Raw genomic sequence first — 55975 nt, 5'->3', positions numbered from 1 at the left:
TCGCGTCCATGGGTTCCTGTTCCTCTCGGCGGGGGTGCCCGGTGCTGCGTCCGGAGTGCGTGCTGGTTCATTGATATCGCACTATTCAGTTGTGCACAACTCAATCGCGTGTGATGCGTGGTCGCGTATCCTGGGAGGCATGGAGACGCTCGACACCGTCCCGGACGGAGAATTCCTCCGCCTCGACCACCAGATCTGCTTCTCGCTGCACGCGGCCACCCGCGCCTTCAACGGTGTCTACCGCGAGGCGCTCAAGGACCTCGGGCTCACCTACCCCCAGTACCTGGTCATGCTCGTCCTCTGGGAACACGGCGAGCTGCCCGTGAAGGGCCTCGGGGAACGGCTCCGGCTCGACTCCGGCACCCTGTCGCCGCTGCTCAAGCGGCTGGAGGCGGCCGGATACGTGGAGCGGCGGCGCAGCACCGAGGACGAGCGTTCCGTCACCGCGCGGGTCACCCCCGCCGGGGCGGAGCTCCGCGCGAAGGCCCTCGGCGTGCCCCGCCGGATCGCCGCCGCCACGGGCCTCGACCTCGCCGAGATCGTCGAGCTCCGCGACCGGCTCAACGCCCTGGCCGTCCGGCTCGACAGCGTCGATCCGGACGGCCTCAGGGCGTGCGACTAGGGTCTGACCTCCGGATCCGGCCGGGCCGGGGCGCAGCCTTCCGGACGCGGCCCCGGGGGCCGGCCCCTCAGCGGATGCGCGGGACCCCGCGCAGCAGGACCAGCACCAGGGCCGCCGTCACCAGGGCGAAGGCCGCGCTCAGCGCCGACGCGGCCTGCAGCGCCGTCGTGAACGCCTCCCGGGCCGCCGCGAGCAGCTCCCCGTCCCCCGCCACCGAGGCCGCCGCGCCCACGCTCTCGCGGGCCGCCGCCGGCGCGTCCGCCGGAACCGCGCCCCGGTAGACGGCGACGGCCGCGCTGCCCGTCACCGCGATCCCGAGGGCGAGGCCCAGGTCGTAGGCGGTCTGGCCGGTGGCGGCCGCCGCGCCCGCCTTCTCGGGCGGGGCCGCGCCGACCGCGAGCGCCGTGCCCAGGACGCTGATCGGCGCCACGCCGAACATGATCACGGCCAGGCCGAGGGCGGCCACGGTCACCCCGGAGGCCAGGGCGAGCGCCGCGTACCCGGCGAGCGAGACCAGCAGCCCGCCGGCGAGGACGTACGCGGGCCGGACGCGCCGCGCCGCCCACGGCGTCAGCTGCGAACCGGCGATCAGGCCCGCCGCCCCCGGCAGCAGCCACAGCCCCGCCTCCAGGGGCGGCAGCCCGGCGACCGCCTGGAGGTACTGCGGGACCAGGTACTCCACCCCGTTGAGCGCCGCCATCCCGAGCAGCAGGGTCAGCAGCGCGCCCGTGAAGGCCCTGCTCCGGAAGAGGCGCAGGTCGAGCAGCGGGGCCTCCAGACGGTTCTGCCGCCGGACGAAGAGGACCGTGAACGCCGCGCCGAGGACGAACGCGCCCGCCGCCTCCCCCGTCGGACCGTGCGCCGCGAGCGACTTCACCCCGTACACCAGCGGAAGCACCGCGAGCAGGAAGAGGACGACGCTCGCCGGGTCGAGCCGCCCCGGCCGCGGATCGCGGTACTCCGGCACCAGCGGCGGGACCGCGACCAGCGCCACCAGCATCACCGGCAGACCCATCAGGAACACCGAGCCCCACCACCAGGAGGCCAGCAGCACCCCGCCGATCACCGGCCCGATCGCCAGGCCCACCGAAAGTGCCGTCACCCACATCGCGATGGCCGTCGCCCGCTGCCGGGCGTCCGCGAACATGTGACTGATCAGGGCGAGCGTCGACGGCAGGACGGCCGCTCCGGCCACCCCGAGCAGGGCGCGGGCCACGATCAGCGTCCCGGCGTTCGGCGCGTACGCGGCCAGGAGCGAGGCGAGCAGGAACCCGGCCGAGCCCGCCATCAGCAGCCGCCGCCGGCCGTAGCGGTCCCCCAGCGTCCCCATCACCACCAGCGTCGCCGCGGTCAGGAAGCCGTAGATGTCGGTGATCCAGAGCAGCTGGGCGCCGCTGGGCCGGAGGTCGGCCGAGAGGTACGGGGTGGCGAGCCACAGCACGCCGAGGTCGGCCGTCATCAGCGTGACCGGCAGCAGGAGGACCGCCAGGCCGAGCCACGCGCGGACCCCCGCCCGGGGCGGAACGTCCACGGGGACGGAAGCCGTCGTCGTGGTCATCGCGCGAGCACCCCTCCCGGTGTCTCGGCCAGCTTCGCGGCCAGGGCGCGCTCGGCGTCGGCGAGCAGCTCCGCCACCCGCGCCGGCCGCAGCCCGGGGGAGACCGAGGAGAGTTCGGAGCCGTACAGGACGTGGACCGTGGCGTCGGGGATCCCGCACCAGGCCGAGAGTCCGACCCGCAGCGTCGTGTCGAGCACCGTCTCCGTGCCCATGCTGCCGATCTGCTCCGCCGTCCCGCCCATCAGCCCCAGCCACAGCAGCCGCTTGCCCGCCAGGCGGGGCCGGCTGCGCCCGTACGCGAAGCCGTAGTTCCACACCCGGTCGATCCAGCCCTTGAGGATGGCGGGGACCGAGAACCACCACACCGGGAAGACGACGACGATGTCGTCGGCCGCGAGCATCCGGTCCATGTGGGCCCGGACGACGGGGGAGTAGACCTTCTCCCGGTCCTCCCAGTCCGGCTCGTCGGCCGGCCGCAGGGCCGGGTCGAACCCCTCGGCGTACAGGTCGAGTACGTCGACGGTGTGGCCCGCCTCGTCGAGCCGGGCGCGCACCCGGGCCGCGACCTGGGCGGTGAGCGAGTCGGAACGGGGGTGGGCGAGGACGAGCAGGGCGTGACGGGTGGTCGTCATGTCGACTCCAGGGAGAATCTCGGAGTGGGGCGAGAGGGGTGGGGGGCGGGGGAGGGGGATCCGGGGGAGTCAGAGGCCGAGGCCGGAGCCGCCGCTCGCGTCGATGTTCTGGCCGGTCACCCAGCGGGCCGCGTCGGAGGCGAGGAAGCCGACCACGTCGGCGACGTCCTCCGGCTGTCCCACCCGGTCGAAGACGGAGAAGCCCGCGGCGTGCGCCTTGGCCGCCGGATCCGACATCCACGGGTGGATGTCGGTCTCGATCGTGCCCGGCGAGACCGCGTTGACCGTGATCCCCCGGGAGCCGAGCGTCTGCGCGAGGGTGAGCGTCAGGACCTCGACGGCGCCCTTGGACGCGGCGTACGAGGTCATGCCGGGGAAGGCGACCTTGGTGACGCCGGAGGAGATGTTGATGATCCTGCCGCCGTCGCGCAGTCGCTCCAGGCCCTTCTGGATGATGAAGAACGGTGCCTTGGCGTTGACCGCGAAGACCCGGTCGTAGTCCGCCTCCCCGACCTCGTGGATCAGGCCGGGACCGGCGATCCCGGCGTTGTTGACGAGGACGTCCACGCCGTCCGCGTGCGCGTCGAAGGCCCGCCACAGGGCCTCGGCGTCACCCGGGACGCCCAGCTCGGTCCGGAGGGCGAAGGCGCTGCCGCCCGCCTCCTCGATCGCGGCGACCGTCTCCTTCGCCGCCGTCTCGTTGCTCGCGTAGTGGACGCCGACCCGGGCGCCGTCGGCGGCGAGCCGGAGGGCGATCGCCCGGCCGATGCCCCGGCTCGCTCCCGTGACGAGGGCGGTCCTGCCCGACAGCGGCCTGTCGTTCGTGACCGCGCGGTTCGAAGTCGTGTGGCTCGTGGTCGTGTCGTTCGTGGTCGTGCGGTCGGTCGTCGTGCTGCTCATCGTCGTACTCCCCGGCTGGTGTTCCGTGCTGACAGGGACGACTCTGCGGGGCGGGTGTTCGGGTCCGGTTCGGGCCGCGTTCGGGTCCGGTTCGGGGCCGTTCGGGCCGGGTTACGGTGGGCCCATGCGATTCAGGGTGCTGGGGGAGACGGCCGTGCGGACCGAGGACGGTCGGGCGGTACGGGTCCCCGAGCGCAAGGTGCGCACCCTGCTAGCCGCCCTGCTGGCCGACGCCGGACGGCCGGCCGCCGTCCACCGGCTCGTGGACGCGCTGTGGGGCGACGAACCGCCCGGCAACCCCCCGCGGGCCCTCCAGGCGAAGGTGTCCCAACTGCGCCGCGCCCTGGAGGAGGCGGAGCCCGGCGGCCGGGAACTCGTCGTGAGCCGGGCCCCCGGATACCTGCTTGCCGTGCCCCAAGGGGCCCTGGACACCCACCTGTTCGCGGAACTGACCGCCCGCGCCCGGGCCGCCGGAGATCCGCGCGAGCGGGTCCGGCTGCTCACCGAGGCGCTCGGGCTGTGGCGGGGTCCGGCGTTCGCGGACTTCGCGGACCAGCCCTTCGCGCGGGCCGCGGCGGACCGGTGGGAGGAGGAGCGGCTCGTCGCCCGCGAGATGCTGGCCGAGGCGCGCCTGGCGCTGGGCGAAGCGGACGCCGTCGTGGGCGAGTTGACGGAGCTCGTCGCCCTTCATCCGCTGCGGGAGCGGCTCAGGGCCGTCCACCTGCGGGCGCTGTACCGGGCCGGGCGCCAGAGCGAGGCGCTCGCCGGGTACGAGGAGCTGCGTGCCCTGCTCGCCGGGGAACTCGGACTCGACCCGGGCCCCGAACTCGCCGCCCTGCACACGGCGATGCTCCGCCAGGACCCCGCACTCTCCGCCCCGTTCCCGGCATCCGCCTCGCCGGTCCCGGCATCCGCCTCGCCGGTCCCGGCATCCGCCTCGCCGGTCCCGGCATCCGGGCCGGTACCGGTGCCGGCCGAGGTGCGCGGGCCGGGGCCTCGCGGCAACCTCCCCGTGCCCCTGACCGGGATCGTGGGGCGCGAGAAGGCCGTGGAGGAGGTACGGGCGCTGCTGCGGGAGCGGCGGCTCGTCACCCTCACCGGGCCCGGCGGCGTCGGCAAGACCCGGCTCGCCGTGGAGGCGGCCGCGCGGCTGCGCGAGGACTTCCCCGACGGGGTGTGGCTGGTCGAGTTCGCCGGCGCGGGCGGCGAGCTCGCGGAGGTCGTCGCCGCCGCTCTCGAACTCCGCGACGGCGGCGCCTGGGGGCTGCTCCGGGGCGAGGGACGCCCGCCCACCACCGCCGAACGGCTCGCGGAGGTGCTGCACGGCCGTCGCGTCCTGCTCGTCCTGGACAACTGCGAGCACGTCGTCGACGAAGCCGCCTCCCTCGCCGAACAGCTCCTGCGCACCGCCCCCGGCCTCACCGTCCTCACGACCAGCCAGGAACCGCTGGCCCTCGCCGGCGAGACCCTGTGGGCCGTCGAGCCCCTCGACCCGGAGGGCGCGGCCGAACTCTTCGTCGCCCGGGCCACGGCCTCGGCGCCCGGCCTCGCTCTCGACGACGAGGCCCTGGAGGCCGTACGGGCCGTCTGCCGCCGCCTCGACGGCATCCCGCTCGCCCTGGAACTCGCCGCGACCCGCGTCCGCGCCCTCGGGGTGCACGGGCTCCTCGAACGGCTCGACGACCGGTTCCGCCTGCTCGACGCGGGCCTGCGCGGCGCCCCCGTCCGGCAGCAGACCCTCCGGGCCGTCATCGACTGGAGCTGGGAGCTGCTCGGCGACCCGGAGCGGACCGTCCTGCGCCGCCTCGCCGTCCACGCCGAGGGCTGCACCCTGTCCGCCGCCGAGGAGGTCTGCGCGGGCGACGGCGTGGCCCCCGGGGACGTCCTCGGGCTCCTCGCGCGGCTCGTCGACCGCTCGCTCGTCGTCGCGGTCGACGGCCCGGAGGGGCCCCGTTACCGGCTGCTCGAATCGGTGGCCGCGTACTGCCTGGAGCGGCTGCGGGACGCGGGCGAGCGGGAGCCGGTCCGCGCCCGTCACCTCGCCCACTACACGCGCCTCGCCGAGACGGCCCGTTCCGCCCTGCGCGGTCCCGCCCAGCGCCGCTGGCTCGCCCGCCTCGACGCGGAGACCCCCAACCTCAGGGCCGCCCTCGACCGCGCCCTCGGCCTGGACGACGGCGGACCCTCCGCTTCCGGGTACGCCGCCCCCGGGAAGCCCCTGTCCGGGTACGGCGCCCCCGACCCGTCGTACGCCGCGACCGCCCGGCCGGACACCGCCCCGCAGGCGGCCGGGTCCCGCGCACACCCCGGGGCCGCGCTGCGGCTCGTGGACGCGCTCGCCTGGTACTGGGTGTTGCGCGGGCGGCTCGGCGAGGGGCTGCGGTCCGCGACCGCCGCGCTCCGCGCGCCCGGCACCGACGCCCCCGAACTCGCCGGCCTCCGGGCCCGCGTGGAGATCTGGCGCACCGGGCTCGCCGTCATGGGCGGCGACGGCACCGACCGGGCCCACCGCATCACCGAGGCCCTCGCCGCGCACGACGCCACCGACGACGAGGGGGGCCGTCCCTGGGCGCGCTGGTTCCTCGCCCACGCCCTCTGCGGCACCGGCGGCCAGGTCGAGGGAGCCGGTCTCACCGGCCGGGCGCTCGACGGCTTCCGCGCGGCGGGCGACCGCTGGGGCGAGGCGGCGGCGCTCGCCGACCGCTCCGTCCAGCGGCTGCTCCGGGGCGACCTGGCGGGCGCGGAGGCCGACGCGGCGCGCGCCGACGCGCTGTTCGAGGAGCTTGGCGACGCCTGCTGCCGGCTCTGGACGGTGTACCCGCTGGCGACCGTCGCCGAGGTCCGGGGCGCCTACGAGCGGGCCGACCGGCTCAAGCGGGCCGGCCTGGCGGCGGCCGAGAGCTTCGGGCTCACCACCGAGGTGCCCGACCTGCTGGCCGGGCTCGGCCGTACGGCCCTGCTGCGGGGCGACTTCGCCGAGGCGCGGGCCTATCACGAGGCGGCGCGGGAGCGGGCCGCCGAGGTCGGCTTCCGCGCGGCCGAGATCAACGCGGTCCTCGGGCTCGGGCTCGGCGCCCGGCGTGAAGGGAGGACGGCGGAGGCCGAGGGGCACATGCGGGAGGTCCTCGACTGGCACCGGTCGGTCGGCCTCGACCACGCCAACGGGCTGATCCTGGCCGAACTGGGCTTCTCGGCGCTCGCCCGCGGTGATCTGGCGGAAGCCCTCGCGCTCCAGACCGAGGGGTACGCGACGGCGCTCGCCTCCGGGGACCCGCGGGCGGTCGCCCTCGCCCTGGAGGGACTGGCCTCCGTGCTCGTCCCGGTGGGCCGGCCCCGGGGCGCGGCGCTCCTGCTCGGCGCGGCGGAGGCCCTGCGCGCCGCGACGGGAGCGCCGCTGGCGCCGGCGGAACGGGCGGACGTCGACCGCGCGGAAGCGGCGGCCCGTGCCGCCCTGGGCGAGCCCGCCTTCACCACCGCCTCCGCCCGGGGCGCCGCCCTCCCGCCCCGCCTCGGCCTGGCGGCCCCGGCCGGGACCTGACCGCACGACCGCGTCGGCCGCACCGCCCGGGCCGTCCGCCGGGTCCGTTCCTCCCTCTCGGCCGTACGGTCCGGAGCGGCCCCGGACCGTACGGCAGCCTCGGCCGCCCCGCCCCGCCCCGCCCCGCCCCGCCCGCCCCGTCGCCCCGGAACCGGACGCCCGGGCCCCGGCCCACCCCCAGGACCCCCGCACTCCCGGGCCCGCCCTGTCCTGCGCCCCGGACCCGCCCCAGGACCCGGACCCCCGCACCCCCCGGCCCCACCCGCCCCGCGGCCCGGGCCCCGCCCGCCAAGCCAAAACGTAAGGATCACCCAGCCCTCACGCCCCTATACTCACTCCATGCCCGACATCACCCTCCGGCGCGCCACCGCCGACGACTCCAAGCGGCTCACGCGGCTCGTCCGCGGCTCGGGCGCCTACCGGGGCGACTACGCCGCCATGGTCGACGGCTACCAGGTCGGCGCGGCGTACATCGAGCACCACCCGGTCTACGTCGCCGTCGACGGCTCCGACGACCGCGTCCTCGGTTTCTACGCGCTGCTCGTCGACGAGGCCGAACTCGATCTCGCCTTCGTCGCCGACAGCGCCCAGGGCCTCGGCATCGGCCGCCTGCTGATGGCGCACATGGTCGAGCAGGCCCGGGCCGCCGGGCTCACGTCCGTGAAGGTGGTGGCCCACCCGCCGGCCGAGGAGTTCTACCTCCGCACGGGGGCCCGCCGCACCGGGACCGTCCGGGCGAGCGGGCGGATCCACTGGGACCGGCCCGAGCTGCGGTACGACGTCGCATGACCGCCACCCGAGAGGAGGGCCGGCGCAGGGTCTTCGCCGACCTCACCCCGCTGCGGACCTCCGCCCACTACCGCCGGCTCTGGTTCGGGAGCACCGTCTCCTGGGTCGGGCAGGGCATGACGACCCTCGCCATCTCCCTCCAGGTGTACGACCTCACCGGCTCGACCTTCTCCGTCGGGCTCGTCGGTCTGTTCTCGCTGGTGCCCCTGGTCGCCTTCGGCCTCTACGGCGGTGCCGTCGCCGACACCGTCGACCGCCGCAAACTGGGCCTCGCCAGCGCCTCCGGCTCCGCCGTCCTCTCGGCCGCCCTCGCCGCCGCCGCGTTCGCCGGCTTCCACCACGTGTGGTTCCTGTACGGGATCGTCGCCCTGCAGGCCGTGTGCGCCGCGCTGAACTCGCCCGCCCGCACCGCGATGGTCCCCCGCCTCCTGCCGCCCGAGCAGCTGCGCGCCGCCAACGCACTCAACTCGATGATCACGACCTTCGGCATGCTCGTCGGACCGAGCCTCGGCGGTCTCATCGTCGGCGTCGCCGGCTACCAGACCGCCTACCTGGTCGACGCCCTCGCCTTCTCCGCGAGCCTGTACGCGATGTGGCGGCTGCCGTCCATGCTCCCGGACCGCACCGGCAAACGGCGGGCCTCCGTCCTCGACGGTCTGCGCTTCCTCGCCACCCGCCCCAACCTGCGCATGACGTTCCTCTCGGACTTCTGCGCCATGATCCTCGCCCACCCGCGCGCCCTGTTCCCGGCCGTCGCGGTCCTCTGGTACGGGGGCGACGCCCGCACCACCGGACTCCTCGTCGCCGCGCCCGCGGTCGGGGCGCTGCTCGGCGGCGTGCTCTCCGGCTGGCAGAGCCGTATCCGCCACCACGGGCAGGCGATCCTCCTCGCCGTCGCCGGCTGGGGCACCGCCATCGCCGTCTTCGGGCTGACCCGCGAACTGTGGCTGGGGCTGCTCCTGCTGGCCCTCGCCGGGTACGCCGACACCGCCTCGATGATCTTCCGCAGCACGATGATGCAGGTGGCCGCGCCGGACGAGATGCGCGGCCGGCTCCAGGGCGTCTTCATCGTGGTGGTCGTGGGCGGCCCCCGGCTCGGGGACTTCCTCGCGGGCTCGGTGGCGGACCTCACCTCCCCGGCCGTCGCGATCACCGGCGGCGGGATCGCCTGCGTCCTCGCGATCGGTGCCCTCGCCGCGTACGGGCGTGGCTTCCGCCGCTACGACGCGCACGACCCCACGCCCTGAGCCGCGCCCCTTCCCCGCTCAGCCGGCCGGCAACCGCTTCTTGAGGATCTTGCCCAGGTCGTTGCGGGGCAGCGCGTCCAGGTAGCGGACGGTCCGGGGCCGCTTGTGCGGGGCGAGCAGCCGGGCCACGTGGTCCGCGAGCGCCGACGCGGCAGGCGGCGCCGCGGCGTCCGCCGGGACCACCCAGGCCACGATCCGCTCGCCCAGGTCGGGGTCCGGCTCGCCGGTGACGGCCGCCTCGCGCACGCCCGGGTGGTCGAGGAGCGCGTTCTCTATCTCCCCCGCACCGATCTTGTAGCCGCCGCTCTTGATGAGGTCGGTCGCCTTGCGGCCCACCAGGCGAATCGTTCCGTCGGCTTCCCGGACCGCCATGTCCCCGGTGCGGAACCAGTCGCCGTCGAAGGCCGCGGCGGTCGCCTCCGGCCGGTTCAGATACCCGGAGAACAGGTTCGGGCCGCGCACCTGCACCTCACCGACCGTCTCCCCGTCGTACGCACCGAGAACCGTGCCGTCCTCCTCCACGAGCCGCAGCTCCACGCCCGGGAGCGGCGTCCCGACGGTCCCGGGGCGCGGCTCGGCCCCCGGGCGGACGCTCGTGTTCATGAGCGTCTCCGACATCCCGTACCGCTCCACCACGGCCCGCCCCGTCGCCGCCGTGATCCGCTCGTGGTCGTGCACCGGGAGAGCCGCCGAGCCGGAGACCAGCAGCCGCGCGTCCGCCAGCGCCTTCACCAGGGCCGGGTCGTGGGGCAGCGCGTCGGCGAGGCGGTGGTACATCGTCGGGACACCGAACAGCATCGTGCCGCCCCCGGCACCCAGTTCCCGGGCCACGCCCTCCACCGAGAACGCCCCGAGGTGCCGGATCTCGCCGCCGCGCCGCAACGGGCCGAGGACACCGAGGACGAGCCCGTGGACGTGGAAGAGGGGCAGGGCGTGCACCAGGACGTCCCGCCCGGTCCAGTCCCAGGCCTCGGCGAGCGCGTCGAGGGAGGCGGCGACGGCCCGGCGGGAGAGCAGGACGCCCTTGGGCGGGCCGGTGGTGCCGGAGGTGTAGACGACCAGGGCGGTCGCCTCCGGGTCGATCGCGTCCCGGCCGGGACGGGGAGCCGCCCCGGGGGCCCGCGGGGCGGGCGGCGCGCCGGCCGGCACGTCGATGCGGGGGAGCGCCGCCAGGCCGGGCGGGAGGACGTCGTCCGGACCCGCGAGGACCGCCCCCGGTGCGCTGTCGCCGAGGATGTGGGCGAGTTCCCGCTCGCCCGTGCGCGGGTTGAGGGGGACGGCCGGTACGCCCGCGAGGAGGGCGGCCACGACCGCCACCGCCGTCCGGGCGGTCGGCGTCGCCCAGACGGCGACCCGTTCGAGGTCCCCGATCCGGGCGGCCAGGGCGCCGGAGGTCCGGGCCAGTTCCGCGTACGTCAGGGTGTCCGGGCCGCACCGGAGCGCGGGCCGGTCGGACGGGGCCGCAAGGGCCGGGATGAGCGCACTCACCGGTCGTACTCCTCGGGTCGGGGACGAGGACTGACGTGAGGCATTCTGCCGGGGCGGGCGCCCGGGGCGGGGAGGAACGGAATCCCGGGGCCGGGTCCTCAGGGGCGGGCGGCCGTCGTCCTCGCCGGGTCCCGCGCCGGCTCGCCGCCGCCCGGGCGGAGCCCGCGCATCCGCCCGTACGCGTACACACAGCCCGCGAGGGCCAGGTCGGACAGGAGCATGAAACCGATCGAGTACGAGTCCTTGGCGCTGTAGATCGCGCCCATGACCAGCGGCGGCAGGAAGCCGCCGAGGCCGCCCATGGCGCCGACGATGCCGGTCACGCTGCCGACCTGCGCCTGCGGGGTGACCTGCGCGACGAGCGCGAAGACCGAACCGCTCGCCGTGCCGAGGCCGGCGGCCATGCACAGCAGGGCGATCGTGCCCACCGGATCCAGCCGCGGGTCGAAGGCCTGGACGATCGCGAGGAGCGCGACCGCGCCCAGCGCGCACGCCGTCACGAGCGCCGGGTGCGCCCGGTCCGACAGCCAGCCGCCGATCGGCCGGAAGACGACCGTGACGAGGGCGAACCCCGCGGCCTTGGTGCCCGCGTCGGTCGGGTCCAGGCCGTACCAGGTCTTCAGGTACGTGGGGAGGTAGACGCCGAACGCGACGATGCCGCCGAAGCCGATCGCGTACAGCGCCGACAGCTCCCACGTCACCCGCAGCCGGCCCGCCGTACCGAGCCGGGTCGCGAGGGATGCGGTGGGGACCGGCCGGTCCGGACGGTCGGTCAGGAGGAACACGGCGAGGACCGCGTACACGGCGAGGGCCACCGCGACCACGAAGAACGGCAGGTTCTCGCCGTGCGCGGCGATCCGGGGCGTGAAGTAGCCGGAGAGGGCCACCCCGCCCATGCCCATGCCGAAGACCCCGAGCGCCAGGCCCCGCTTGGCGGGCGGGAACCACGAGTTGACCAGGGGGATGCCGATCGCGAACGTCGTGCCGCCCAGGCCGAGGAGGAAACCGACCACGAGCAGCAGGCCGTAACTGTCCTTGACCACCGTCAGGAGCAGCACCGGGACGATCGTGAGCGCGGCGACGAGCGGGAACATCACCCTCGCCCCGTACCGGTCGGTCAGCGCACCGGCCGGGATGCGGCCCACCGAGCCGACCAGGACGGGCACCGCGACGAGCAGCGACTGCTGGAAGGAGCTGAGGCCGAGCCGGTCGCCGTACCAGCCGGCGAGGGGCGCGACGAGGTCCCACGCCCAGAAGGTGAGGGTGAAGCCGACGGTGGCCACCGCCAGATTGCGGTAGGCCGCCGTGGTCGGGGTCTGCGCGTCGGAGTTCACCCCTCCAGTCAAGATCGGTACGGGGCGGGAGGCGCGCCGGACTGCTCCGTACGGGGACGGCCCCCGGGCCCCGCCCCTCCTACGCCTCCGCCCGCCGGGGCCAGGTGACCGTCGTCGGGGGCTCCCCGTCGTCCGTGACCCGCAGCCACGCGCCGCCCCGCCCCGCGTCCCCGGAATCCCGAGCGGGCCCGGCCCCGGGTTCCGCACCCACCCCCACCTCGACCGTGATCGCGCCGACTCCCGGCCTGCGGTGGGCCGCCGCGAGCGCCCCGCGCAGGACGCCGAGCAGCTTCGCGGCCGTCGGCCCGTCGACGAGGGTGTCGACCGCGCCCGAGAAGTGCACGGACGGCTGGAAGCCGAGCAGGACCGCCGCGCCGCCGGTCTCCCGCAGCACCTGCCCCCGGAAGGAGGTCGGCGCGTCGGCCGGCGGCTGCTGGAGCGCGAAGATCGTCGTCCGCACCTCCTGGATCGTGGAGTCCAGCTCGTCGACGGCCCGGCCGAGCAGCGCGCTCTCCTCGGAGGACGCGGCCGCCCGCCGCCGGGTCGACTCCAGCATCATCTCGGTGGCGAACAGCCGCTGGACCACGAGATCGTGCAGGTCCCGGGCGATCCGGTCGCGGTCCTCGAAGACGGCGAGCCGCTCGCGGTCGTGACGGGCGTCCGCGAGGACCAGTGCCAGGGCCGCCTGCGAGGCGAACTGCGAGGCGAGCAGCCGGTCCACCGCCGTGTAGGGCGGGCCGCCGCGCCGCCGGGGCAGGGCCAGGGTGCCGATGAGCTGTCCGCCGCTCCGCAGCGGCAGCATCATCGAGGGCCCGAAGCGGGTCCGTACGTGCGTGGTCATGCGCGGGTCGGTCGCCGAGTCCTCCACGAAGACCGGTTCCCCGCCGAGGAGCTGCACCAGGACGGGGGAGCCGGGCGCGATGGCCGTCCCCACCAGGTCGCCGGGGTCCCCGGTGGTCGAGGCGGCGACGATCTCCATCCCGCCCTCGGCCGTGGGCTGGAGGACCACGCCGGCCTCGGCCCCGGCGAGGACCCTGGCCCGCTCGGCCACGGTCGTCAGGGCGTTCTCGGCGGTCTCCCCGGTGAGCAGGGCCGTGGTCACGGCCGCCGCCCCGTCGATCCAGCGCTCCCGCTGCCGGGCCGTCTCGTACAGCCGGGCGTTGCCGATGGCGATGCCGGCCTGTGAGGCGAGGACCCGCAGCAGCACCTGGTCCTCCGGGGTGAAACCGCCCGGCTTGCCGGTGAGGTGGAGGTGACCGAAGACCTCGGTGTGCACGCGGATCGGGACGGACGGGCCGTCGCCGGGCAGGTCCGGGGCGGGGGCGGCGAGGCCGCCGGGGAGGCCGGGCCGTTCCTCCGTCGGCCCGCCGGAGGTGAAGAGTTCGGTGAGACGGTGGCGCTCGGGGTCGATCACCCCGAGCGCCCCGTGGCGGGCTCCGGTCAGCGCGGTCGCGGAGTCCACGATGTGCTGGAGCGTGGCGCGGAGTTCGAGGTCCGTGCCGACGCCGAGGACCGCTTCGAGCAGCAGGGGCAGCCGGCCGGGTCCTGCGCCGCCGGAGGGGTTCCCGTCGCGGCCGTCGTCGTCCCGGCCGTCGTCGTCCCGGCCGTCGTCGTCCCGGCCGTCGTCGTCCCGCTCGTCCGGGGCCCGCTCGTCCCGGTCCTGGTCCCGGTCCACGATCGTCATCGTCTCATTGTCGTACGAATCGCCCGTGGGGGAGGTGGCGGCCGGTCCCCGCCCCGCCGGTGGCGCTCAGGCCTCCTCCGAGAGCGGGTCCCGCTCCGTGAGCGGGTCGAGCACCATCGGCTGGATCCTGCCCTCCAGCATCGCCCCGAGCCCCAGGACCGCGCACACGTCCGGGCGTTCGGCGATGTGCACCGGCATGCCGGTCGCCTCGCGCAGCATCTGGTCGAGACCGGGCAGCAGCGCGCTGCCGCCCACCATCATGATCCCGCGGTCCGCGAGATCGGCCACGAGGTCCGGCGGGCAGTCCCGCAGCACCTTGCCGATGCCGTCGAGGACGGCCGTCAGCGGGGTGTGGATCGCCTCCCGCACGGCGGCCGTGTCCACGGTCACCGAGCGGGCGAGGCCGGTGGCCACGTCACGGCCGTGGATCTCGGTGGAGGCCGGCCCCTGGGGCGTCAGGCCGTTGCCGCTCAGGGCGAGTTGGAGCGGGCGCACCGACTGGCTCGGCAGCATCAGCTCGTGGTGGTGGCGCAGGTGCTGGATGACGGCGTGGTCGATGGCGTCGCCGCCGACCGGGATGCGCTCGGCCGTGACGATCGCGCCGAGGGAGAGCACCGCGACCTGGGTCGTCGCCGCCCCGCACACCATGATCATGGTGGCGGTGGGCTGTTCGACCGGGAGGCCGCACCCCACCGCCGCCGCGATGAGCGTGTCGACCAGCTCGACCCGGCGTGCCCCAAGGCCCACCAGGGTCTCCACGGCGGCGCGCTGGGCGAGCGGGTCGCTGTCGTGCGGGGTGCAGGCGGCGGCGCGGAGCCGGGGCTTGCGGCGCAGCTGCCTGCGCAGCTTCTCGCCGAGGAGGTGGCGGAGCATCCGCTGTGCCATCTCGATGTCCACGACGGTGCCGCCGGTGACCGGGCGGACGACGCGGATGTAGTCGGGGGTGCGGCCGGTCATCTTCTCGGCCAGCGCGCCGACGGCGATCAGCGCCCCGGTGCGGGTGTTGACGGCGGCGACGCTCGGCTCGTCGACGACGAGGCCGGCGCCCTTGACGAAGACCCGGGTGCGGGCGGCTCCCAGGTCGACGGCGACATGGCAACGGCGCAACTGTTCCAGGCTGACGGTCACGGCGGATCCTCCGGAGTGCGGTGCTGGCACGGGGCGAGGTGAGGGGGTCGTGGTGGGCGCGGGCGGGCGCGCGGTGCTGCTGCGCGGTCCTTCTCGCATCGTGCGACCGCCCCGCCCGCGGCGCGCGCTGGGCTGAGCCGCCCGGGGCCTCCGGGCCCTTTGAACGCCCGCGGCCGGCCGGGCCCGGCCGCGCCGGAGCGGGAGCGCGCGGGCCCTCCCGCGGCCCCGGTTCCCTCCCGCCCCGGCCGGGTCACCGTTCGGGTGGAAGCGCGAACGAACGTTTCTTCCCGAAGCGGGAGATACCTGGCGGGCCCGCGCCGACCTGGGGTTTCCTCACAGGATCCTCACCTGTCCGTCTCGCTGTGGCCGTACCGTGGCGCATAGCCTGCGTGCCCCATGGACTACTGCCACCCGTGCCGACGGCATCTGAACGGGGCCCTCGCCTGTGCCGGGTGCGGGATCCCCGCGCAGGAGCTGCGGCAGCAAGCCCCCCACCCCTCCGGCGAGGCCGCCGCACCCGGCCCGTACGCCGCTCCCGCCCCGTACGGTTCCTACGGCACCCCGTACGGCACACCCGCCGCGCCCCCGGCGGAACCCACCGGCCCCGCCGAGCCGGACCTCGACGTGCCGCCCGAGCACGTCTACGAACTGGACGTCGTCGCCCCGCCGCGCCCCGCCCCCGGTGGCCGGCGTGGCGCCCGGGAGGGGGCGCGCCGGGGGAAGCGGGGAGGTGGCCGCCGGGGCCGTACGGTCCTCGTGGGCACGCTCGGGCTGGTGCTCGCCGCCGGGACGATGACGGTCCTGCGGACGGTCCTCGCCGAGCCGGACGACAGCGGCGCCGCCACGGCCGTGCGCGAGGAGCGGCCCGTCGCGACGTCCCCGGAGGCCGTGCCGGAACCGGACCCCACGGGGACCCCCGCGCAGCCGGACGGCTCGGGCCCGGACATCGTGACCGATTCCCCGAGCGCCGGGGTCACCCGCGCCCGTCAGGTGAGCGCCGGCACCGCCACCGGCCACGGCACCGACCCCGAAGGCGCGGATTCCGGTACGGCCCCCGGCACGGGCACGGGCACGGGCGCGGGCTCCGGCACAGGCACAGGCTCCGGCGAAGGCACGGGCTCCGGCTCCGGTACGGGCGAGGGGGCCGGGGACGCGCCCCAGGAGTCGCCGACGGTCACCGGCCCGCCGTCCCCCACCGCGCCGGAGGTCACCCCGCCGCCCCCGGCCACGGCCACCGCGCCGGGCGCCCCGGCGCCGACCTCGGCCCCCGGGGACCCGGGCCCCACCCCGGGCGGCACCACCGCGCCCGCCCCCACCAGGACCACGTCTCCGTCCCCCACGCCCACCCCGTCCCCGAGCGAACCGGAGTGCACCCGCTTCCTGTGGTGGTGCGTCTAGACCGCCGCCCGCCGGTTCGGGGCGGCGTACGGCCCTGACGCGGGGCCGGCGGGTCCGGGCCGAAGGCCTCAGCCCGTGGCCCGCCCCGCCGCGTCCTCGCCCAGCATCCGCTTGAGGAGGTCCCGCAGGAGGGTGCGCTCGACGTCGGTCAGTTCGCCGAGCGGTTCGCGGGCGAAGTGCAGGGACTCGCGCAGGCGGCGCGCGGTGGCGAGGCCCTCGGCGGTGGGGGCGGCGACCTTCACGCGGCGGTCGGCGGGGTCGGGGCGGCGTTCGACCAGACCGCGGGTCTCCAGACGGTCGATGATCCCCGTGACGTTCGACGGCTCGCACCGGAGCTTCGTGGCGATCTTCCGCATCGGCGTCGGCTCCAGGGTGAGCAGGCCGAGGACGCGGGCCTGCGCGCCGGTGAGGGCGTGGGCGGCCGCGGCCTCCTCGTACTCCTGGTGGTACCGCGCCACGACCGTGCCGATCAGTTCGACGACTTCGAGAGTGAGCGGGTCCGCGGGAGAGGTGGCCATGGGAAGCATCCTACCCGGATACTTGACAACATGAAATATCCAGGAGCATGGTTGTTTCAGGTAGTGAAATAGTTTTCCCTCAGGAGGCCGTGCTCATGTCCGCACTTCCCGCGACCAGCCGCGAATGGCACCTCGTGTCCCGTCCCCACGGCTGGCCCGTCGCGTCCGACTTCGCCCTCCGTGAGGTCCCGGTCCCGCAGCCCGCCGAGGGCCGGATCCTCGTACGCAACCTGCACTTCTCGGTCGACCCGTACATGCGCGGCCGGATGAACGACGTGAAGTCGTACGTCCCGCCGTTCAAGCTGGACCACCCCATGGACGGCGGCGCGGTCGGCGAGGTCGTCGCGTCCAACGCCGAGGGCTTCGCCGTCGGCGACCACGTCCTGCACGGCCTCGGCTGGCGCGAGTACGCCCACGTGCCCGCCCAGCACGCCACCAAGGTCGACCCGGAGCTCGCCCCGCTCTCCACCTACCTCGGCGTGCTCGGCATGCCCGGCCTCACCGCCTACGCGGGCCTCTTCGAGACCGCCTCCTTCAAGGAGGGCGACGCGGTGTTCGTCTCCGGCGCCGCCGGTGCCGTCGGCAGCCAGGTCGGCCAGCTGGCCAGGCTCAAGGGCGCCTCCCGGGTGATCGGCTCGGCCGGCTCCGACGAGAAGGTGAAGTTCCTCGTGGAGGAGCTGGGCTTCGACGCCGCCTTCAACTACAAGGACGGCCCGGTCAAGGACCAGCTGCGCGAGGCCGCCCCGGACGGCATCGACGTCTACTTCGACAACGTCGGCGGCGAGCACCTCGAAGCCGCGATCTCCTCGCTCAACGTGCACGGCCGCGCCGCCATCTGCGGCATGATCGCGCAGTACAACGACACCGAGCCGGTCCCCGGCCCGCGCAACATGGCGCTGATCATCGGCAAGCGCCTGCGCCTCCAGGGCGTCCTCGTCGGCGACCACTACGGCCTCCAGGACCGCTTCGTGCAGGAGGTCGGCGGCTGGCTGCGCTCCGGCGAGCTCAAGTACCGCGAGACCCTCGTCGAGGGCGTGGAGAACGGCGTGGAGGCCTTCCTCGGTCTGCTCCGCGGCGACAACACCGGAAAGATGATCGTCACACTGACCCGCTAGTCTTCCCTCAGCCGCCGCGATCGTGGGCGCGAGTCGCGGCGAACCGAAGAAGGAAGACATCAGTATGTCCAGCACTGCCATCAGCCGTTCCGACGTCCTCTACACCGCCGTGGCCACCGCCGAGAACGGCCGCGACGGCCGGGTCGCCACCGACGACGGCAAGCTCGACGTCGTGGTCAACCCGCCCAAGGAGATGGGCGGCTCCGGTGAGGGCACCAACCCCGAGCAGCTGTTCGCGGCCGGCTACAGCGCCTGCTTCCAGGGCGCGCTCGGCGTCGTGGCCCGCAACGAGAACGCCGACATCTCCGGCTCGACGGTCACCGCCGAGGTCGGCATCGGCAAGAACGACGGCGGTTTCGGCCTCATCGTGAAGATCTCGGCGACCATCCCCAACGTGGACGCCGAGACGGCCAAGAGCCTGATCGAGAAGGCCCACCAGGTCTGCCCGTACTCCAAGGCGACCCGCGGCAACATCACGGTCGAGCTCGCCGTCTGAGTCACGGTCGCGCAGACTGGAGAAGGGCCGCACCCCGACCGACCGGGGTGCGGCCCTTCGCCGTTCCGGCGTGCCGCGGGCCCCCGGATAGGGTGATCCCCATGCGTGATCTCGGGGTGGGTTTCAAGTACCTGGTACAGGGCCAGAAGTGGGTCGGCCGGCACGGACGGTGGTTCGGGTTCGGGCTGCTGCCCGGACTGGTGACGCTCGTCCTCTACGCGGGCGCGCTCGTCGGACTCGGCTACGGGGCCGACGACCTCGCCGCCTGGGCGACCCCGTTCGCCGACGACTGGGGCTCCCCCTGGCAGGGCTTCTTCCGGGGCACCCTCACCGCCCTGGTCTTCGTCTTCGGCCTCTTCCTCGCCGTCGTCACCTTCACCGCCGTGACGCTCCTGGTCGGCCAGCCCTTCTACGAGTCGCTCTCCGAGGAGGTCGACCGCAGCCAGGGCGGTGAGGTGCCCGAGTCCGGGCTGCCCCTCTGGCGCGAGCTGTGGATCTCGGCCCGCGACAGCCTGCGGATCGTCCTGCGCGTCGCCTTCTACGGCGTGCTGCTGTTCGCCTGCGGATTCATCCCCGTCGTCGGCCAGACGGTCGTCCCCGTCCTCGGCTTCTGCGTCTCCGGCTTCTTCCTCGCCGAGGAGCTCACCGCCGTCGCCCTCCAGCGCCGGGGCGTCGAGGTGAAGGAGCGGCTCGCGCTGCTGCGCGGCCGCCGCCTCGCCACCCTGGGCTTCGGCGTGCCGCTGACCCTCGCCTTCCTCGTCCCCTTCGTCGCCGTCTTCCTGATGCCGGGAGCCGTCGCCGGCGCCACGCTCATGGTCCGCGATCTGCGCGGCGAGACCGGTGGCACCGATGAGGCGGGCGGCACCGGCGAGCCCGGTGACCCGCACGCCCGGGAAAGGGCCCGGAACGGCGGCAACCTTCCTTCCTCCGGTGGCGACCAGGGGGTGCACGACATCCCCCACCTGAGGAAGTAAGAACGCGATGACCTCCCACAAGCGGAAGACCGGTCGCCGGCGGGCGATCGCCGGCGCCCTGGGCGCCCTCGGCGTCACCGGCGCGGCCGTGCTCACCACCAGCCTGCCGGCCCCGGCCGGCGCCGCCACCCACAACGGCGCCGGTACGGGAGCGGGCGCGGCCCCGGCGGCGGCGCGGGCCGCGGCGGCGCCCGCCGCCTGGCCCCGGGCGAAGGGCACCGAGCCGGTGCCGGCCTCCATCCCGGTCTCCGGGACCTACGACGGCGGACTCAAGCGCTTCCACGGCACCGGCGAGCTGGGCTCGGACGGGCAGGACGAGAGCCAGAAGCCGCTGTTCGTCCTCGCGGACGGCGCCGTCCTCAAGAACGTGATCATCGGCACCCCGGCGGCCGACGGCGTCCACTGCCTGGGCAGCTGCACCCTCCAGAACGTCTGGTGGGAGAACGTCGGCGAGGACGCCGCCAGCTTCAAGGGCACGTCGAAGTCGGCCGTGTACGCGGTGTACGGCGGTGGCGCACGCGGCGCCTCCGACAAGGTCTTCCAGTTCAACGGCGCGGGCAAGCTCGTCGTGACCAAGTTCCAGGTCGCCGACTTCGGCAAGCTGGTCCGCTCCTGCGGCAACTGCAAGAAGCAGTACCCCCGCACGATCCTCGTCAACGACGTCGACATCACCGCCCCCGGCACGTCGATCGTCGGCGTGAACGCCAACTACGGCGACACCGCGACCCTGCGGAACGTCCGGATCCACGGCGACGCCAAGAAGAAGATCAAGCCGTGCGTCCGCTTCACCGGCAACAACACCGGCAAGGAGCCCCAGGAGATCGGCACCGGCCCCGACGGCACCACCTGCCGCTACTCCGCCGGAGACCTCTCCTACGGCTGACCCCTGGCGCGGGGGCCGGGCGGCACCCGCCGCCCGGCCCCCCGCCGGACGCGCCGGGCCGCCCGGTCCCGTGCCGCCCCGCGCCTCAGCCCACCGCGGCGAGCGCGAACCCCGGCTTGTCCGGGCCCGCGTCCGCGATCCGCTCGCCGTCCGGGCCCCAGGCGCCCGCGCGGCCGCCGCCCGTGCCGTCCTCGTTGGGCCCCAGGACGTTGCCGAGCACCACCGGGAGGCCGAACTCCCCGGCCCGTACCGGATACACCGTCTCGAAGGAGTCGTTGTCCGCCGCCAGCACCGAACTGGCCAGGTACACCGCGCAGTCGTCGGCCACCGCGCGCTCCGCGAGGGCGGGGAAGCGGTTGTCGTAGCAGGTGGCGAGGGCGAAGCGGACCCCGTCGAGGACGAACCGCCCGTCGGCGGTGCCCGGCGCGAAGACCTCCGCCTCGATCCCGTACAGGTGCTGCTTGTCGTAGCGGGTGAGGAGCGAGCCGTCCGGGCCGATGACCAGCGTGGTGATGCCGGGTCGCGAACCGGCGGTCGCCACGGGCCCGTTGACCACGGCCGCGAGACCGGCCGCGCGGCACGCCTCCCGTACGGGGCCGAGTCGGGGGTCGTCCTCGGTGAGGACCAGGTGGGGGACGTCCCGGATCAGGCTCGGCTCGTAGCCGGTCAGGCAGAGCTCGGCGAAGACGGCGACCCGTGCCCCCGCCGCCCCGGCTTCCCGGACGAGCCCCGCGATCGTACGGACGTTGGCGTCGACGTCCCCGGCGACCGGGGCGAACTGGGTGGCAGCGACGATCATGGGGACCATCATCCCCTGCCCCGGGGTAAGGGGCAAGGGAGCAGTTGAGGTCTTAACTCTCCGGGTGGAGGCGCCAGGAGGCGGACAGCTCCGCCGCCGTCGCCCGCAGCAGTCCCAGGAAGGCGCCCGCCGCCACGGTCGGCACCCCGGGCGCGGCCACGTGCACCGCCCGGTACGGCACGTCCCCGGGATCGACCGCCACCAGCGCCACGTCCGGCCGCACCGCCGCCGCCGCGAGCGCCGGCACCAGGGTGACCCCCAGTCCGGCGGCCACCGCCCCCAGCTTGGCGATCCAGTCGTGCGCCAGGAGCCCCGTGCGCGGCCGGAACCCGGCGGCCACCACCGGACGGAACAGCGTGTCCTCCAGGCGCTCCCGCCCCACGATCCACTCCTCCTCCGCCAGCTCCGCGAGCCGCACCGCCTGCCGCCCCGCGCACGGGTGGTCCCGGCCCAGGGCCACGAGCACCGGCTCGTCGAGCAGGTGGTGGAGCGTCACGCCCGGCGGCGGGGGAGTGCCGGGCGGCGGGCTCACCACCGCCAGGTCCTCCTCCCCGGCCGCGACCAGCCCCAGGTGCTTGCCCGACGGCCCCTCGACCCGGGTCACCGCCACACCCGGGTGCCGCTCCCGGAACGCCGCCTGCGCCCGGGGGACCAGGGCGGCGGTCGCGCTGGAGAAGGCCCCGAGCCGCAGCAGCCCCCCGTCCAGGGTGCGCAGCGCCTCCAGTTCGGCCCGCGCGGCGGACAGCCGGTCCCGTACGGCCTCCGCGTGCGGCAGCAGCACCCGGCCCGCCTCGCTCAGCCGCACCCCGCGCGGCAGCCGCTCGAACAGCTCCGCGCCGACCTCCGCCTCCAGCGACTGCACCTGCCGCGAGACGGCGGACTGTGTGTAACCCAGCGCCTGCGCGGCGGCCGTGAACGACCCCGCACGGGCGACGGCGAGGAACACCTCGTACAAGCCATGAGGGAAGGGCATGGCAGCCATGCTAGACATTCGCTGGTCGCATGGCGGGGTCGGCCCTAGCGTCGAGGGCATGGACCTCACCACCGTCAACGGGCCCACCGACGGGCCCCCTTCGCAGCGGATCGCCTTCCTCGGCACCGGCTCCATGGGCCTGCCCATGGCCCGCCGCCTGCTCGACGCGGGCCACGCCCTCACCGTCTGGAACCGTACGGCCGCCAAGGCCGACGCCCTGGTCGCCGCGGGCGCCGTCCGCGCCACCGATCCGGCCGGGGCCGTGCGGGACGCCGACGTCGTCCTGACCATGCTGGCGGACCCCGCCGCCGCCCTCGCCGTCGCGGACGCGCTCGTCCCGGCGCTGCGCCCGGGCACGATCTGGGTCGACACCTCCACCGTCGGCCCCGGGGCGGTCCGCGAGCTCACGGGCCGCCTCCCCGCCGGGGTCACCCTGATCGACGCCCCGGTGATGGGCAGCGTCGACCGGGCCGCCTCCGGCGAGCTGCTGATCCTCGCCGGCGGCGACACCACGCCGGTCGCGGGGATCCTGGAGCGGCTCGGCACGGTCACCGCCTGCGGCGGGCCCGGCGCGGGCGCCGCGCTCAAACTGGTCCTCATCAACGCCGCGATCGGCGGGGTCGCCCTGGTCGGCGAGGCCCTCGCGCTCGCGGAAGCGCTGGGCCTGCCCCGGGACCTGGCCCTGCGGACCCTCAGCCAGGGGCCGCTGGCGGGCGCCGTCGCCCGGGCCACCGCCACCGGCTCGCACTTCCCGGTCGCGCTCGCCGCCAAGGACGTCACCCTCGCCACCACGGCCACCCCGGCGCGGCTGCCGGTCCTGGAGGCCGTCCGCGCCGCCCTGACCGCCGACCCGGCCCTCCTCGCGGAGGACCTCGCCGCCGTCGCCCGCTGACCCGGGGGGCGTCACTCGGGCCCGCCGCGCCCCTCCCCGTACAGCAGGCCGAGGAAGTCCCGGAAGGCGGCGGGCATGTCGACGGCCGAGGGGTCCAGGAGCCACTGGTACTGGAGTCCGTCCATCACCGCCGTCAGGAGCGGGGCGGCGCGCTCGGGCGTCAGGCCGCCCGGCAGGCGCTCGCCGAACTCCAGGCGCAGCACCCGGGCCATGTTCTCCCGCACCTGGGCGTACCGCTCGGTGAAGAACTCCCGGGCCGGGTGGCCGTCCGTCACGCTCTCGCCGAGCAGCGCGGAGAAGGTCTGCACGATGCCCGGCCGCATCGCGTTGTACTCGACCAGGGAGTCCAGGAGTTCGAGCCGCCAGCCGTCCCGCCCCGGCCCGCCGCTCGTGTCCCAGTGGTCGCGCTCCGCGAGGACGGCGACGAGCAGCGCGTCCTTGGTCGGGAAGTAGTGCAGCAGCCCCTGCTGGGTCAGGCCGACGCGCTCGGCCACCGACCCCAGGGTGGCGCCCCGGTAGCCCCGCTCGGCGATCACTTCGAGCGTGGCGCGCAGGATCTCCGCGCGCCGCTCCTCGCTCCTGGCCCGCGCCATCGTCCCGGCCCCCTCTCGCAGCTCCGTCGACAGGACCGTACCCCCACCCCTGGAGATAACGAAAAGGTCTCATCGCCTACCGGTCCACTGGTTTCCGGGTGCACCATGACGCCACCGGTACGTCGACGAGGAGGTACGGCCATGGCGCGGACCGACGGCGGAAGCCACGGGGACATCGGGGACCCGGACACGGCGGACCCCAGCGGGGCGGCGGAGGCCGCGCGGGAGGCGGCCGTCGACGCCGCCCTGGCGGGGCTCGACCTGGACACCAAGGCGCGGCTGCTCGCCGGGCAGGACATGTGGTCCCTGCCCGCCGTCCCCGGCATCGGACTGCGCTCCCTGGTCATGTCCGACGGACCCGTCGGCGTCCGCGGCGTCCGCTGGACCCCCGACGACCCTTCCGTCGCCCTGCCCTCGCCGACCGCGCTCGCCGCGGCCTGGGACCCCGGCCTCGCCCGCCGCGCCGGCCGCCTCCTCGCCCAGGAGGCCCGCCGCAAGGGCGTCCACGTCCTCCTCGCCCCCACCGTCAACCTCCACCGCTCCCCGCTCGGCGGACGCCACTTCGAGGCCTACAGCGAGGACCCCCACCTCACCGGCGCGATCGGCACCGGCTACGTCCTGGGCGTCCAGGACGGCGGCGTCGCCGCCACCGTCAAGCACTTCGTCGCCAACGACGCCGAGACCGACCGCTTCACCGTGGACAACCGGGTCGCCCCGCGACCGCTGCGCGAGCTGTACCTCGCCCCCTTCGAGGCCATCGCCCGGCAGGCCCGCCCCTGGGCCGTCATGACCGCCTACAACCAGGTCAACGGCGTGACCATGACCGAGCACGGGCACCTCGTCAACGGCGTCCTGCGCCGGGAATGGGGCTTCGACGGCGTCAACGTCTCCGACTGGCTGGCCGCCCGCTCCACCACCGGAGGCATCACCGGTGGCCTCGACGTCGCCATGCCCGGCCCCGCCACCGTCCACGGCGAGGCCCTCGCCGCCGCGGTCCGGGCCGGCGAGGTCCCCGAGTCCGCCGTCGACAGGGCCGTACGGAACGTCCTGCGGCTCGCCGCCCGTGTCGGCGCCCTCGACGGCGTCCCGCCGGCCGTCACCACTCACCCGGCCCCGGCCGACGGCGCCGCCCTCGCCCGCGAGATCGCCCGCCGGGGCTTCGTCCTCCTGCGGAACGAGAACGGCGCCCTGCCCCTCGCGCCCGGCACCACCGTCGCCCTCTCCGGAGCCGCCGCCCGTGACGCCCGCGTCCTCGGCGGCGGCTCCGCCCAGGTCTTCCCCGGCCATGTGGTCTCGCCGCTGGACGGACTCACCGCCGCCCTCCCCGAGGGGACGCTCACCTTCTCGATCGGCGCCGACCCGGGCGACGAACCCGCTCCCGCCGGGCCGGGCTTCACCCTCCGCGCGGTGTGCCGCGACGCCGAAGGCGCCGTCATCGGCGAGGGCGGCCTGCCCACCGGCCAGATCCAGTGGATCGGTGACGACCTCCCCGCGGGCGTCACCCACGAGAACCTCGCCTCCGTCGAGATCACCGGTACCTTCACCCCGCGCGAGACCGGTGCGCACTCCTTCGGGACCCGGGGGCTCGGCGCCTTCACCCTCACCGTCGCCGGTCGCGTCCTCTTCGAGGGCGTCCAGGCCATGGGCCCCGAGACCGACCCCTTCGAGGCCTTCCTCGGCTCCCCGGTCGAGCGCGGCACCGTCGACCTCACCGCGGGCGAGACGGTCGAGGTGTCCCTCCTCCACACCCTCGACAAGGAGTTCGCCGCCCCCCTCCCGGCGGTCATGTTCTCCTTCGTCCACCTGCGTCCGCGCCGAGACCCCGGCGAACTGATCACCGAAGCGGCCGAGGCGGCCCGCGCCGCCGACACCGCCGTCGTGGTCGTCGCCACCACCGAACGCGTCGAGTCCGAGGGCTTCGACCGCCGGGACCTCGCCCTCCCCGGCCGCCAGGACGACCTCGTCCGGGCCGTCGCCGCCGCCAATCCGCACACCGTCGTGGTCGTCAACTCCGGCGCCCCGGTGGAGATGCCCTGGCGCGGGGACGTGGCCGCGGTCCTGCTCACCTGGTTCCCCGGGCAGGAGGGCGGCGCCGCCCTCGCCGACGTCCTCACCGGCGCCGCGGAGCCCGGCGGACGGCTCCCCACCACCTGGCCCGCCACCCTCGCCGACGCCCCCGTCACCGACGTCACCCCCACCGGCGGAACCCTCCCCTACCGCGAGGGCCTCTTCATCGGCTACCGCGCCTGGGACCGGGCCTGCACCGCCCCCGCGTACCCCTTCGGCCACGGCCTCGGCTACACCACCTGGTCGTACGACTCCCTCGACGCCACCCCGGACCGGGCCACCGTCCGCCTCACCAACACCGGCGACCGCCCCGGCCGCGAGACCGTCCAGCTCTACCTGGCCCCCGAGGACGACCCGGCCGAACGCCCGGCGCGCTGGCTCGCCGCCTTCGCGAGCGTCGAGGCCGCCCCCGGCGAGACCGTCGAGACGCGCGTCCCCCTGCCGCGCCGCGCCTTCGAGATCTGGGACGAGGAGCGGCACGCGTGGACGACGGTGCCCGGCACCTACCGGCTGCTGGCCGCGCACTCCCTGACGGACGTCCGGCTCACCGCGCCCTTGAAGCTGTAGGCCGTGCCGGGGTCAGGGTCCCGTGATCCGCCGGTACGCCAGCTCGGCCAGCCGCGCCTGGCCGTCACGGCTCGGGTGGAACCAGTCCCAGGGGCTCAACTGGGCGCCGTCGAAACGGAATCGGAACACCGCCCCGCCGTCGTACCGGCAGAGCCGGTCCTTCGCGCACACCTCCGCCAGGACCTCGTTGTAGGCGCGCACCCGTTCCTGGACGCGGGCCCTGCGGCGCTCCGCCGCCGGGCCGCCGTCCTGCGGGTCCGCCAGCATCGACCCGCAGACGCCCAGCTTCCACACCTCGCGGGCCATCGGGCTGAGCCGCCCCGTCGACCACAGCCGCATCAGATCGGGCACGCTCGCCACGTACACCCGCGTCCGCGGGGACTCCTCCCGGAGCCGGGCGAGCGCCGTCTCGAAGAAGAAGCGGAAGTCCTCCACGGGCGTCATCAGATCGGGGGTCTTCCGGCAGGCGTCGTTGGCCCCCGTCATCACCGTCACCAGGGCGGGCCGGTGCGCGGCGGCGCGGGCCATCTGCTCGGGGAGCTCCACCATCCGCGAGCCGGACCGGGCCAGGTTCCAGCTGTGCGTGGTCACCCGCGCGGGCCCGAGCAGCCGCAGGGCCAGGCTGTTGACGGCCGGGTCCGTCCCGGTCGCCCAGGAGGCCTCCGGGCAGTCGGCGAGCACCCCGCAGGCGTCGTAGGCGCGCGTGATGGAGTCCCCGACGGCGGCGACGGACACGGGGGAGCCGAGCCAGGGCGCCCGCGCCGGTTCGGGGGGCGGGGAAGCGGCCGCGCGGGGCGCCGGAGCCGTACCCGTGGCGGAGGGCGCCGTACCCGTGACGGCCGCCGGCGGCCGCCCGGCACCGGCGGAACAGCCCGACAGCGTGCCCGCGCCGAGCAGCGTCACCGCCGCGGCGGCGACGGCGGCGGTACGGAAACGGCGTCGGCCGTGCATCCGAGGGCCCCTCCTCCGGCGTCCTGGTGGGTGAAAGCTTCGTGTTCACCCGCCCCCGGACCGACCGTACGTCACCCCGATGACGGTGCGGCACGGTAGCTTTTCCCCCGTCGAACCAGAGGCACCTTGCCGACCGGCTCCGGTAAATTACATCACGTCACATGCTGTCCTAATTTTGATGGTTTGCGAAGCTTCGCGCCTGATGCTGTTTACTGAGGCCGCTGGGAAAGGCGAACCTCGTCCCACACTGGAGGTCCCGGTGACGACACGTGGAGTTCTGTACGTTCACTCCGCACCGCGCGCGCTGTGCCCGCACGTCGAATGGGCGGTGGCGGGCGTCCTCGGTGCGAGGGTCCAGCTCGACTGGATCCGTCAGCCGGCGTCCCCCGGCACCTGGAGAGCCGAGTTCTCCTGGCAGGGCGAGACCGGCACCGCCTCCAAGCTGGCCTCCGCGCTGCGCGGCTGGCAGATGCTCCGCTTCGAGGTCACGGCGGAGCCCTGCCCCACCGCCGAGGGCGAGCGGTACAGCGCCACCCCCGACCTGGGCATCTTCCACGCCGTCACGGGCATGCACGGCGACATCCTGATCCCCGAGGACCGGCTGCGGGCCGCCCTCGCCCGCGCCGCGCAGGGCGAGACCCAGCTGGAGGCGGAGATCGCCAAGCTGCTCGGCAAGCCCTGGGACGACGAGCTGGAGCCCTTCCGGTACGCGGGCGAGGGCGCCCCGGTCCGCTGGCTGCACCAGGTCGTCTGACCCCCGGCCCCCCACACGCCGAAGGCCCGCTCCCCCAGCAGGGGAGCGGGCCTCTCACGCGTGCGCGCCGTGCGTCAGACGGTCCGGAAGGCGAGGACCACGTTGTGGCCGCCGAAGCCGAACGAGTTGTTGATCGCGGCGATCGTGCCCTGCGGCAGCTCACGGGGCTCGTCACGGACGATGTCCGCGTCGACCTCCGGGTCGAGCTGGTCGACGTTGATCGTCGGCGGGGCCAGACGGTGGTGGAGCGCCAGGACCGTCGCGACGGTCTCGATGCCGCCCGCGCCGCCGAGGAGGTGACCGGTCATCGACTTCGTCGCCGAGACCGCGACATGGTCCAGGTCGTCGCCCAGGACCTTCCGCAGCGCCTTGATCTCGGCGACGTCACCCTGCGGCGTCGACGTGGCGTGCGCGTTCAGGTGGACGACCTCGGCCGGCTTCAGGTCCGTCGCGTCCAGCAGGTTCTGCAGGGCGGCGGCGATGCCCCGGCCGGTCGGCTCGGGCTGCGCGATGTGGTGGCTGTCGGCCGACAGGCCCTGGCCGAGCACCTCGCAGTAGACGCGGGCGCCGCGCGCCTTGGCGTGCTCCTCGGACTCCAGGATGACGACACCGGCACCCTCGCCGAGCACGAAGCCGTCGCGGTCGGTGTCGTACGGACGCGAGGCCTTCGCCGGCTCGTCGTTGCTCTTCGACATCGCCATCATGTTGGCGAACGCGGCGACCGGCAGCGGGTGGATCGCGGCCTCGGTACCGCCGGCCACGACCACGTCGGCCCGGCCGGTGCGGATCATCTCGACCGCGTAACCGATCGCCTCGGCACCCGACGCGCAGGCGGAGACCGGGGTGTGGACGCCCGCCCGGGCGTTCACCTCCAGTCCCACGTTGGCGGAGGGGCTGTTGGGCATGAGCATGGGCACGGTGTGCGGGGAGACGCGGCGGACGCCCTTCTCCTTCAGCACGTCGTACTGGTCGAGCAGGGTGGTGACACCGCCGATGCCGGAGGCGATGACGGAGCCGAGCCGCTCGGGCACGACCTTCTCGTCCTCGCCGGCGGGAGCGGTGAAGCCCGCGTCGGCCCACGCCTCACGGGCCGCGATCAGCGCGAACTGCGCCGAGCGGTCCAGCTTGCGGGCGAGCGGGCGGGGCAGGACGTCGGCCGGGTCGACGGCGGCCGTCGCGGCGATCCGGACGGGCAGTTCGGCGAAGCGCTCGCCCTCCAGGGGCCGGACGCCGGAACGCCCCGCGATCAGACCCTCCCAGGTCGATGCGGAGTCGCCACCCAGCGGTGTGGTTGCGCCGATACCGGTGACGACCACGGTGCGATTGGTCGAGCTCACAGGAATTCGTTCTCCATGTGTGTGATGGTCGGAATACGGCGCCACCGCCGGGTGGCTGGCCGGGTCAGCGAGGGCTGGTTCAGCCCTTGGAGATGCCGCCGTCCTGGTGCTTCAGGATGTAGTCGACGGCGTCGCCCACGGTCTTGAGGTTCTTGACGTCCTCGTCCGGGATCTTGACGCCGAAGCGCTCCTCGGCGGCGACGACGACCTCGACCATGGACAGCGAGTCGACGTCCAGGTCGTCGGTGAAGGACTTGTCCAGCTTCACGTCCTCGGTCGGGATGCCGGCGATCTCGTTGACGATCTCGGCGAGACCTTCGACGAGCTGGTCCTGGGTGAAGGCCATGGTGGCGCTCCTTCTGTGGGTTGCTTCGGTAAGGGGCTTCCGGGGATCCGGTGTGCCTAGGGGAGGGTAACGACCGTCGCGGCGAACACGAGACCCGCCCCGAAGCCGATGACGAGCGCGGTGTCGCCGCTCTTCGCCTGCCCGGTCGCCAGGAGCCGCTCCATCGCGAGCGGGATCGAGGCGGCCGAGGTGTTGCCCGTGGTCTCGACGTCACGCGCGACCGTGACGTGCTCCGGCAGCTTGAGCGTCTTCACCATCGAGTCGATGATCCGCATGTTCGCCTGGTGCGGGATGAAGACGTCCAGGTCGTCCGCCGAGATGCCGGCGGCGTCCAGGGCCTGCTGGGCGACCTTCGCCATCTCGAAGACGGCCCAGCGGAAGACCGCCTGGCCCTCCTGCGTGATGGCCGGGAACTTGATCTCGCCCTGGTTGTTCAGCGGCAGCTTCGACACATCGCCGACGTTGAACTCGTTCCACGGCACGGTCTGCTTGATCGTCTCGGACTTGTCGCCCTCGGAACCCCACACCGTGGGGCCGATGTGCGGCTCGTCGGACGGACCCACGACCACGGCGCCGGCGCCGTCGCCGAAGAGGAAGGCCGTGGCGCGGTCCTCCAGATCCGTCAGGTCGCTGAGCCGCTCGACGCCGATCACGAGCACGTACTCCGCCGAACCCTCGACGATCATGCCCTTGGCGAGCGTCAGGCCGTAGCCGAAGCCCGCGCAGCCGGCGGAGATGTCGAACGCGGCCGGCTTGCCGGCGCCGATCTTGTCGGCGATCTCGGTGGCGACGGCCGGGGTCTGCTTGAAGTGCGAGACCGTGGAGACGACCACGGCCCCGATCTGCTCGGGGGTGATCCCGGCGTCCGCGATGGCCTTGCCGGAGGCCTCCACCGACATGGCGGTGACGGTCTCCTCCGGGGACGCCCAGTGACGCGTGGCGATGCCGGAGCGCGAACGGATCCACTCGTCGGACGAGTCGATCCTCTCGAGGATCACCTCGTTCGGCACGACCCTGGTGGGCCGGTAGCCACCGACTCCCAGGATCCGCGCGTACGGGGCGCCCTTGCTGGGCTTGATCTTCGACATGGTTCTCGACACTCCTCGTCAGACGGCCGCGTGCTCGGCGATGAGCGTACGGGCCGCGTCCAGGTCGTCGGGAGTCTTGAGAGCCACCGTGGCCACGCCCGGCAGGGCGCGCTTGGCCAGACCGGTCAAGGTGCCACCGGGGCACACCTCGACCAGCGCGGTCGCTCCGAGCTCCTTGAAGGTCTCCATGCACAGGTCCCAGCGGACCGGGTTGGCGACCTGGCCGACGAGACGGGAGAGCACCTCGGCGCCGGTGGCGACGGCCCGCCCGTCCTTGTTGGAGACGTACGTCACGGCCGGGTCGGCGGGGGACAGCCCGGCCGCAGCCCGCTCCAGCTTCTCCACGGCCGGGGCCATGTGGTGCGTGTGGAACGCGCCGGCCACGGTCAGCGGGACGACCCGGCGGACGCCCTCGGGCTTGTCCGCCTCCAGGGCGGCCAGCTGCTCCAGGGTGCCGGCCGCGACGATCTGGCCCGCGCCGTTGACGTTGGCCGGGGTCAGGCCCAGCTTCTCCAGGTGCGGGACGGTCACCTCGGGGTCGCCGCCGAGCAGCGCCGACATGCCGGTCGGGGTGATGGCGGCGGCCTCGGCCATCGCCAGACCACGGGTCCGTACGAGACGCAGCGCGGCGGTGTCGTCGAGGACACCCGCGAGAGCGGCGGCGGTGAGCTCGCCGACGCTGTGACCGGCGACCGCGCCGGGCGTCACGTCACCGAGGGCGGCGGCGGAGAGCAGACCGGCCGCGACCAGCAGCGGCTGTGCCACGGAGGTGTCGCGGATCTCGTCCGCGCCCGCCTTCGTGCCGTAGTGGACGAGGTCGAGCCCGATGGCGTCGGACCAGGCCGCGAGGCGGTCGGCGGCACCGGGGAGTTCGAGCCAGGGAGTCAGGAAGCCGGGCGTCTGGGCGCCTTGGCCAGGAGCGACGAGTACGAGCACCCTCACACTCTCTCTTGGGGACGGCTCCGGACGCCCGTGGGGACAGGGACGAAGAACCGTCGGGGGAATTGTTGGTGTTCGACAAAAGTCTAGGACTGCTGATCGGCGTCGGCCAAGCGCCCGAGGATGAGCGCGATCCGCAGAGTGAAGGCGGAGCGGACGTCGGAGGGTGACCAGCCGGTGACATCGGTCACACGTCGGAGCCGGTAGCGCACGGTGTTCGGGTGTACGAAGAGCATGCGCGCGGCGCCTTCGAGGCTGCTCGCCTGCTCCAGGTAGACACTCAGCGTTTCCAGGAGCGCCGAGCCTGCCTCCTCCAGCGGTCTGTAGATCTCCTCCACCAACTGCTCGCGCGCGGACGGGTCGGAGGCGATGGCGCGCTCCGGGAGGAGATCGTCCGCCAGAACGGGCCGCGGCGCGTCCTGCCACGCCGAACAGGCCTTGAGTCCGGCCGCCGCGGCCTGCGCGGAGCGCGTCGCCGCCAGCAGGTCGGGGACCACGGGGCCGGCCACCACCGGGCCCTGCGCGTACGGTCCGATCAGGGCCTTCGCCACGGCCAGCGGGTTGTCGTTGCCGCCCGCGATGACCACGAGCCGGTCGCCGAGGACCCCGGTCAGGACCTGGAGCTTGGCGTGCCGGGCGGCCCGCCGGATCGCCTCCACCGTCAGCTCGCTGTCGCCGTCGGGCGCGGTGCCGAGGACCACGCAGACATGCTCGGGCGAGTTCCAGCCGAGGGCCGCCGCCCGTGAGACGGCGCCCTCGTCGGCCTCGCCGGACAGGACCGCGTTCACCACCAGCGACTCCAGGCGCGCGTCCCACGCGCCCCGGGCCTCCGCGGCCTGCGCGTACACCTGGGCGGTGGCGAAGGCGATCTCCCGGGCGTACACGAGGAGCGCCTCGCGGAGCACCGACTCGTCGCCGGGGGCCGCGACCTCCTCGATCGCCGTCTCCATGACCTCGATCGTGGTGCGGACCATCTCGACGGTCTGCCGCAGGGTGATCGCCCGGGTCAGCTCGCGCGGGGCGGTGCCGAAGACGTCGGTCGAGATCGCCTGCGGCGTCTCCGGGTGCCGGAACCACTCGGTGAACGCCGCGATTCCGGCCTGGGCGACCAGGCCGATCCACGACCGGTTCTCGGGCGGCATCGCCCGGTACCACGGCAGCGTCTCGTCCATACGGGCAATGGCGTTGGCGGCGAGCCGCCCGGAGGACTGTTCGAGGCGCTTCAGCGTCGCGGCGTGCGGGTGAGGGGCGTTCACGGGTTCAGACACGGGGACAAGACTGCCTTATCGGGACGCCCCCGTGCGGTGCCGGGGCGCGTTCCCGGGCCGCGCACCGGCGCGGGACCGGCCGGCGGGGCCGCGGAGGTGGTACGGCGCGGGGCCGGTCCGCCGGGGCCGTGCCCCCGCGACCGTCCTCCCCGGCCGCGCCGCCGCCGGGCACCGGCCCGCTACCGTGGCCCCGTGACACGCATCCAGCGCGCCGGTGAGCGGTACCCGGGCGGTGACCCCGGGGCCGGGATCGAGACCCGCCACGCCCTGTCCTTCGGGCCGTACTACGACCCGGACAACCTCCGCTTCGGCGCGCTCCTCGCCGTGAACGAGGAGCGGCTCGCGCCCGGCGCCGGCTTCGACGAGCACCCGCACAGCCACACCGAGATCGTCACCTGGGTCGTCGAGGGGGAGCTGACCCACCGGGACACCACCGGCCACGAGACCGTGATCCGCCCCGGTGACCTCCAGCACCTCAGCTCCGCCGCCGGCGTCCGCCACGTCGAGCGCAACGACGGCGGCGCCCCGCTGGTCTTCGTCCAGATGTGGCTCGCCCCCCGCGAACCCGGCGGCGCCCCCGCGTACCGCGTGGTGCGCGGACTCGGCCCCGCCGACCCGTACGAGCTGCCCCGGGCCGGCGCCCGGCTGCGCGCCCTCCGCCCGGCGCCGGGCGAGCACGTGGTCATCCCGGCGGCGGACCACGTGTACGTCCACGTGGTGCGGGGCCGGGTCCTGATCGGCGCGCAGGAGCTGGGCCCGGGCGACGCGGCCCGGATCAGCGCCGGGGAGGAACAGCGGCTGTCGGCGCCGGGAGGCGCGGAGCTGCTCGTCTGGGAGATGACGGACCCGGCGAGCGGGACCGCCTAGGAGGGGGCACGTTTTAGCGCAGCGCGCTCCTGTCCCGCCACGCCGGCCACGCCACGTTCCACGCCCCGTAGCCGTTGCCCTCCGCGATCACGCCCTTGGTGTCCGCGCCGGTGATCTCGAAGGGGTCGCCGACCCGGACCTGCCCGTAGAAGGAGGCCGCGTCCGCGTCGCTCATGCCGATGCAGCCAGAACTCATGTTGGCGCGGCCGAAGTGGCGCGCGTTCCACGGCGCCGCGTGCGCGTACATCCCGGACCACGTCAGCCGCATCGAGTGGTCGACCATCTTGTCGTAGGCGTCGCCGAGGCCGACCGTCTCCGAGTTCATGTTGATCGTGCCCTCCTTCGCCATCAGGACGGCCGTGCCGCGCCAGGAGCGCTTGTCGCCGCCGGGGGTGCCGCCGGAGACCGGGATCGTACGGACCGGGCGGCCGTCGCGGAACAGGGTGAGCCGCTTGCGGTCGAGGTCCACCTTCACCACCTGCGCGGCGCCGACGGTGAAACCGGTGCGGTAGTCCCGTACGAACCAGCCGTCCCCGGAGTCGGTGCCGTTGAGGTCCGCCTCCAGGGTGACCTTGGTGCCCGGCTTCCAGTAGGCGCGGGGCCGCCAGTCCGCCCGGTCGCGGCCCGACCAGTCCTTCACCCAGCCCCAGGACCCCTCCGTGCCGTTCGAGGTGGTCACCTTCAACTGCCGTTCCACGTCCGCCTTCCGCGTCACCGGCCGGTCGAAGACGATGGACAGCGGATGCCCGACGCCCACCGTGGTGTTCTTGCCGGGCGCCAGCGTCAGCTTGTTCACCCGCTCCGGCTCCGGCGTGGAGAACGAGGACCGGGTCGTGGACTCCCCGCCGTCCGCCGCGCGCGCCGTCACCTCCACCGTGTACGAGGTGCCCGGCACCGCCTTGCGGTCCGACACCCAGCGCGTGCCGCCCGCGGCGGCCCGCCCGGTGAGCGCCCCGCCCCCGGCGTCGGTCACCCGCACCGCCTTCAGGGTGCCGCCCGAGGCCGTGACCGTCACCGGCCGGCCCGCCGCCGGGTCGGCCACCGTCACCTCCGCCGGGGGACCCGACGGCCGCGACGAGGGCGCCGGACCACCGGACCCGGAGGGCCCGCCGGCCGCCTGGGCCGTACAGGCGGTGAGGGAGACGGCCAGGGCGACGGCCGCGAGAACGGGGCGGGACGTGCGTATGGGCAGCACGGAAGACCTCCGCGGTGGGAAGAGGGAAGGACGGGATGTTCCGGACTCTAGGCCGCCCGCGCGGGCCCCGGGCCGTCGCGGGCCCTTGTGACGGGGGCCGGGGCGGAACGGTCACCGTCCCGTCACACGCACCGCGCGGACCGGTCTCATTGCGCTGTGAGCCTGCTGTGCGCCCCGACGACCGAGGGGCGGAACAAGGAGGCTCCCGTTGTGTCAGCGTCGCTTCTCGTGACGGCCGGGCCCGCCGGCCCCCGCGTCCCGGCCGGCTCCCCGCTCCCCGGCGGCCCCGCCGCGCACCCCGCGCCCGCCGGCGGACCGCTCCGGCTCGGGCCCGTGTCCCCGGAGGCGTACCGCGCCTTCCTCACCTCCCGTGCCACCGGGGCGCACGGCCCCAGCTTTCTCCAACTCCCCTCGTGGGCCGGCGTGAAGGACGGCTGGAGCCATCAACTGATCGGCTGGGGACCGCGGTCGGGGGAGCTCACCGGTGTCGCCCTCGTCCTGCTCCGCGCCTTCCCCGGCACCCGCAAACACTTCGCCTACCTTCCCGAAGGGCCCGTCGCCGACTGGTCCGACCCCGACCTCGACGGCTGGCTCGCCCCGCTCCTCGGACACCTCCGCTCGCTCGGCGCCTTTGCCGTCCGCATCGGCCCCTCACCCGCCTACCGCCGCTGGACCGCCGCCACCGTCAAGGCCCGCACCGGCCCCGGCCGGCGGCTCGGCGACGTCCTCGCCGACGAGGTCGACCCGCTCGGCGCCGCCGTCGCCGAACGCCTCCGCGCCCGCGGCTGGAAGCGCTGCGGCGGTGACTCCGAGGAGGGCGCGGACGCCCAGCCCCGGCACGTCTTCCAGGTCCCGCTCACCGGCCGCACCGCCGACGACCTGTGGGCCGGCCTCAACCAGGAGTGGCGGCGCAACGTCCGCAAGGCCCGCAAGTCCGGCGTCGAGATCACCATCGGCTCCGCCGCCGACCTGCCCGCGTTCCACCGGCTGCTGCGCGTCACCGAGGAACGCGACGGCTTCCGGCTCGGCCGCTCCCTCGCGTACTACGAGCGCCAGTACGCCGTCCTCAACGCCGAACACCCCGGCCGGATGCGGCTCTACCTCGCCCGCCACGGCGGCGAGATCCTCGCCGCCCACACCATGATCACGGTCGGCGGGCGGGTCTGGTACCAGACCGGCGCCTCCGCCGACCACCGCCGCGAGGTCCGCCCCTCCAACGCCCTCCAGTGGCACATGCTCCTCGACGCCCACGCCCTCGGCGCCGCCGTCTACGACATGCGCGGAGTACCCTCCACCCTCGACCCGGACGACCGCGCCCACGGGCTCCTGCGCTGGAAACTCGGCACGGGCGGGCAGATCGTCGAAACGCTGGGGGAATGGGAGACACCGTTGCACGGCAGGACCAACCAGGCGCTCCACCGCGCCTTCCAGGCCTATCTGGCCCGCCGATGACGAGCACGCTCACGGCACCCCCGGCCGGCCGGAGAAGCCGAAAAGCGGTCCCCTCCGCCCTGCGCAGCGGCGCCCTCATGGCGGCCGGCTCGCTCGTCTCCCGCGCCACCGGCTTCGTCCGCGCCTCCGTCGTCGCCGCCGCGCTCGGCGCGGGCCTCGTCGCCGACGGGTACGCGGTCGGCAACTCCGTCCCCACCATCGTCTACACGCTGCTCATCGGCGGCGCCCTCAACGCCGTGTTCGTCCCCGAACTCGTCAGGGCCGCCAGGGAACACGAGGACGGCGGAGCCGCCTACACCGACCGGCTCCTCACCGTCTGCGCCCTCGCCCTGCTCGCTCTGACGGCGGGCGCCGTCCTCGCCGCGCCCGCGCTCGTCGACGCGTACACCGACTACACCGGCGCGCAGCGGGACATGACCCTCGCCTTCACCCGCACCTGCCTGCCGCAGATCTTCTTCCTCGGCCTCTTCACCCTCCTCGGCCAGGTCCTCAACGCCCGCGGCCGGTTCGGCGCCATGATGTGGACCCCCGTCCTCAACAACGTGGTCGTCGTCGGCGTCTTCTGCCTCTTCCTCGCCGTCGCCGACGGCGGCGCCCTCACCGCCGGCGAGACCGCGCTCCTGGGCTGGGGCACCACCGCCGGCATCGCCCTCCAGGCCCTCGCCCTGCTGCCCTCGCTGCGCGCCGCCGGCTTCCGCTGGCGGCCCCGCTTCGACTGGCGCGGCAGCGGCCTCACCGCCCCGCTGCGCTCGGCCGGCTGGCTGGTGCTGCTCGTCCTCACCAACCAGGCCGCCTACTGGCTGACCACCCTGCTGGCCACCTCCGCGGGCGCCACCACCGGCGGCGGCTCGGGCCTCGCCGCGTACAACAACGCCTATCTGCTGTGGACCGTCCCGCACGGCATCGTCACCGTCTCCCTCGTCACCGCCCTCATGCCCCGGATGAGCGGCGCGGCGGCGGACGGCGATCTCGCGGCCGTACGCCGGGACATCGGTTACGCGCAGCGCACCAGCGCGGCGGGGATCGTCCCCGCCGCGTGCGCGCTGTTCGCGCTCGCCCTGCCCCTGATGACGGTCGTCTTCCGGTACGGCGAGACCGGCGGTGACGACGTCCGCGCCATGGCCTGGACCCTGACCGCCTTCGCCCCCGGCCTCGTCGCCCTCTCCGGCCAGTACGTGTGCAGCCGCGCCTTCTACGCCCTGCGCGACACCCGCACGCCCTTCCTCCTCAACCTCCTCGTCGCCGGCCTCAACGCCCTCCTGGCCCTCTGCGCCGCCCACTGGCTCCCCCCGCACTGGACCGTCACCGGCATGGCCGCCGGTTACTCCCTGGCCCTGTGGGCGGGCTGGGGCCTCACCGCGTACGTGCTGGGGCGGCGGCTGCGGGATGCGGGTGCCCGCGCGGTGCCTTCCGGTACGGGTGGGGGCCGCGCGCCCGGCCCCCGGGACGCGCCCGACGGCGGGAGCGCGGGCGCCCTCGGACGGCTGCTCGTGGCGGCCGTGCCGGCCGCCGGCCTCGGCCTGTACACGGCCGGCGCGGCGGCACCGGCCGGCGCGCTCGTGTCCGGAGCCGCCGGAGCCCTGACGATCGTGGCGGTCTTCGCCCTCCTCGCCCGCCCGCTCCGCCTCACCGAGCTGAACGCCCTCCTGAACAGGGCGACCGGCCGCCTCCGCCGCTGACCCCACGGGGAGGAGAACGCGCCGCCCTCCGCCCCCGCCCCCCGACGTCCCCTCCTCACCCCCTTGGGATACTGCGCAGATGCCCCGCGTGCTCCTCATAGAAGACGACCCCTCCGTCCGCGAGGGGGTCGAGCTCGGTCTCCGCCGTCGCGGTCACACCGTCCGCACCGCCCCCACCGGCGAGGCGGGGCTCGCCGCGCTCGGGGAGTTCCGGCCCGATCTCGTGCTGCTCGACCTCATGCTGCCCGGGATGAACGGCGTCCAGGTCTGCCACCGCGTCCGGGAGACCAGCCAGCTCCCGATCATCATGCTCACGGCCCGGGGCGACGACTTCGACGTCGTCATCGGCCTGGAGGCCGGCGCCGACGACTACATCGTCAAGCCCGCCCGCACCGAGGTCATCGAGGCCCGCATCCGCGCCGTGCTGCGCCGCATGGAGGAGCCCTCCGGCGGCCGGCCCGGCATCGAGTTCCACGGTGAACTCGCCATCGACCGGGCGGGCCTGACCGTCGCCAAGGCGGGGGAGCGGCTCCCCCTCGCCCCCTCCGAGATGAAGCTGCTGCTCCACCTCTCGGCCGCGCCCGAGCAGGTCTTCAGCCGCCAGCAGCTCCTCGAACACGTCTGGGAGCACAGCTACCACGGCGACGCGCGGCTGGTCGACGCCTGCGTCCGCCGCCTCCGCAACAAGATCGAGGACACCCCCGGCGAACCCCGCTACATCCAGACCCTGCGCGGTTTCGGCTACCGCTTCGGGCCGCTGTGAGGGCCTGCCCGGCCCCGGCGGAGGACGCGGAGCCCCGCCGGCGCCGCCGCGCGCCCCGCCCGCACCCCTTCGGCCTGCGGACCCGGCTCGTCCTCGCCTTCCTCCTCGTCGCGGCCGTCGGCTGCGGCACCACCGCCGCCCTCACCTACCGCGCCGCCCGCGACGCGATCCTGGAACAGACCCAGAACACCGCCGTGTCCGCGTTCCGCGACCAGGTCGACCCGCTCTCGGTCAACCTGCCCGTCGAAACCGGAACCCTGCGGGGCACCCTCCTGAACATCGCCCGCCAGGGCAAGCCCCGCCCCTGGCGGGTCTACGCCGAGTACGGCACGCTCCGCGTCTCCTCCACCGACCGCCCCACCTCCGGCGTCATCACGCCGGAACTGCGGGCCCGCGCCCTCGGCCGGGGCGCCACCCCGCACAGCAGCTTCCAGCGGGTCGTCAAGGACGGCACCCCCTATCTGACCATCGCCGTCCCGGCCGTCTTCCGCACCCACGCCACCCAGGGAACCGCCCAGCCCACCGGCCTCGTCTTCTTCGCCGTCATGGAGCTGGACGAGGAGGAGGCGAACATCGAGGCCATGGTCGCCGCCGCCCGCGACGGCGCCCTCCCGGCCCTCGCCGTCGCCCTGATCCCGGCGCTGCTCGCCGCCCGGAGCGTCCTGCGTCCCGTACGGGAGCTGCGGCGGGCCGCCCGCAGCATGGGCCGGGGCCGGCTCGACACCCGTATCCACGCCAAGGGAAGCGACGAACTCGCCGACCTCGCCCGCACGTTCAACGAGTCCGCCGCCGAGCTGGAACGTTCCGTCGCCGAACTGCGCCGGGCCGAGGCCCGCGCCCGCCGCTTCGCCTCCGACGTCTCGCACGAACTGCGCACCCCGCTCGCCGGCATGCTCGCCGTCACCGAGGTCCTCGACGAGGACGCCGACGCCGGCACCCTCGACAGCGACACCGCCCGCGCCGTCCGCCTGGTCAGCGCCGAGACCGGCCGGCTCGCCGTGCTCGTCGAGGACCTGATGGAGATCTCCCGCTTCGACGCCCGCGCCGCCGAGCTGCACACCGACGAGGTCGACGCCGCCGACTGCGTCCGCAAGACCCTCCAGAACCGGCACTGGACCGATCCGGACCGCGTCGTCCCCCACCTCGCCGAGGGCATCAGGGCCCGCCTCGACCCGCGCCGCTTCGACGTCGTCGTCGCCAACCTCGTCGGCAACGCGCTGCGCCACGGCGGCACCCCCGTCACGGTCCGGGTCTACGCGGAGGGGGACACGCTCGTGACGGAGGTCGCCGACCGGGGGCCGGGCATCCACCCCGACGTCCTGCCGCACGTCTTCGACCGCTTCTACAAGGCCGACCCGGCCCGGACCCGTTCGGCGGGCAGCGGTCTCGGCCTGGCGATCACCCGGGAGAACGTACGGCTCCACGGCGGCACGGTCGAGGCCGCCAACCAGCCCGGCGGCGGGGCCGTCTTCACCGTCAGGATGCCCCGGTGACCCGGCGCGCGCGGGCCGCCGCCGCGGCCCTGTCGGCTCTCGCGGCGCTCTCCCTCACGGGCTGCGGCGTCCGGGGCACCGACGTGGTGGAGGCGGGCGGCCCCGCGACCGTCGCCGTCGCTCCACCCCCCGAGTTCCGGGTGGTGGTCTACTTCCTGGGGCCCGACGGCCACCTCATGCCGGTGTCCCGCGACTTCGATCGCTTCCGTCCGGTGTCCACCGCCGACCCCGGCGGGAGCGCGGGCGGCGCCCGCGTCCCGTACGAGGGCTTCGGCCCGGGCTACGACGTCTCCCCCGACGCCGCCCACCGCGCCCAGGCCGCCACCGACCTGGCCCTGGCCGTGCTGCTGCGCGGCCCGGACACGGCCGACTCCGCCGCGGGCCTGCGGACCGCGCTGCCGAGGACCGGCGAGCGGGCGCGCGTGGAGGAGGAGAAGGCGGGCGCCCCCGACGGGGGCAGGCGCCTGCGGCTGCGCACCCCGTTCCCCGTCACCGGCCTGGCCCCCGAGGCCGTCCGCCAGTTGGTGTGCACGGTGGCGTACGCGGAGGACCCGGCGGCCCGGCCGCAGGTGGCGGTCACCGGCCCGGACGGTGTCCTCCCGCCGGCCCGCTGCGGCGAACTCTGAAACCGGCGGGGCGGGACCGGGCGGAGGGGCGGCGGCTCAGGCGCCGGCGCGCAGGTCGGCCAGGACCGCGTCCGTGAACGGCGGCCAGGCCTCCACCGCCCACGGCCCGAAGGGCCGGTCCGTCAGCGCCACGCACGCCGCGCGCGCGTCGGGGTCGACCCACAGGAAGGTGCCCGCCTGGCCGAAGTGCCCGAAGGTACGGGGCGAGGACGAAGCGCCGGTCCAGTGCGGCGACTTGGCGCCCCGGATCTCGAAGCCGAGACCCCAGTCGTTGGGCTTCTGCTGCCCGTAGCCGGGCAGGATGCCGGTGAGCCCCGGGTACGTCACGGTCATCGCGTCCAGCACCGTCCGCGCGTCGAGCAGCCGCGGCGCCTGCACCTCGGCGGCGAACCGCACCAGGTCGTCCACGGTCGACACCCCGTCCTTGGCGGGCGAGCCCTCCAGGGTGGTCGAGGTCATGCCGAGCGGCTCCAGGACCGCCTGGTGCAGATATTCGGCGAAGGGGATGTCGGTCGCCTTGGCGACGTGGTCGCCGAGCGCCTCGAAGCCGGTGTTGGAGTAGATCCGGCGGGTGCCGGGCGCGGCCATGACCCGGTTCTCGTCGAAGGCGAGACCGGAGGTGTGGGCGAGGAGGTGGCGGACGGTCGCGCCCTCCGGCCCGGCCGGCTCGTCCAGGTCGACGGCCCCCTCCTCGTACGCGACGAGCACCGCGTACGCGACCAGCGGCTTGGTGACGGAGGCGAGGGCGAAGCGCTGCCCGGTGGGGCCGTGGGCCCCGGCCAGGGTGCCGTCCGCGCGGACGACGGCCGCCGCGGCGGTGGGGACGGGCCAGTTCTCGATCGACGCCAGGCTCGGCACGCTGCTCTCCATGGGGCCGAGCCTACTTGCTTCGAGTGCACTCCAAGGTCCTAGCGTGGAGCCCATGAGCGTGATCGCGGACACGAGCAGCCGGGCTCTCCAGGCCCACTACACCATCAGCGAGGTCGCCGCCCTGACCGGTCTCTCCGCGCACACCCTGCGCTGGTACGAGCGGATCGGACTCATGCCGCACGTCGACCGTTCGCACACCGGCCAGCGGCGCTTCACCGAGCGTGACCTGACCTGGCTGGCCTTCGTCGGCAAGCTGCGGCTCACCGGCATGCCGGTCGCGGACATGGTCCGGTACGCCGAGCTCGTACGGGCCGGCGAGCACACCCATCCGGAGCGGCGGGAGCTGCTGGAGACCACCCGGCGCGACGTCCTGGCCCGGATCGCCGAGCTGCGGGACACCCTCGCCGTGCTCGACCACAAGATCGGCTTCTACTCCCACAACGGCACCACCTGCGGGGAAGGGACCTCATGACCGACAGGACCGACACGACCAGCGGGACCGGCAGGATCGACACCGTACGGCTCGGGCAGGACGGCCCCGAGATCGGCGTCCAGGGCTTCGGCGCCATGGGCATCAGCGAGTTCTACGGCGCGACCGACGAGGCCGCCGCCCGCGACACCCTCGACGCGGCGCTGGAGGCCGGCGTCACCCTCATCGACACGGCCGACATCTACGGCAACGGCGCCAACGAGGAGTTCCTCGCCCCGTTCGTCGCCGCCCACCGCGACGAGATCACCCTCGCCACCAAGTTCGCCATCGAGCGCCGCCCCGAGGAGCCGTCCCACCGGGGCATCAACAACGACCCCGCGTACATCAGGAAGGCCGCCGAGGCCAGCCTGCGCCGCCTCGGCGTCGAGACGATCGACCTCTACTACATGCACCGCCGTGACCCGTCCGTCCCGTTCGAGGAGTCGGTCGGCGCCATGGCCGAGCTGGTGAAGGAGGGCAAGGTCCGGTATCTGGGCCTGAGCGAGGTGACCGGCCCGGAGCTGCGCGAGGCGCACGCGGTGCACCCGATCGCCGCGCTGCAGTCGGAGTGGTCGCTGTTCTCCCGCGACGTGGAGCGCAGCGCCGTCGCGGCCGCCGCCGAACTCGGCGTGACCTTCGTGCCGTACTCGCCGCTCGGCCGGGGCTTCCTGACCGGGGCGTTCGCGGACGCCTCCCGCGACCTGGCCGACGGCGACTTCCGCGTCCACCAGCCCCGCTTCACCGGCGAGAACGCGCGGCGCAACGCGGCCCTGCTCGAACCGGTCCGCGCGATCGCCGCCGCCCACGGGGCCACACCCGCCCAGATCGCCCTCGCGTGGGTGCAGCAGCGGTCCGCCGTGCACGGCCTGACGGTCGTCCCGATCCCCGGCACCCGCAAGCGCGCCCGCCTGGAGGAGAACGCCGCCGCCACCCGCATCACCCTCACGGACGCCGAACTGGCCGCCCTGGAACCGATCGCCGCCCAGGTGGCGGGCGACCGCTACCCGGACATGCGGTTCACCTCCCTGGCCCGCGAGGTCTGACCCGGGGGAAAGGGGGCGGGTACGGCGGGGGAGAGCGCCACCGCCGCGCCCGCCCCTCACCCCGTCCCCAGGGCGAAGACCGCGAAGCCCGCCGCCAGCACCCCCGCCAGGGCGCGGCGCCCGGGACCGGTCCGCGTCCACGGGGACTCGAAGGCCCGCGCGTACCGCCCGACGGCGACCAGCAGAGCGGCGAAGACCGGCATCCAGGCGAGGCGGGCCAGGATCCAGCCGGCCGAGTCCGGCGCGCCGACCAGACCGGCGACCTCGCCCGCGTACGAGGCGGGGATCGCCGCCGCCAGCATCGCCGTCTGGTGCCAGCACAGGACCGTCATCGCGGACAGGTTGACCACCACCACCGGCGCCCACAGCGCGGGCCTGGCCAGGAGCCGGCCGAGCCGCTCCCGCAGCAGGATCGCGGCGCCGCTCTGCGTGGCCGCGAGGGCCAGGACGAGCAGCGACGGCGGATGCGAGTTGGTGCGTGCCTCCCCGGGCACACCGACCATCGACATCGGGTAGCCGAAGGCCAGGAGCAGCGTCGCGAACAGGGCGGCCCCGCCGGCCAGCAGCGCCCACGCGTGGCGCCGGCCGAGCCGGCCCTCGCCCCACGAGACGCCCAGCTGATACGCGAACAGCCAGCCCGGCAGGATGGTCAGCAGCCCCAGCCAGGACGGCACGGCGTCGGCGTACGGCCCGTAGCGCAGCAGGTCCACGACGGCCACCGAGCCCAGCAGCGGAGCCGCCGCCCACGCCCCGAGCCGGCGGGCGGCCCGCACGCACAGCGGGGTCAGGGCCGTGACCACCGTGTACACCCCGACGAACCAGAGCGGCTGGACGACCAGCGTCGACGCCGTCCGCAGCGTGTCCACCGGCACCCCGCCGCCGAAGTGGAGCAGCGGCAGCAGCACCGCCCACACGGCCGTCACCCCGAGGACCGGGCGGCCGAGCCGGGCGAGCCTTCCGCCGAGCCACGCGCGCGTGGAGCCCGCGCGCCGCCGGTAGGAGAGGACGGAGGCGTACCCGCCGACCAGGAAGAAGATCCCCAGCATCTGCAGGACCCAGCTGACCGGCGCGAGGCCGGGGAAGGCCGACAGCGGGCTGGCGTTGTGGAGCGCGCCGTCCCCGGAGAGGGTGAAGCCGCCGAGCAGCCAGTGCCCGGTGGGCACGGCGAGCAGCGCGAGGGCGCGCAGCCCGTCGACGGCCCGGTCGCGGTGGGCGGGGGTACGGGCCTCGATCCGTTCCACGAGCCGGTTCACCGCGCACCTCCCGCGCTCCGCCGGGCGGCGCTCACGGGGGCGGGAGCGGTGACGTCCTGCCCCTGGGCGATCGCGGCGAAGGCCCGCAGGGAGCGGGTGCCGGGCGCGCAGTAGCCGCCGTGGCCCGCTGCGTCGCCGGTCGGGACGGGCCGGGCGCCGAACTCCGGATCGGCCGGATCGGTGCCGTGCCCGAGACCGGCGAACTCCACGTTCGGCACCCGGTCGATCCAGTCCGCGGGATCCTTCGCCGCCCACACGCGGGCGGAGGTGCCGAGAGCGGCCGCGTTCGGCGCGCGCATCCCGGGCGAACCGAACACCACCAGGTCCTTCGCCTTCAGCCGGTGCGCCGCCAGGCCGCACACCACGGAGCCGTAGCTGTGGCAGAAGACGGACGGCTCGGCGGCACCGACGGCGGCGAGCCCGTCCGTGAACCGGGCCAGCCGGTCCGCGCCCGCCTCGGCCAGCCGGCCGGTCGCCGCGTCCACGCCCACCCCGACGGGCGTCGTGTACCCGGCCCAGGCGATCACCGCCGTACGCCCGCCGGTCGCCCGGTGCAGGGCCCGCGCCATGTCCGCCAGCGGCCGCACCCGGCCCGCGTCCACGTCGGAACCCGGCACCACCACCGCCACGTGCGCCGCCCGCCGGAGATCCCCGTACACCAGGACGACCTGGCCCCGGCCGCGCGGGTCGTGGGCGAGGACCCGCGCCCCCTCGTACCGGCCCACCGTCGTGGTCCGGGCGTTCGCCTCGTACCGCAGCTCCGGCGGCGCCCCGTCGAGGTTCCCGACGACCGTGGGGTACGTCCGGGCCAACTCCCGCTGCCGTACCGGGCTCAGGCCCGCGAAGTACCGCGCGGCCCCGGCCGGGCTCATCCGCTCGGGATCCGGCAGCCCCGCCGCCCGCCACGCCTGCGTCCCGGGCGGCGCCCCGGTCACCGGCACCTGGCCCTCCCCGGACACCCACCCGGCCGTCCCCGCGACCACCGCCCCCACCAGGGCCGCCGTCATCAGGGTCCTCGTCAAGCGGCGCATCGGCCCGCCCTCCCTCGTTCGCGTCGTGGACGGGAGGAAGGTAGGAACGGGACGGGCGGCGGCACGTCACGCCGGAGAGCCAACTCCCCTGCGATACCGGGGTAGGGGGTGGACGAGCGGCCAACCCCCGCCGGAGGGTGGGGCTTTCCCCCGGCCCCGGACGCTCACGCCCCGGGGGAGGGGAACGTCAGCCCGGCGCTCCGGGGGTGATGAGCCCCGACTCGTACGCGAAGATCACCGCCTGCGCCCGGTCGCGCAGGTCCAGCTTGGCGAGGACCCGGCCGATGTGGGTCTTCACCGTCTGCTCGGCCAGGACCAGGCGGGCCGCGATCTCCTGGTTGGACAGGCCCCGGGCGATCAGCTCCAGGACCTCCGTCTCGCGCGGGGTGAGACCGTTCAGGCGCAGCGCCGTCGCGTCCCGGCGCGGGGCCGGCCGGGAGGCGGCGAAGTCGGCGATCAGACGGCGGGTGACGGACGGGGCGAGCAGCGCCTCGCCGGCCGCCACCACCCGCACCGCCCCGATCAGATCGGCCGGCGGCGCGTCCTTGAGGAGGAAGCCGGACGCGCCGGCGCGCAGCGCCTCGTACACGTAGTCGTCCACGTCGAAGGTCGTGAGCATGAGCACCTTCGGGCGGTGGACCACGCCCGCCGGCGGGTGCAGGATCTCCCGGGCCGCCGCGAGCCCGTCCAGCTCCGGCATCCGGACGTCCATGAGCACCACGTCGGGGTGGGTGGAGCGGGCCACCTCGATGCCCTGGCGGCCGTTCGGGGCCTCGCCCACGACGTCGATGTCGGACTGGGCGGCGAGCAGCGCGGCGAACCCCGCGCGCACCATGGCCTGGTCGTCGACGATGATCACGCGGATCGTCACGCGGTGTCCTCGCTGTCGGTGAGGGGGGTCGGTGCCGTGCCGCCTCCCGGGGCGGCGCCGGGGGGACGCAGGGGCAGCCGGGCCGCGACCCGGAAACCCCCGTCCGGCAGCGGCCCCGTGTCCAGGGAGCCGCCCGTCAACCGTACGCGCTCCCGCATGCCGATCAGACCGTGCCCGGTCCCCGTCGCACCCCGCTCCACCGCCGAACCCGGCTCCGCCGACGGCCCGTTGACGACGAGCACCGAAAGCCAGCCGTCGTCCGAGGCCCGCACCGACACCCGGGTCGCGGCGCCCGGCGCGTGCCGGACCACGTTGGCGAGGGCCTCCTGCACGATCCGGTACGCGGACAGGTCCACGGCCTGGGAGACGTCCCCGAGGTCGGCGGAGAGGGCCAGTTCGGCCGGCACCCCGGCCCGTACCGTCGCCTCCACCAGCTGCTGGAGCCGGTCGAGGCCCGGCTGCGGGGTCAGCTCGCCGCCCTCGCCGCCGTCGCTGCGCAGCACCGAGAGCAGCCGCCGCATCTCGGCCAGCGACTCGCGCGCGCTCGCCGCGATCGACCCGAACTCCTCGCGGGCCGCCTCGGGGAGGCCGGGGATGCGGTACGGCGCCGAGTCCGCCTGCACGGTGATGACGGACATGTGGTGGGCGACCACGTCGTGCAGCTCCCGCGCGATCCTCGCCCGCTCCTCCAGGAGCGTGCGCCGCGAACGCTCCGCCTCGCTGATGGTCTCCTGCTCGACGAGCCGCCGCTGCGCGTCGCTCCGGGCCCTGATCGCGGAGGTGAGCAGCAGCAGGACGCCGCTCAGGACGAGGAGCAGCGTGTGGAGGGTGGTCCGGCCGCCGGGCCTGAGGGCCTCCAGGGCGTATCCGGCCGCCCCGGTCGCCAGCCACACGCCGAACAGCGCGCGCCGCGACTCGCGCAGCCCGAGCGCGACCATCAGCGCGCAGTAGCCGATGACCAGCGGCGGGGTCCAGGGCCAGAGGTGCGCGCGCGACCCGTCCGAGGCGAGCGTCACGAGCGCGCCGAGCACCGCGCCCGCGAAGACCACCCACCAGGCCTGGAGGGGCCGGGAGACCGCGAGCAGCAGCGGCGCGGTCTGCGCGGTGGCCACGGCCCCGGCGAGGGCGCCGTTCACGCCGTAGTCCTGCGTCAGGAGGTGGACGGTGACGGGCAGCAGCGAGGCCACGAGGGCGAGCCCGACGACGTACGGCAGCAGGCGCACCCACCGGGACCCGGCCCCGCCGAGCAGCGGTTCCCCGGCCGCCGCGGGTGTGGTGAGCGCGCTCCCGAGCCCCCGCAGCCCCTCCCGCGCCCTCGCCCCGAACCGTCGCAGAGGCGGCTCCCGCCGCGTTTCGTTCCCCATGACGCGCCAGCCTAGGCAGCCCGCCGCCCGGGAACGTCATACCGGGGAGCGGCCTCCGGCCCGCTACCGGGGTATGACCCGGGAGCGGCACGGACGGCTGGTGCCTGCCGGGCCGCCCTGTCCGGCGGGGCCGTCCGTGCGGTTCGGCTCTTCGGGCCACCGAGCCGCTCCGGCCCACCGGGCCCGCGGGGTCGCAACCGGGCCTCGGGTTCTGCGGGCCTGGGGTCGGCCGGGCCCGCCGGGTCGTACCACCCTCTGGTCCTGCGGCCCCGGGTCCTGCCGGCCCCGGGCCCCCGGCCCTCGGGTCCTGCAAACCCCCGGCCCTCGGGGCCACCCGGGCCTACCGCCCCCGCGCCCACGGGCCACTCCGGCCCCGGCCGCGCCCCGCGTCCCGCTCTCAGAGCTCCGCCAGGAGTTCCGCTTTCTTCGCCGTGAATTCCTCGTCCGTCACCAGTCCCGCCCGGTGCAGTTCCCCCAGGTGCCGAATCCTTTCGGCGACGGCTCCGGGGTCACCGGAGGCCCCGGCCCGGCCGAGGGCGGGCGCGCCGGCGGCCACGGGCGCGCGGTCCGGGCTGGTGCGGATCGCCGCGAGGACCGCCGCGGCGAAGGGAAGGGACTCGTGGACCGGCCCGTAACCGAGGCCGAAGACGACGGACGCCGGGTCGTGGTCGGGCTGGGCGGCCCGGGGCTCGCCGCCGCGGGGCAGCAGCCGCAGGTAGCCGTCGAGGACGTCGGGGGAGCGCCACTCGACCCCGCTGAGCTCCCGTACCGAGAAGGTCTGGTCGCCGGCCTTCCACTTCTCCGACGACGCGCCCGTCCAGAACCAGCGGAAGGAGACCTCCGCGCGCCCGTCGAAGCTGGCCTTGCCGTCGTACGCCTTGAAGGACTGCGGCCCCGAAGGCGCCGCCACCAGGAAGCGCTCGGCGGGCTCGCGCCCGGCGTCCGGCGCGAGGACCCCGCGCAGCTCGTCGCGGTAGTACTCGGCGAGCGTCTCGCGGTCCGCCGGCAGCACCAGCCGGTACGGGTCGCTGCTCTCCTTGAGCTGCCCGGCGGCGGCCTCCATCAGCGGATCGGCCCCCGGGCGCGGCACGGCGTGCAGCACGACGGTGCCGCGCTTGCCGGGCGTGAGCGTCACGGAGGCCAGCGCCTCGTGCGGTACGCGCCGTTCGCGCAGTGCCTGGAACAGCTTCGGCGTGCGGATCCCCCGTTCGAATCGGATGACGAGGGCGTCGCTCTCGAACTCCCAGGTGGCATGAATTCCGGCCAGCACATCACCCATACGCCTCATCGTATGCGGCGCGTGCCCGCGCGTCGCCCCTCCGAAAGGTCCCGAAATTCTGTGATCTACGCGCGTCAGAGCCCTTCCGTGCCGAAGATTCCCTCGTGGCAAGCGCGGTCGGCATGTGCACAGACCAGCCGTTCGTACGCCCCCACCCCTATGGCCGCCAAGTTGCCGAGGCTCTCCGTGCCCGGCTCGAAATAACCGCTGTGCCCGGCCGCGCCAGCCGCCGACAGGAGCCGCGCGCCGAACTCCGGCTCCGCCGGGTCCGCGCCGTGCCCGATCCCGCCGACCTCCAGATGCGGCACGTCCCCGATCCAGTCGTCCGGGTCCCGCATCGCCCAGACCCGCGCCGGGGTGCCGAGGTCCTCGGCCCGTTCGGCCCGCATGCCGGGGCTGCCGGCGACGGCCAGGTCGGTCACCCGGCCGGGCAGCCGGGGCGCGGCGATCCCGCAGAGGACGGAGCCGTAGCTGTGACAGAACAGCGCCACGCGCGCGTGCCCGGGCAGTGCCGAGGTCAGGGCCACCAGCCGTTCGGCCCCGTGGGCGGCGAGGCGGCCGGTGGCGGCGTCGACGTTGACGGCGGCGGGGGCGGTGTAGTCGGCCCAGGCGATGACCGCGATCCGCGCGCCGGGCGCGGTGCGGCGCTCCGCCTCGTACAGGGCGCGCGCCATCCCGGCCGGGGCCCCGTACCGGTTGTGGGTCTTCTGGAAGGTGAGGAGGTTGGTGTCGACGCCCGGGACGATCACCGAGATCCGCTCGGCCCGCTCCAGGTCGCCGAGGACTTCGGCGGTGCGGCCCGTACCCGTCGGGTCGAAGGCGAGGACCTGGCGCTCCGGCCGCAGGAGGGAGGTGAACCGGTGGACCCGCCGCAGGGCCTCGTGCCGCCCCTCGGCGGTGAGCCGGGGGTCGTCCACCCGGCCGCGTTCGGCGGCGAGGGCGCGGGAGAGGGAGATCCGGTTGGCGCGGTAGCGCAGGGCGGCGGGGGCGCCGTTGAGGTTGCCGACGACGAGCGGGTGCCGGGCGGCGAGCCGCTCGGCCCGGTCCGGCCCGAGGCGGGCGAAGAAGGCGGCGACGGTACGGGGCGGGGCGCCGGCCGGGTCCGGCAGCGGGCGGCCGTCGATCCGGTCCCGCTCCCAGGCGGCGAGCGCGGCCTCGCGCGGCGGCCCCGGCAGCGGCCGCTGCCGGACCGTGGTCCATCCGCTCGTCGCGAGGAGCAGCAGGACGATCCCGAGCGCGAGGACCGCCCGCGTCACGCGGGTCGCGGGAGGGGCGCCCGGCGCCTCCACCGCCCCGGCGGCGGGTTCCGGTGCGTGGGTGAGCGCGAGCGGGGTCCGCGCGGCCCGCTCCTGTCCGTCGGTGAACAGGAGCGGCGGCGGTATGTGTACGGCGGCGGCGTGCCAGGAGGAGACAACGGCGGAGGTCACGGGCCGAAACCCTACGGGGTGACGCGCCCCCTCCCGACGGGCCCGGGTGCGGGTGCCGGCGCGCGGGGTCAGGTGGGGGAGCCGTCCCGCCAGCGGAGCGCCAGGGCCGGGTTCAGGTGGTCGAGGTAGCGCTCGGTGAGTTCCCGGATGGCGGCCAGGCTCTGGTCCGTACCCCGGCCCCACATCTGGGCGGTGACGCGCATCGCGGCGCTGAAGGCGGCCACCGCGATCCGGGGGCGCGGGTCCTCGTCGACGTCGAGGCCCTCGCGGTCGGCGACGATCCGGGAGACGGTCTCCTCCATCTCGGCGGACCGGCGCAGGTGGGCGGCGAGCAGCGCGGGCGTGGACTCGATCATCCGGAAGGTGCTCAGGTGCAGCTCGACGGGGACGACCTCGGCGATGGCCTCGCCGATGGTGTCCCACGCGCACAGCACCGCGTTGCGCATCGCGTCGAAGGGGCCCTCGTCCGGGGGGCGCTGCGCGAGGGCGTGGACGAACCGTTCCTCGACCATCTGCTGGACGGCGAAGGCGACCTCTTCCTTGGAGGCGAAGTACCGGAAGAAGGTGCGCTGGGAGACCTCGACGGCGTCGGCGATCTCGTCGACGGTCGTCCGCTCGTACCCCTGGGTCGTGAAGAGTTCCAGGGCCTCGCGGATCAGCGCGTCGCGCGTGCGCCGCTTCTTCCGCTCGCGCAGCCCGGGCAGGGACGGGGAGCCGGATGCGGACGGGGAGGCGGATGCGAACGGGGACGCGGACGCGGACGCGGAGGCGCGCGGGGCCGGGTCGCGCAGGCCGGGCTCGTGCGGGCCAGGGTTCTCCAGGCCGGTGTCCAGGCCGGATGCGGGCGCGGTCAAAGAGCGTCCTTTCGGGGGTTTTCGTCCCTCTCAGCCTACCTGTGAGCTACGTGACAGTTACCGACGCGTGAATCGCTTTGTCAATTGTCAGCGACTGACACTAGCCTCGTCGGTATGACTAGTCAGACCACCGTGGACAAGGCCCCGCAGGGTCAGGGGGGCGTCGGCCGGGACCCCGCGTCGGGGCCGGCGAAGGGCCTGCGCGGCCACCCCTGGCTGACCCTGTTCGCCGTCGCGGCCGGCGTGATGATGGTCGCGCTCGACGGCACGATCGTCGCCATCGCCAATCCCGCCATCAAGGACGATCTCGGCGCCACCCTCGCCCAGGTCCAGTGGATCACCAACGGGTACCTGCTCGCCCTCGCCGTCGCCCTGATCACCGCCGGCAAGCTCGGTGACCGCTTCGGTCACCGCCAGACCTTCCTGATCGGCATCGCCGGCTTCGCCGCCGCCTCCGGGGCCATCGGCCTCTCCGACTCGATCGCGGCCGTGATCGGCTTCCGCGTCCTGCAGGGCCTGTTCGGCGCCCTGCTGATGCCGGCGGCGCTCGGCCTGCTGCGCGCCACCTTCCCCGCCGAGAAGCTGAACATGGCCATCGGCATCTGGGGCATGGTCATCGGCGCCTCGACGGCCGGCGGCCCGATCGTGGGCGGTCTGCTCGTCGAGCACGTCAGCTGGCAGTCCGTCTTCTTCATCAACGTGCCGGTCGGCGTCCTCGCGCTCGTCCTCGGCCTGGTGATCCTCAAGGACCACCGCGCCGAGAACGCGCCGCGTTCGTTCGACGTCCTCGGCATCGTGCTGCTCTCCGGCGCGATGGCCTCGCTGATCTGGGGCATCATCAAGGCCGGTGAGTCCTGGGGCTGGGCGAGCGGCAAGACGTGGGGCTGTCTGCTCGGCGCCGTCGTCCTCTTCGCCGTCTTCGCGATCTGGGAGACCAAGGTCAAGGAGCCGCTGGTCCCGCTGGGCATGTTCCGCTCCGTGCCGCTCTCGGCCGGTGTGATCCTCATGGTCCTGATGGCCTTCGCCTTCATGGGCGGCCTCTTCTTCGTGACCTTCTACCTCCAGGGCGTCAAGGGCCTCAGCCCGGTCGACAGCGGTCTGCACCTGCTGCCGCTGACGGCGATGATGATCGTCTCCTCGCCGCTCGCGGGCGCGCTGATCACCAAGTTCGGTCCCCGGGTGCCGCTGGTCGGCGGCATGGTCTGCACCGCCGTCGCCATGTTCGGCATGATCTCGCTCTCGGCCGGTACGGGCACGTTCGTGATGTCCCTGTGGTTCGCGCTGCTCGGCCTGGGCCTCGCCCCGGTCATGGTGGGCGCCACCGAGGTCATCGTCGGCAACGCGCCGCTGGAGCTGTCCGGAGTCGCGGGCGGCCTGCAGCAGGCCGCCATGCAGGTCGGCGGCGCGCTCGGCACGGCGGTGCTCGGTGCCGTCATGTCCTCCAAGGTCTCCAGCGCCTTCGCGGAGAACTGGAAGGCGGCCGGGATCCCGGCCCCGGCGGACCCGGCGCTGGAGCAGGCCGCCGAGTTCGGCATGGTGCCGCCGCAGATGGCGCAGGCCCCGGGCATGACGCCCGAGCTGTTCCAGCAGATCGGCGCGGTCATCCACAAGACCTTCCTCGACGGAATGGGTCTGGCCTTCACCGTGGCCGGTGCCGTGGCGGTGCTCGCGGCGCTCGTCGCCACCCTCACCAAGCGCGGCGAGAACGCCGAGGCGGGTGCGGGCGCGGCCCACATCTGACCTGGTCGGAGCCCTTTCCGCGGAAGGCCCCGCCGGACCTGGTCCGGCGGGGCCTTCCCTCGTTCGGGTGAAGAAGCTCTGGCCCTCTTCTCAACGCGGTGTGACGTCCTCCAGAGTATTGATTACAGAGAGTGACGACATGGGGGTTTGAGAGCATGCGAGATCGTGCGGTGAAGCGCCGTGCCCTGCCGACCGGGACGGCCCTGGCGGCCCTGGTCCTCCTCCTGGCCCTCCCGGCCACGGCGGACGCGGCGGGGACGGTGGGCAGGACGGGTACGGCGGAGGTGTCGGGTCCGGCGGGTACGGCGGAGGCATCCGGTGCGGCGGGTACGGCGGAGGTATCCGGTACGGCGGGCGCGACGGCGGGACCGGGGCCACGGCCCGGGGCCTCCGGCGGGACCGTCCTCGGTCCCTGCGGGCCGGGCCGGCTGTGCCTCTGGCCCAAGCCCGACTTCAAGGGCCGGGTGCGGACCCACGAACTGGCCACCACGGACGTCGACAGCTGTGTCGCCCTGCCCGCCGGCACCTCGGCGCAGTCCCTGGTCAACCGGACCGGCCGTCCGGTGACGACGTACCAGTCCGCGGAGTGCGCGGAGACGGGGGAGTTCGAGACCTACCCGGGCCGCGGGATCTGGGTGCCGCAGTCGCCCTACGAGGTCAGAGCGTTCAAGATCTGGGAGCGCTAGGCGAGGGGACCGCCTGGAGATCGGGCGGGGACAGGCGCGCCACCTCGGCGCGCAGCTCCCGGACCTCCCGGGTCAGCGCCTCCAGGAGCTCGGTCTGACGGCGTTCCGCGGCGTCGTCGCGCTCGAAGCGGGAGATGAACCAGGCCGCGATGTTGGCGGTGACCACACCGAGCAGAGCGATCCCGGAGAGCATCAGGCCGACCGCGAGGACCCGGCCGAGGCCCGTGGTGGGGGCGTGGTCGCCGTAGCCGACGGTCGTCATCGTGGTGAAGGACCACCAGACCGCGTCCCCGAGGGTCTTGATGTTGCCGTCCGGGGCGTCCCGCTCCACGTGGAGCACGGCCAGCGAGCCGAACATCATCAGGCCCACCACCGCGCCCGCCACATAGGTGGTGAGCGTGATCTGCGGGGCCATCCGGGCCCGCCGGCCCACGAGGAGGAGGGTGGAGACCAGACGCAGCAGCCGCAGCGGCTGCACCAGCGGCAGCAGGACGGCGAGCAGATCGAGGGGGTGGGAGCGGACGAACGCCCAGCGGGCCCGGGCGAGCGCGAACCGGACGGCGTAATCCAGGGCGAACGCGGCCCACACCGCCCATTCGACGAGGCCGCACACCCGGTGCACCCACGGCGCCGCCCCGGGGGCCACGATCGGCACGGCGTACGCCACGGCGAACGCCACCGCCAGCACCAGCAGGGGCGCCCGGGTGCTCTCTTCCCAGCGCACCCTGAGGGGCCGCTCCTTCATGACGGACATGACGGGCATCGTAAGGAATGCCGAAGGGCGGCGGGACCACCGGTCCCACCGCCCTCCCCGCCGGCCACGACGGCCGGCCACGCTCACCACGGCCTCCGGGGCCGCCACGGAGCGGGCACCGTCAGGCGTCGCCCCCGGCGGCGCCCGGGTCGGCGGCCGCCACGTCGAGCAGCTGGTAGCGGTCGACGGCCTGCTTCAGGGCCGAGCGGTCGACCTTGCCCGCCCGGGCCAGCTCGGTCAGCACGCCGAGGACGATCGACTGGGCGTCGATGTGGAAGTAGCGGCGGGCCGCGCCGCGCGTGTCGGCGAAACCGAAACCGTCCGCGCCGAGCGAGGAGTACGGACCGGGGACCCACCGGGAGATCTGGTCCGGCACCGAGCGCATCCAGTCCGAGACCGCCACGAACGGCCCCTCGGCGCCCTGGAGCTTCCGCGTCACGTACGGGACGCGCTGCTCCTCGTCGGGGTGCAGCAGGTTGTGCTCCTCGACGGCCACGGCGTCGCGGCGCAGCTCGTTCCAGGAGGTCGCGGACCAGACGTCGGCCCGCACGTTCCACTCCTCGGCGAGGATCCGCTGTGCCTCGATCGCCCACGGCACGGCGACGCCCGAGGCCATGATCTGCGCCGGGATCGCACCGGCCTCGGCGGCCTTGAAGCGGTGGATGCCGCGGAGGATGCCCTCCACGTCCACGTCGTCCGGCTCCGCCGGGTGCTGGATCGGCTCGTTGTAGACGGTGAGGTAGTAGAAGACGTCCTCGGCCTCGGGGCCGTACATCCGCCGCAGACCGTCCTTGACGATGTGCGCGATCTCGAAGCCGAAGGCCGGGTCGTAGGCGACACAGGCAGGGTTGGTCGAGGCCAGCAGGTGCGAGTGGCCGTCCGCGTGCTGCAGGCCCTCACCGGTCAGCGTCGTGCGGCCGGCGGTGGCGCCGAGCACGAAGCCGCGCGCCAGCTGGTCGGCCATCTGCCAGAACTGGTCGCCGGTCCGCTGGAAACCGAACATCGAGTAGAAGACGTACACCGGGATGAGCGGCTCGCCATGGGTGGCGTAGGCCGAACCGGCGGCGATCAGCGAGGCCGTGCAGCCGGCCTCGGAGATCCCGTCGTGCAGCATCTGGCCGGTCGGCGACTCCTTGTAGGCGAGGAGGAGTTCGCGGTCCACCGCCTCGTACTGCTGCCCCAGCGGGTTGTAGATCTTGGCGCTCGGGAAGAAGGAGTCCATGCCGAAGGTCCGGTACTCGTCCGGAGCGATCAGCACGAAGCGCTTGCCGATCTCCTTGTCCCGCATCAGGTCCTTCAGCAGCCGCACGAAGGCCATCGTCGTGGCGATCGACTGCTGGCCCGAGCCCTTCTTCACGGCCGCGTAGGTCTTGTCGTCCGG

Annotated in this window: 51 protein-coding genes (2 of these 51 running past the window's edge); 22 read left to right on the top strand and 29 right to left on the bottom strand. The window is 74.7% G+C overall.

The genetic code is table 11. From position 1 onward, the window contains the following. Positions 1-10, bottom strand: the 5' portion of a protein-coding gene (locus ABTY40_RS00845) for an organic hydroperoxide resistance protein (protein ID WP_309054730.1). Its footprint begins 407 nt before the window's first position; the window shows 10 of its 417 coding nt (coding positions 1-10); it begins with the start codon at positions 8-10; its stop codon lies beyond the left edge, outside the window. Positions 11-139: 129 nt separating this feature from the next. On the opposite strand from ABTY40_RS00845, the gene ABTY40_RS00840 reads away from it, so the two are divergent. Next, positions 140-622, top strand: a complete 483-nt coding sequence (locus ABTY40_RS00840) for a MarR family winged helix-turn-helix transcriptional regulator (protein ID WP_352057551.1) — start codon at positions 140-142, stop codon at positions 620-622. 67 nt (positions 623-689) lie between these two features. On the opposite strand, the gene ABTY40_RS00835 is transcribed toward ABTY40_RS00840, so the two are convergent. The 3 genes from ABTY40_RS00835 to ABTY40_RS00825 all read right to left on the bottom strand — a co-directional run bounded on the left by ABTY40_RS00835 (position 690) and on the right by ABTY40_RS00825 (position 3712). Further along, the gene (locus ABTY40_RS00835) at positions 690-2180 is read right to left on the bottom strand and encodes an MFS transporter (protein WP_352057550.1); all 1491 of its coding nucleotides are present in this window, start codon (positions 2178-2180) and stop codon (positions 690-692) included. Continuing rightward, positions 2177-2812 (bottom strand): NAD(P)H oxidoreductase, encoded by a 636-nt coding sequence (locus ABTY40_RS00830; protein WP_352057549.1) that lies wholly within the window; start codon positions 2810-2812, stop codon positions 2177-2179. Before ABTY40_RS00830 ends, ABTY40_RS00835 begins: the two co-directional genes overlap by 4 nt. A 69-nt stretch (positions 2813-2881) precedes the next feature. Further along, positions 2882-3712 carry an SDR family oxidoreductase gene (locus tag ABTY40_RS00825; RefSeq protein ID WP_352057548.1) on the bottom strand — a complete coding sequence of 277 codons (831 nt, stop codon included), beginning with the start codon at positions 3710-3712 and terminating at the stop codon, positions 2882-2884. Positions 3713-3836: 124 nt separating this feature from the next. Here ABTY40_RS00825 and ABTY40_RS00820 point away from each other — a divergent pair, with 124 nt between their 5' ends. The 3 genes from ABTY40_RS00820 (at position 3837) to ABTY40_RS00810 (ending at position 9286) form a co-directional block, all read left to right on the top strand. After that, positions 3837-7250 (top strand): AfsR/SARP family transcriptional regulator, encoded by a 3414-nt coding sequence (locus ABTY40_RS00820; RefSeq protein WP_352057547.1) that lies wholly within the window; start codon positions 3837-3839, stop codon positions 7248-7250. Positions 7251-7589: 339 nt separating this feature from the next. Then, a complete protein-coding gene (locus ABTY40_RS00815; RefSeq protein WP_352057546.1) occupies positions 7590-8039 on the top strand; it encodes a GNAT family N-acetyltransferase in 450 nt (149 codons plus the stop codon). After that, complete coding sequence (locus tag ABTY40_RS00810) at positions 8036-9286, top strand: MFS transporter (RefSeq protein ID WP_352057545.1); 1251 nt, start codon at positions 8036-8038, stop codon at positions 9284-9286. Before ABTY40_RS00815 ends, ABTY40_RS00810 begins: the two co-directional genes overlap by 4 nt. Positions 9287-9304: 18 nt before the next feature. On the opposite strand, the gene ABTY40_RS00805 is transcribed toward ABTY40_RS00810, so the two are convergent. From ABTY40_RS00805 to ABTY40_RS00790, 4 genes are all read right to left on the bottom strand, one after another. Beyond that, positions 9305-10774, bottom strand: coding sequence for an acyl-CoA synthetase (locus tag ABTY40_RS00805; protein WP_352057544.1), 1470 nt, complete (start codon positions 10772-10774; stop codon positions 9305-9307). 98 nt (positions 10775-10872) lie between these two features. Beyond that, a complete protein-coding gene (locus ABTY40_RS00800) occupies positions 10873-12108 on the bottom strand; it encodes an MFS transporter (protein WP_352057543.1) in 1236 nt (411 codons plus the stop codon). Positions 12109-12187: 79 nt separating this feature from the next. Further along, positions 12188-13792, bottom strand: a complete 1605-nt coding sequence (locus tag ABTY40_RS00795; RefSeq protein ID WP_352057542.1) for a sensor histidine kinase — start codon at positions 13790-13792, stop codon at positions 12188-12190. Positions 13793-13858: 66 nt separating this feature from the next. Then, positions 13859-14920 (bottom strand): rod shape-determining protein, encoded by a 1062-nt coding sequence (locus tag ABTY40_RS00790; protein ID WP_352057541.1) that lies wholly within the window; start codon positions 14918-14920, stop codon positions 13859-13861. A 396-nt stretch (positions 14921-15316) separates the two neighbouring features. Here ABTY40_RS00790 and ABTY40_RS00785 point away from each other — a divergent pair, with 396 nt between their 5' ends. After that, positions 15317-16318: an SCO2400 family protein gene (locus ABTY40_RS00785; RefSeq protein WP_352057540.1), complete on the top strand. Its 1002-nt coding sequence runs from the start codon at positions 15317-15319 to the stop codon at positions 16316-16318. A gap of 68 nt (positions 16319-16386) precedes the next feature. Here ABTY40_RS00785 and ABTY40_RS00780 read toward each other — a convergent pair whose 3' ends face one another. Then, a complete protein-coding gene (locus tag ABTY40_RS00780) occupies positions 16387-16836 on the bottom strand; it encodes a MarR family winged helix-turn-helix transcriptional regulator (protein ID WP_352057539.1) in 450 nt (149 codons plus the stop codon). A 95-nt stretch (positions 16837-16931) separates the two neighbouring features. On the opposite strand from ABTY40_RS00780, the gene ABTY40_RS00775 reads away from it, so the two are divergent. From ABTY40_RS00775 to ABTY40_RS00760, 4 genes are all read left to right on the top strand, one after another. After that, complete coding sequence (locus tag ABTY40_RS00775; RefSeq protein ID WP_309056804.1) at positions 16932-17951, top strand: NADP-dependent oxidoreductase; 1020 nt, start codon at positions 16932-16934, stop codon at positions 17949-17951. A gap of 64 nt (positions 17952-18015) precedes the next feature. Then, positions 18016-18447, top strand: a complete 432-nt coding sequence (locus ABTY40_RS00770; protein ID WP_352057538.1) for an organic hydroperoxide resistance protein — start codon at positions 18016-18018, stop codon at positions 18445-18447. Between the two features lie 101 nt (positions 18448-18548). Beyond that, positions 18549-19421, top strand: a complete 873-nt coding sequence (locus ABTY40_RS00765; RefSeq protein WP_352057537.1) for an EI24 domain-containing protein — start codon at positions 18549-18551, stop codon at positions 19419-19421. A 7-nt stretch (positions 19422-19428) separates the two neighbouring features. Continuing rightward, on the top strand, positions 19429-20304 hold the full coding sequence (locus ABTY40_RS00760; protein ID WP_352057536.1) for a pectate lyase: 876 nt from the start codon (positions 19429-19431) through the stop codon (positions 20302-20304). An 85-nt stretch (positions 20305-20389) separates the two neighbouring features. Here the strand turns inward: ABTY40_RS00760 and ABTY40_RS00755 are convergent, their stop codons facing one another. Together ABTY40_RS00755 and ABTY40_RS00750 are read right to left on the bottom strand one after the other, a co-directional pair. Next, complete coding sequence (locus tag ABTY40_RS00755) at positions 20390-21103, bottom strand: carbon-nitrogen hydrolase family protein (RefSeq protein WP_352057535.1); 714 nt, start codon at positions 21101-21103, stop codon at positions 20390-20392. A 52-nt stretch (positions 21104-21155) separates the two neighbouring features. Continuing rightward, complete coding sequence (locus ABTY40_RS00750; protein ID WP_502990451.1) at positions 21156-22085, bottom strand: LysR family transcriptional regulator; 930 nt, start codon at positions 22083-22085, stop codon at positions 21156-21158. Between the two features lie 49 nt (positions 22086-22134). Between ABTY40_RS00750 and ABTY40_RS00745 the strand changes: the two genes are divergently transcribed. After that, positions 22135-22968 (top strand): NAD(P)-dependent oxidoreductase, encoded by an 834-nt coding sequence (locus ABTY40_RS00745; RefSeq protein WP_352057533.1) that lies wholly within the window; start codon positions 22135-22137, stop codon positions 22966-22968. 11 nt (positions 22969-22979) lie between these two features. Here ABTY40_RS00745 and ABTY40_RS00740 read toward each other — a convergent pair whose 3' ends face one another. Further along, positions 22980-23561, bottom strand: a complete 582-nt coding sequence (locus ABTY40_RS00740; protein ID WP_352057532.1) for a TetR/AcrR family transcriptional regulator — start codon at positions 23559-23561, stop codon at positions 22980-22982. Positions 23562-23702: 141 nt separating this feature from the next. On the opposite strand from ABTY40_RS00740, the gene ABTY40_RS00735 reads away from it, so the two are divergent. Next, positions 23703-26195, top strand: a complete 2493-nt coding sequence (locus tag ABTY40_RS00735; RefSeq protein ID WP_352057531.1) for a glycoside hydrolase family 3 protein — start codon at positions 23703-23705, stop codon at positions 26193-26195. A gap of 12 nt (positions 26196-26207) precedes the next feature. On the opposite strand, the gene ABTY40_RS00730 is transcribed toward ABTY40_RS00735, so the two are convergent. After that, positions 26208-27146 carry an SGNH/GDSL hydrolase family protein gene (locus ABTY40_RS00730; RefSeq protein ID WP_352057530.1) on the bottom strand — a complete coding sequence of 313 codons (939 nt, stop codon included), beginning with the start codon at positions 27144-27146 and terminating at the stop codon, positions 26208-26210. A 259-nt stretch (positions 27147-27405) separates the two neighbouring features. On the opposite strand from ABTY40_RS00730, the gene ABTY40_RS00725 reads away from it, so the two are divergent. Beyond that, positions 27406-27900, top strand: coding sequence for a DUF3145 domain-containing protein (locus ABTY40_RS00725; RefSeq protein WP_345283581.1), 495 nt, complete (start codon positions 27406-27408; stop codon positions 27898-27900). A 74-nt stretch (positions 27901-27974) separates the two neighbouring features. On the opposite strand, the gene fabF is transcribed toward ABTY40_RS00725, so the two are convergent. From fabF to fasR, 5 genes are all read right to left on the bottom strand, one after another. Continuing rightward, positions 27975-29237 carry a beta-ketoacyl-ACP synthase II gene (gene fabF, locus ABTY40_RS00720; protein WP_352057529.1) on the bottom strand — a complete coding sequence of 421 codons (1263 nt, stop codon included), beginning with the start codon at positions 29235-29237 and terminating at the stop codon, positions 27975-27977. 79 nt (positions 29238-29316) lie between these two features. Then, positions 29317-29583 carry an acyl carrier protein gene (locus tag ABTY40_RS00715; protein WP_309052053.1) on the bottom strand — a complete coding sequence of 89 codons (267 nt, stop codon included), beginning with the start codon at positions 29581-29583 and terminating at the stop codon, positions 29317-29319. A gap of 56 nt (positions 29584-29639) precedes the next feature. Beyond that, positions 29640-30671 carry a ketoacyl-ACP synthase III gene (locus ABTY40_RS00710; RefSeq protein ID WP_352057528.1) on the bottom strand — a complete coding sequence of 344 codons (1032 nt, stop codon included), beginning with the start codon at positions 30669-30671 and terminating at the stop codon, positions 29640-29642. A gap of 18 nt (positions 30672-30689) precedes the next feature. After that, on the bottom strand, positions 30690-31607 hold the full coding sequence (locus ABTY40_RS00705) for an ACP S-malonyltransferase (RefSeq protein ID WP_352057527.1): 918 nt from the start codon (positions 31605-31607) through the stop codon (positions 30690-30692). 89 nt (positions 31608-31696) lie between these two features. After that, positions 31697-32878 (bottom strand): fatty acid biosynthesis transcriptional regulator FasR, encoded by a 1182-nt coding sequence (fasR, locus tag ABTY40_RS00700; RefSeq protein ID WP_352057526.1) that lies wholly within the window; start codon positions 32876-32878, stop codon positions 31697-31699. Positions 32879-33070: 192 nt separating this feature from the next. Here fasR and ABTY40_RS00695 point away from each other — a divergent pair, with 192 nt between their 5' ends. Further along, positions 33071-33745 (top strand): pirin family protein, encoded by a 675-nt coding sequence (locus ABTY40_RS00695; protein ID WP_352057525.1) that lies wholly within the window; start codon positions 33071-33073, stop codon positions 33743-33745. A 13-nt stretch (positions 33746-33758) separates the two neighbouring features. Here ABTY40_RS00695 and ABTY40_RS00690 read toward each other — a convergent pair whose 3' ends face one another. Continuing rightward, entirely contained in the window at positions 33759-34940 is a 1182-nt protein-coding gene (locus ABTY40_RS00690) for a L,D-transpeptidase (RefSeq protein ID WP_352057524.1), read from the bottom strand. A 333-nt stretch (positions 34941-35273) separates the two neighbouring features. On the opposite strand from ABTY40_RS00690, the gene ABTY40_RS00685 reads away from it, so the two are divergent. The 5 genes from ABTY40_RS00685 to ABTY40_RS00665 all read left to right on the top strand — a co-directional run bounded on the left by ABTY40_RS00685 (position 35274) and on the right by ABTY40_RS00665 (position 40953). Then, a complete protein-coding gene (locus tag ABTY40_RS00685) occupies positions 35274-36392 on the top strand; it encodes a lipid II:glycine glycyltransferase FemX (RefSeq protein ID WP_352057834.1) in 1119 nt (372 codons plus the stop codon). After that, positions 36389-38071 carry a murein biosynthesis integral membrane protein MurJ gene (gene murJ, locus ABTY40_RS00680; RefSeq protein WP_352057523.1) on the top strand — a complete coding sequence of 561 codons (1683 nt, stop codon included), beginning with the start codon at positions 36389-36391 and terminating at the stop codon, positions 38069-38071. Before ABTY40_RS00685 ends, murJ begins: the two co-directional genes overlap by 4 nt. 79 nt (positions 38072-38150) lie before the next feature. Then, a complete protein-coding gene (locus ABTY40_RS00675; protein ID WP_352057522.1) occupies positions 38151-38834 on the top strand; it encodes a response regulator in 684 nt (227 codons plus the stop codon). Further along, positions 38831-40327: an ATP-binding protein gene (locus ABTY40_RS00670; RefSeq protein ID WP_352057521.1), complete on the top strand. Its 1497-nt coding sequence runs from the start codon at positions 38831-38833 to the stop codon at positions 40325-40327. Before ABTY40_RS00675 ends, ABTY40_RS00670 begins: the two co-directional genes overlap by 4 nt. Next, a complete protein-coding gene (locus ABTY40_RS00665; RefSeq protein WP_352057520.1) occupies positions 40324-40953 on the top strand; it encodes a hypothetical protein in 630 nt (209 codons plus the stop codon). Before ABTY40_RS00670 ends, ABTY40_RS00665 begins: the two co-directional genes overlap by 4 nt. A 36-nt stretch (positions 40954-40989) precedes the next feature. On the opposite strand, the gene ABTY40_RS00660 is transcribed toward ABTY40_RS00665, so the two are convergent. Continuing rightward, a complete protein-coding gene (locus tag ABTY40_RS00660; RefSeq protein ID WP_352057519.1) occupies positions 40990-41823 on the bottom strand; it encodes a serine hydrolase domain-containing protein in 834 nt (277 codons plus the stop codon). Between the two features lie 52 nt (positions 41824-41875). On the opposite strand from ABTY40_RS00660, the gene ABTY40_RS00655 reads away from it, so the two are divergent. Beyond that, positions 41876-42295 (top strand): MerR family transcriptional regulator, encoded by a 420-nt coding sequence (locus tag ABTY40_RS00655; RefSeq protein WP_352057518.1) that lies wholly within the window; start codon positions 41876-41878, stop codon positions 42293-42295. Beyond that, positions 42292-43335 carry an aldo/keto reductase gene (locus ABTY40_RS00650; RefSeq protein ID WP_352057517.1) on the top strand — a complete coding sequence of 348 codons (1044 nt, stop codon included), beginning with the start codon at positions 42292-42294 and terminating at the stop codon, positions 43333-43335. The genes ABTY40_RS00655 and ABTY40_RS00650 overlap by 4 nt, the downstream gene beginning before the upstream one ends. Before the next feature lie 56 nt (positions 43336-43391). On the opposite strand, the gene ABTY40_RS00645 is transcribed toward ABTY40_RS00650, so the two are convergent. The 7 genes from ABTY40_RS00645 to ABTY40_RS00615 form a co-directional block, all read right to left on the bottom strand. Continuing rightward, positions 43392-44588 (bottom strand): acyltransferase family protein, encoded by a 1197-nt coding sequence (locus ABTY40_RS00645; protein WP_352057516.1) that lies wholly within the window; start codon positions 44586-44588, stop codon positions 43392-43394. Beyond that, on the bottom strand, positions 44585-45619 hold the full coding sequence (locus ABTY40_RS00640; protein ID WP_352057515.1) for an alpha/beta hydrolase: 1035 nt from the start codon (positions 45617-45619) through the stop codon (positions 44585-44587). Before ABTY40_RS00640 ends, ABTY40_RS00645 begins: the two co-directional genes overlap by 4 nt. Positions 45620-45806: 187 nt before the next feature. Continuing rightward, positions 45807-46490 carry a response regulator gene (locus tag ABTY40_RS00635; protein WP_352057514.1) on the bottom strand — a complete coding sequence of 228 codons (684 nt, stop codon included), beginning with the start codon at positions 46488-46490 and terminating at the stop codon, positions 45807-45809. Beyond that, positions 46487-47854 carry a sensor histidine kinase gene (locus ABTY40_RS00630; protein WP_352057513.1) on the bottom strand — a complete coding sequence of 456 codons (1368 nt, stop codon included), beginning with the start codon at positions 47852-47854 and terminating at the stop codon, positions 46487-46489. The genes ABTY40_RS00635 and ABTY40_RS00630 overlap by 4 nt, the downstream gene beginning before the upstream one ends. A gap of 397 nt (positions 47855-48251) precedes the next feature. Beyond that, positions 48252-49133, bottom strand: a complete 882-nt coding sequence (locus tag ABTY40_RS00625) for a DUF4429 domain-containing protein (RefSeq protein WP_352057512.1) — start codon at positions 49131-49133, stop codon at positions 48252-48254. Positions 49134-49207: 74 nt separating this feature from the next. Beyond that, positions 49208-50422, bottom strand: a complete 1215-nt coding sequence (locus tag ABTY40_RS00620) for an alpha/beta hydrolase (RefSeq protein WP_352057833.1) — start codon at positions 50420-50422, stop codon at positions 49208-49210. A 206-nt stretch (positions 50423-50628) separates the two neighbouring features. Then, positions 50629-51264: a TetR family transcriptional regulator gene (locus ABTY40_RS00615; protein ID WP_352057832.1), complete on the bottom strand. Its 636-nt coding sequence runs from the start codon at positions 51262-51264 to the stop codon at positions 50629-50631. A 264-nt stretch (positions 51265-51528) separates the two neighbouring features. Between ABTY40_RS00615 and ABTY40_RS00610 the strand changes: the two genes are divergently transcribed. After that, positions 51529-53154, top strand: coding sequence for an MFS transporter (locus ABTY40_RS00610; protein WP_352057511.1), 1626 nt, complete (start codon positions 51529-51531; stop codon positions 53152-53154). 155 nt (positions 53155-53309) lie between these two features. Next, entirely contained in the window at positions 53310-53840 is a 531-nt protein-coding gene (locus ABTY40_RS00605) for a peptidase inhibitor family I36 protein (protein ID WP_502990450.1), read from the top strand. Here the strand turns inward: ABTY40_RS00605 and ABTY40_RS00600 are convergent. Beyond that, on the bottom strand, positions 53821-54585 hold the full coding sequence (locus ABTY40_RS00600; protein ID WP_345283767.1) for a potassium channel family protein: 765 nt from the start codon (positions 54583-54585) through the stop codon (positions 53821-53823). The two genes, ABTY40_RS00605 and ABTY40_RS00600, sit on opposite strands and share 20 nt — an antisense overlap. Before the next feature lie 130 nt (positions 54586-54715). Continuing rightward, on the bottom strand, positions 54716-55975 hold the 3' end of the coding sequence (gene aceE, locus ABTY40_RS00595) for a pyruvate dehydrogenase (acetyl-transferring), homodimeric type (RefSeq protein WP_345283620.1). Its footprint extends 1473 nt past the window's final position; the window shows 1260 of its 2733 coding nt (coding positions 1474-2733); its start codon lies off the right edge, out of view — the gene reads right to left on this strand; the stop codon is at positions 54716-54718.

Source organism: Streptomyces sp. NPDC126503, from assembly GCF_040302405.1.
Classification (GTDB): Bacteria; Actinomycetota; Actinomycetes; order Streptomycetales; family Streptomycetaceae; genus Streptomyces; species Streptomyces gulbargensis.
The sequence above is the reverse complement of the archived record's forward strand: the minus strand, read 5'-3'. Positions and strand labels throughout refer to the sequence as shown.

Excerpts from the sequence above, each read along its gene's own strand:
- ABTY40_RS00765 (WP_352057537.1), top strand. The coding sequence starts at position 18,549 with ATGCGTGATCTCGGGGTGGGTTTCAAGTACCTGGTACAGGGCCAGAAG.
- ABTY40_RS00760 (WP_352057536.1), top strand. The coding sequence starts at position 19,429 with ATGACCTCCCACAAGCGGAAGACCGGTCGCCGGCGGGCGATCGCCGGC.
- ABTY40_RS00835 (WP_352057550.1), bottom strand. The coding sequence starts at position 2,180 with ATGACCACGACGACGGCTTCCGTCCCCGTGGACGTTCCGCCCCGGGCG.
- ABTY40_RS00755 (WP_352057535.1), bottom strand. The coding sequence starts at position 21,103 with ATGATCGTCGCTGCCACCCAGTTCGCCCCGGTCGCCGGGGACGTCGAC.
- ABTY40_RS00660 (WP_352057519.1), bottom strand. The coding sequence starts at position 41,823 with ATGGAGAGCAGCGTGCCGAGCCTGGCGTCGATCGAGAACTGGCCCGTC.
- ABTY40_RS00650 (WP_352057517.1), top strand. The coding sequence starts at position 42,292 with ATGACCGACAGGACCGACACGACCAGCGGGACCGGCAGGATCGACACC.
- ABTY40_RS00780 (WP_352057539.1), bottom strand. The coding sequence starts at position 16,836 with ATGGCCACCTCTCCCGCGGACCCGCTCACTCTCGAAGTCGTCGAACTG.
- ABTY40_RS00770 (WP_352057538.1), top strand. The coding sequence starts at position 18,016 with ATGTCCAGCACTGCCATCAGCCGTTCCGACGTCCTCTACACCGCCGTG.
- ABTY40_RS00750 (WP_502990451.1), bottom strand. The coding sequence starts at position 22,085 with ATGGCTGCCATGCCCTTCCCTCATGGCTTGTACGAGGTGTTCCTCGCC.
- ABTY40_RS00630 (WP_352057513.1), bottom strand. The coding sequence starts at position 47,854 with ATGGGGAACGAAACGCGGCGGGAGCCGCCTCTGCGACGGTTCGGGGCG.
- ABTY40_RS00655 (WP_352057518.1), top strand. The coding sequence starts at position 41,876 with ATGAGCGTGATCGCGGACACGAGCAGCCGGGCTCTCCAGGCCCACTAC.
- ABTY40_RS00830 (WP_352057549.1), bottom strand. The coding sequence starts at position 2,812 with ATGACGACCACCCGTCACGCCCTGCTCGTCCTCGCCCACCCCCGTTCC.
- ABTY40_RS00825 (WP_352057548.1), bottom strand. The coding sequence starts at position 3,712 with ATGAGCAGCACGACGACCGACCGCACGACCACGAACGACACGACCACG.
- murJ (WP_352057523.1), top strand. The coding sequence starts at position 36,389 with ATGACGAGCACGCTCACGGCACCCCCGGCCGGCCGGAGAAGCCGAAAA.
- ABTY40_RS00775 (WP_309056804.1), top strand. The coding sequence starts at position 16,932 with ATGTCCGCACTTCCCGCGACCAGCCGCGAATGGCACCTCGTGTCCCGT.
- ABTY40_RS00735 (WP_352057531.1), top strand. The coding sequence starts at position 23,703 with ATGGCGCGGACCGACGGCGGAAGCCACGGGGACATCGGGGACCCGGAC.
- ABTY40_RS00815 (WP_352057546.1), top strand. The coding sequence starts at position 7,590 with ATGCCCGACATCACCCTCCGGCGCGCCACCGCCGACGACTCCAAGCGG.
- ABTY40_RS00785 (WP_352057540.1), top strand. The coding sequence starts at position 15,317 with ATGGACTACTGCCACCCGTGCCGACGGCATCTGAACGGGGCCCTCGCC.
- ABTY40_RS00600 (WP_345283767.1), bottom strand. The coding sequence starts at position 54,585 with ATGAAGGAGCGGCCCCTCAGGGTGCGCTGGGAAGAGAGCACCCGGGCG.
- ABTY40_RS00675 (WP_352057522.1), top strand. The coding sequence starts at position 38,151 with ATGCCCCGCGTGCTCCTCATAGAAGACGACCCCTCCGTCCGCGAGGGG.
- ABTY40_RS00625 (WP_352057512.1), bottom strand. The coding sequence starts at position 49,133 with ATGGGTGATGTGCTGGCCGGAATTCATGCCACCTGGGAGTTCGAGAGC.
- ABTY40_RS00715 (WP_309052053.1), bottom strand. The coding sequence starts at position 29,583 with ATGGCCTTCACCCAGGACCAGCTCGTCGAAGGTCTCGCCGAGATCGTC.
- ABTY40_RS00730 (WP_352057530.1), bottom strand. The coding sequence starts at position 27,146 with ATGCACGGCCGACGCCGTTTCCGTACCGCCGCCGTCGCCGCCGCGGCG.
- ABTY40_RS00820 (WP_352057547.1), top strand. The coding sequence starts at position 3,837 with ATGCGATTCAGGGTGCTGGGGGAGACGGCCGTGCGGACCGAGGACGGT.
- ABTY40_RS00810 (WP_352057545.1), top strand. The coding sequence starts at position 8,036 with ATGACCGCCACCCGAGAGGAGGGCCGGCGCAGGGTCTTCGCCGACCTC.
- ABTY40_RS00795 (WP_352057542.1), bottom strand. The coding sequence starts at position 13,792 with ATGACGATCGTGGACCGGGACCAGGACCGGGACGAGCGGGCCCCGGAC.
- ABTY40_RS00745 (WP_352057533.1), top strand. The coding sequence starts at position 22,135 with ATGGACCTCACCACCGTCAACGGGCCCACCGACGGGCCCCCTTCGCAG.
- ABTY40_RS00605 (WP_502990450.1), top strand. The coding sequence starts at position 53,310 with ATGCGAGATCGTGCGGTGAAGCGCCGTGCCCTGCCGACCGGGACGGCC.
- ABTY40_RS00840 (WP_352057551.1), top strand. The coding sequence starts at position 140 with ATGGAGACGCTCGACACCGTCCCGGACGGAGAATTCCTCCGCCTCGAC.
- ABTY40_RS00610 (WP_352057511.1), top strand. The coding sequence starts at position 51,529 with ATGACTAGTCAGACCACCGTGGACAAGGCCCCGCAGGGTCAGGGGGGC.
- ABTY40_RS00640 (WP_352057515.1), bottom strand. The coding sequence starts at position 45,619 with ATGCGCCGCTTGACGAGGACCCTGATGACGGCGGCCCTGGTGGGGGCG.
- ABTY40_RS00710 (WP_352057528.1), bottom strand. The coding sequence starts at position 30,671 with ATGTCGAAGATCAAGCCCAGCAAGGGCGCCCCGTACGCGCGGATCCTG.
- ABTY40_RS00740 (WP_352057532.1), bottom strand. The coding sequence starts at position 23,561 with ATGGCGCGGGCCAGGAGCGAGGAGCGGCGCGCGGAGATCCTGCGCGCC.